50 protein-coding genes and 3 pseudogenes (2 of these 53 cut by a window edge) are annotated in these 57,280 nt (G+C 70.5%); 31 read left to right on the top strand and 22 right to left on the bottom strand.

The window, feature by feature from the left end; translation table 11 throughout:
• Positions 1–2,366, bottom strand: the 5' portion of a protein-coding gene (locus ACIBK0_RS04045) for an SGNH/GDSL hydrolase family protein (RefSeq protein ID WP_399075332.1). It extends 1,639 nt beyond the left edge of the window; the window shows 2,366 of its 4,005 coding nt (coding positions 1–2,366); its start codon is at positions 2,364–2,366; its stop codon lies beyond the left edge, outside the window.
• A 170-nt stretch (positions 2,367–2,536) separates the two neighbouring features.
• Positions 2,537–3,097, bottom strand: coding sequence for a BLIP family protein (locus ACIBK0_RS04040; protein ID WP_399075330.1), 561 nt, complete (start codon positions 3,095–3,097; stop codon positions 2,537–2,539).
• A gap of 272 nt (positions 3,098–3,369) precedes the next feature.
• Between ACIBK0_RS04040 and ACIBK0_RS04035 the strand changes: the two genes are divergently transcribed.
• From ACIBK0_RS04035 to ACIBK0_RS04015, 5 genes are all read left to right on the top strand, one after another.
• Entirely contained in the window at positions 3,370–3,948 is a 579-nt protein-coding gene (locus ACIBK0_RS04035) for a hypothetical protein (protein ID WP_399075328.1), read from the top strand.
• Between the two features lie 82 nt (positions 3,949–4,030).
• Positions 4,031–4,327 carry a hypothetical protein gene (locus ACIBK0_RS04030; protein WP_399075326.1) on the top strand — a complete coding sequence of 99 codons (297 nt, stop codon included), beginning with the start codon at positions 4,031–4,033 and terminating at the stop codon, positions 4,325–4,327.
• Between the two features lie 34 nt (positions 4,328–4,361).
• Positions 4,362–4,802: a DUF3052 domain-containing protein gene (locus ACIBK0_RS04025; protein ID WP_399075324.1), complete on the top strand. Its 441-nt coding sequence runs from the start codon at positions 4,362–4,364 to the stop codon at positions 4,800–4,802.
• Positions 4,803–4,943: 141 nt separating this feature from the next.
• The gene (locus tag ACIBK0_RS04020; RefSeq protein WP_399075322.1) at positions 4,944–5,849 is read left to right on the top strand and encodes a glycosyltransferase family 2 protein; all 906 of its coding nucleotides are present in this window, start codon (positions 4,944–4,946) and stop codon (positions 5,847–5,849) included.
• 301 nt (positions 5,850–6,150) lie between these two features.
• Positions 6,151–10,203 carry a BTAD domain-containing putative transcriptional regulator gene (locus tag ACIBK0_RS04015; protein ID WP_399076037.1) on the top strand — a complete coding sequence of 1,351 codons (4,053 nt, stop codon included), beginning with the start codon at positions 6,151–6,153 and terminating at the stop codon, positions 10,201–10,203.
• A gap of 20 nt (positions 10,204–10,223) precedes the next feature.
• Here ACIBK0_RS04015 and ACIBK0_RS04010 read toward each other — a convergent pair whose 3' ends face one another.
• The 5 genes and pseudogenes from ACIBK0_RS04010 to ACIBK0_RS03990 form a co-directional block, all read right to left on the bottom strand.
• Complete coding sequence (locus ACIBK0_RS04010; protein WP_399075320.1) at positions 10,224–11,915, bottom strand: bifunctional 3'-5' exonuclease/DNA polymerase; 1,692 nt, start codon at positions 11,913–11,915, stop codon at positions 10,224–10,226.
• A 69-nt stretch (positions 11,916–11,984) separates the two neighbouring features.
• Positions 11,985–12,725: a Clp protease N-terminal domain-containing protein gene (locus ACIBK0_RS04005; protein WP_399075318.1), complete on the bottom strand. Its 741-nt coding sequence runs from the start codon at positions 12,723–12,725 to the stop codon at positions 11,985–11,987.
• Between the two features lie 139 nt (positions 12,726–12,864).
• Complete coding sequence (locus ACIBK0_RS04000) at positions 12,865–13,491, bottom strand: LysE family translocator (protein ID WP_399075316.1); 627 nt, start codon at positions 13,489–13,491, stop codon at positions 12,865–12,867.
• Between the two features lie 410 nt (positions 13,492–13,901).
• Positions 13,902–16,052 (bottom strand): FtsX-like permease family protein, encoded by a 2,151-nt coding sequence (locus tag ACIBK0_RS03995; protein WP_399075314.1) that lies wholly within the window; start codon positions 16,050–16,052, stop codon positions 13,902–13,904.
• Positions 16,053–16,240: 188 nt separating this feature from the next.
• Positions 16,241–16,966, bottom strand: a pseudogene (locus ACIBK0_RS03990) (ABC transporter ATP-binding protein); the annotation flags it as partial.
• Between the two features lie 98 nt (positions 16,967–17,064).
• On the opposite strand from ACIBK0_RS03990, the gene ACIBK0_RS03985 reads away from it, so the two are divergent.
• Positions 17,065–18,201, top strand: a complete 1,137-nt coding sequence (locus ACIBK0_RS03985; protein WP_399075312.1) for a DUF2786 domain-containing protein — start codon at positions 17,065–17,067, stop codon at positions 18,199–18,201.
• Here the strand turns inward: ACIBK0_RS03985 and ACIBK0_RS03980 are convergent, their stop codons facing one another.
• Positions 18,202–18,735: a DUF4232 domain-containing protein gene (locus ACIBK0_RS03980; RefSeq protein ID WP_399075310.1), complete on the bottom strand. Its 534-nt coding sequence runs from the start codon at positions 18,733–18,735 to the stop codon at positions 18,202–18,204.
• A 301-nt stretch (positions 18,736–19,036) separates the two neighbouring features.
• Between ACIBK0_RS03980 and rpsN the strand changes: the two are divergent.
• The 6 genes and pseudogenes from rpsN to ACIBK0_RS03950 all read left to right on the top strand — a co-directional run bounded on the left by rpsN (position 19,037) and on the right by ACIBK0_RS03950 (position 21,964).
• A pseudogene (gene rpsN / locus ACIBK0_RS03975) lies at positions 19,037–19,344 on the top strand (30S ribosomal protein S14).
• Between the two features lie 55 nt (positions 19,345–19,399).
• Positions 19,400–19,909 (top strand): hypothetical protein, encoded by a 510-nt coding sequence (locus ACIBK0_RS03970; protein ID WP_399075309.1) that lies wholly within the window; start codon positions 19,400–19,402, stop codon positions 19,907–19,909.
• A 351-nt stretch (positions 19,910–20,260) separates the two neighbouring features.
• Positions 20,261–20,653 carry a VOC family protein gene (locus ACIBK0_RS03965; RefSeq protein WP_399075307.1) on the top strand — a complete coding sequence of 131 codons (393 nt, stop codon included), beginning with the start codon at positions 20,261–20,263 and terminating at the stop codon, positions 20,651–20,653.
• A gap of 7 nt (positions 20,654–20,660) precedes the next feature.
• On the top strand, positions 20,661–21,005 hold the full coding sequence (locus ACIBK0_RS03960; protein ID WP_399075305.1) for an ArsR/SmtB family transcription factor: 345 nt from the start codon (positions 20,661–20,663) through the stop codon (positions 21,003–21,005).
• Entirely contained in the window at positions 21,002–21,475 is a 474-nt protein-coding gene (locus ACIBK0_RS03955; protein ID WP_399075303.1) for an SRPBCC domain-containing protein, read from the top strand. Before ACIBK0_RS03960 ends, ACIBK0_RS03955 begins: the two co-directional genes overlap by 4 nt.
• 204 nt (positions 21,476–21,679) lie before the next feature.
• Entirely contained in the window at positions 21,680–21,964 is a 285-nt protein-coding gene (locus ACIBK0_RS03950) for a DUF397 domain-containing protein (protein WP_373294547.1), read from the top strand.
• Positions 21,965–22,056: 92 nt separating this feature from the next.
• Here ACIBK0_RS03950 and ACIBK0_RS03945 read toward each other — a convergent pair whose 3' ends face one another.
• A complete protein-coding gene (locus tag ACIBK0_RS03945) occupies positions 22,057–22,560 on the bottom strand; it encodes an ATP-binding protein (protein ID WP_399075301.1) in 504 nt (167 codons plus the stop codon).
• Positions 22,561–22,897: 337 nt separating this feature from the next.
• On the opposite strand from ACIBK0_RS03945, the gene ACIBK0_RS03940 reads away from it, so the two are divergent.
• From ACIBK0_RS03940 to ACIBK0_RS03910, 7 genes are all read left to right on the top strand, one after another.
• The gene (locus ACIBK0_RS03940) at positions 22,898–23,722 is read left to right on the top strand and encodes a helix-turn-helix domain-containing protein (RefSeq protein ID WP_399076035.1); all 825 of its coding nucleotides are present in this window, start codon (positions 22,898–22,900) and stop codon (positions 23,720–23,722) included.
• A gap of 124 nt (positions 23,723–23,846) precedes the next feature.
• Complete coding sequence (locus ACIBK0_RS03935) at positions 23,847–25,307, top strand: aldehyde dehydrogenase family protein (protein ID WP_399075299.1); 1,461 nt, start codon at positions 23,847–23,849, stop codon at positions 25,305–25,307.
• Positions 25,308–25,462: 155 nt separating this feature from the next.
• Positions 25,463–26,002: a DinB family protein gene (locus tag ACIBK0_RS03930; RefSeq protein ID WP_399075297.1), complete on the top strand. Its 540-nt coding sequence runs from the start codon at positions 25,463–25,465 to the stop codon at positions 26,000–26,002.
• A gap of 48 nt (positions 26,003–26,050) precedes the next feature.
• Positions 26,051–26,692, top strand: a complete 642-nt coding sequence (locus ACIBK0_RS03925) for a PadR family transcriptional regulator (protein WP_399075295.1) — start codon at positions 26,051–26,053, stop codon at positions 26,690–26,692.
• Between the two features lie 72 nt (positions 26,693–26,764).
• Entirely contained in the window at positions 26,765–27,721 is a 957-nt protein-coding gene (locus ACIBK0_RS03920; protein WP_399075293.1) for an ATP-binding cassette domain-containing protein, read from the top strand.
• Between the two features lie 65 nt (positions 27,722–27,786).
• Positions 27,787–28,515 (top strand): ABC transporter permease, encoded by a 729-nt coding sequence (locus ACIBK0_RS03915; RefSeq protein ID WP_399076033.1) that lies wholly within the window; start codon positions 27,787–27,789, stop codon positions 28,513–28,515.
• Positions 28,516–28,698: 183 nt separating this feature from the next.
• Positions 28,699–29,937 (top strand): winged helix-turn-helix domain-containing protein, encoded by a 1,239-nt coding sequence (locus tag ACIBK0_RS03910; RefSeq protein WP_399075291.1) that lies wholly within the window; start codon positions 28,699–28,701, stop codon positions 29,935–29,937.
• A 22-nt stretch (positions 29,938–29,959) separates the two neighbouring features.
• Here the strand turns inward: ACIBK0_RS03910 and ACIBK0_RS03905 are convergent, their stop codons facing one another.
• Together ACIBK0_RS03905 and ACIBK0_RS03900 are read right to left on the bottom strand one after the other, a co-directional pair.
• The gene (locus tag ACIBK0_RS03905; RefSeq protein WP_399075289.1) at positions 29,960–31,366 is read right to left on the bottom strand and encodes a glutamate decarboxylase; all 1,407 of its coding nucleotides are present in this window, start codon (positions 31,364–31,366) and stop codon (positions 29,960–29,962) included.
• A gap of 16 nt (positions 31,367–31,382) precedes the next feature.
• Entirely contained in the window at positions 31,383–32,669 is a 1,287-nt protein-coding gene (locus ACIBK0_RS03900; protein ID WP_399075287.1) for an ion channel protein, read from the bottom strand.
• 167 nt (positions 32,670–32,836) lie between these two features.
• On the opposite strand from ACIBK0_RS03900, the gene ACIBK0_RS03895 reads away from it, so the two are divergent.
• Entirely contained in the window at positions 32,837–33,604 is a 768-nt protein-coding gene (locus ACIBK0_RS03895; RefSeq protein WP_399075285.1) for a MerR family transcriptional regulator, read from the top strand.
• Between the two features lie 96 nt (positions 33,605–33,700).
• Here ACIBK0_RS03895 and ACIBK0_RS03890 read toward each other — a convergent pair whose 3' ends face one another.
• A complete protein-coding gene (locus ACIBK0_RS03890) occupies positions 33,701–34,066 on the bottom strand; it encodes a YbjQ family protein (RefSeq protein WP_399075283.1) in 366 nt (121 codons plus the stop codon).
• A gap of 141 nt (positions 34,067–34,207) precedes the next feature.
• Here ACIBK0_RS03890 and ACIBK0_RS03885 point away from each other — a divergent pair, with 141 nt between their 5' ends.
• A complete protein-coding gene (locus ACIBK0_RS03885; protein WP_399075281.1) occupies positions 34,208–35,200 on the top strand; it encodes a DedA family protein in 993 nt (330 codons plus the stop codon).
• Between the two features lie 115 nt (positions 35,201–35,315).
• Here ACIBK0_RS03885 and ACIBK0_RS03880 read toward each other — a convergent pair whose 3' ends face one another.
• Both ACIBK0_RS03880 and ACIBK0_RS03875 read right to left on the bottom strand, forming a co-directional pair.
• Complete coding sequence (locus ACIBK0_RS03880) at positions 35,316–36,974, bottom strand: threonine/serine exporter ThrE family protein (protein ID WP_399075279.1); 1,659 nt, start codon at positions 36,972–36,974, stop codon at positions 35,316–35,318.
• Positions 36,975–37,078: 104 nt separating this feature from the next.
• Entirely contained in the window at positions 37,079–37,570 is a 492-nt protein-coding gene (locus ACIBK0_RS03875; protein WP_148012437.1) for an inorganic diphosphatase, read from the bottom strand.
• Between the two features lie 79 nt (positions 37,571–37,649).
• On the opposite strand from ACIBK0_RS03875, the gene dacB reads away from it, so the two are divergent.
• The 6 genes from dacB to folE all read left to right on the top strand — a co-directional run bounded on the left by dacB (position 37,650) and on the right by folE (position 45,522).
• Positions 37,650–39,200 (top strand): D-alanyl-D-alanine carboxypeptidase/D-alanyl-D-alanine-endopeptidase, encoded by a 1,551-nt coding sequence (dacB, locus tag ACIBK0_RS03870; protein WP_399075277.1) that lies wholly within the window; start codon positions 37,650–37,652, stop codon positions 39,198–39,200.
• Positions 39,201–39,427: 227 nt separating this feature from the next.
• A complete protein-coding gene (locus ACIBK0_RS03865; protein ID WP_399075275.1) occupies positions 39,428–40,552 on the top strand; it encodes a zinc-dependent metalloprotease in 1,125 nt (374 codons plus the stop codon).
• A 192-nt stretch (positions 40,553–40,744) separates the two neighbouring features.
• A complete protein-coding gene (gene tilS, locus ACIBK0_RS03860) occupies positions 40,745–41,905 on the top strand; it encodes a tRNA lysidine(34) synthetase TilS (protein ID WP_399075273.1) in 1,161 nt (386 codons plus the stop codon).
• Positions 41,906–41,982: 77 nt separating this feature from the next.
• Entirely contained in the window at positions 41,983–42,543 is a 561-nt protein-coding gene (hpt, locus tag ACIBK0_RS03855; RefSeq protein ID WP_399075271.1) for a hypoxanthine phosphoribosyltransferase, read from the top strand.
• Positions 42,544–42,744: 201 nt separating this feature from the next.
• A complete protein-coding gene (gene ftsH, locus ACIBK0_RS03850; RefSeq protein ID WP_399076031.1) occupies positions 42,745–44,772 on the top strand; it encodes an ATP-dependent zinc metalloprotease FtsH in 2,028 nt (675 codons plus the stop codon).
• Between the two features lie 144 nt (positions 44,773–44,916).
• Positions 44,917–45,522, top strand: coding sequence for a GTP cyclohydrolase I FolE (gene folE / locus ACIBK0_RS03845; RefSeq protein WP_399075269.1), 606 nt, complete (start codon positions 44,917–44,919; stop codon positions 45,520–45,522).
• A 27-nt stretch (positions 45,523–45,549) separates the two neighbouring features.
• Here the strand turns inward: folE and ACIBK0_RS03840 are convergent, their stop codons facing one another.
• From ACIBK0_RS03840 to ACIBK0_RS03815, 6 genes are all read right to left on the bottom strand, one after another.
• Positions 45,550–46,035 (bottom strand): DUF3180 domain-containing protein, encoded by a 486-nt coding sequence (locus ACIBK0_RS03840; RefSeq protein WP_399075267.1) that lies wholly within the window; start codon positions 46,033–46,035, stop codon positions 45,550–45,552.
• A 49-nt stretch (positions 46,036–46,084) separates the two neighbouring features.
• Positions 46,085–46,696, bottom strand: coding sequence for a 2-amino-4-hydroxy-6-hydroxymethyldihydropteridine diphosphokinase (gene folK, locus ACIBK0_RS03835; RefSeq protein WP_399075265.1), 612 nt, complete (start codon positions 46,694–46,696; stop codon positions 46,085–46,087).
• Positions 46,693–47,052 (bottom strand): dihydroneopterin aldolase, encoded by a 360-nt coding sequence (gene folB / locus ACIBK0_RS03830; protein WP_399075263.1) that lies wholly within the window; start codon positions 47,050–47,052, stop codon positions 46,693–46,695. The genes folK and folB overlap by 4 nt, the downstream gene beginning before the upstream one ends.
• Before the next feature lie 248 nt (positions 47,053–47,300).
• Entirely contained in the window at positions 47,301–47,795 is a 495-nt protein-coding gene (locus tag ACIBK0_RS03825) for a nuclear transport factor 2 family protein (protein ID WP_399075261.1), read from the bottom strand.
• Entirely contained in the window at positions 47,792–48,700 is a 909-nt protein-coding gene (gene folP, locus ACIBK0_RS03820; protein WP_399075259.1) for a dihydropteroate synthase, read from the bottom strand. Before folP ends, ACIBK0_RS03825 begins: the two co-directional genes overlap by 4 nt.
• 148 nt (positions 48,701–48,848) lie before the next feature.
• Positions 48,849–50,654, bottom strand: a complete 1,806-nt coding sequence (locus tag ACIBK0_RS03815) for a phosphatidylglycerol lysyltransferase domain-containing protein (protein WP_399075257.1) — start codon at positions 50,652–50,654, stop codon at positions 48,849–48,851.
• A gap of 226 nt (positions 50,655–50,880) precedes the next feature.
• On the opposite strand from ACIBK0_RS03815, the gene ACIBK0_RS03810 reads away from it, so the two are divergent.
• The 3 genes and pseudogenes from ACIBK0_RS03810 to ACIBK0_RS03800 all read left to right on the top strand — a co-directional run bounded on the left by ACIBK0_RS03810 (position 50,881) and on the right by ACIBK0_RS03800 (position 54,194).
• Complete coding sequence (locus ACIBK0_RS03810) at positions 50,881–52,011, top strand: alpha/beta hydrolase (protein WP_399075255.1); 1,131 nt, start codon at positions 50,881–50,883, stop codon at positions 52,009–52,011.
• A pseudogene (locus ACIBK0_RS03805) lies at positions 52,011–52,522 on the top strand (glycine betaine ABC transporter substrate-binding protein); the annotation flags it as partial. The gene ACIBK0_RS03810 and the pseudogene ACIBK0_RS03805, both read left to right, overlap by 1 nt.
• Positions 52,523–52,778: 256 nt before the next feature.
• Positions 52,779–54,194, top strand: a complete 1,416-nt coding sequence (locus ACIBK0_RS03800) for a hypothetical protein (protein ID WP_399075253.1) — start codon at positions 52,779–52,781, stop codon at positions 54,192–54,194.
• Between the two features lie 180 nt (positions 54,195–54,374).
• Here the strand turns inward: ACIBK0_RS03800 and ACIBK0_RS03795 are convergent, their stop codons facing one another.
• Together ACIBK0_RS03795 and ACIBK0_RS03790 are read right to left on the bottom strand one after the other, a co-directional pair.
• Positions 54,375–55,709, bottom strand: a complete 1,335-nt coding sequence (locus ACIBK0_RS03795) for a PH domain-containing protein (protein WP_399075251.1) — start codon at positions 55,707–55,709, stop codon at positions 54,375–54,377.
• A complete protein-coding gene (locus ACIBK0_RS03790) occupies positions 55,706–56,200 on the bottom strand; it encodes a PH domain-containing protein (RefSeq protein WP_399075249.1) in 495 nt (164 codons plus the stop codon). Before ACIBK0_RS03790 ends, ACIBK0_RS03795 begins: the two co-directional genes overlap by 4 nt.
• 31 nt (positions 56,201–56,231) lie before the next feature.
• Between ACIBK0_RS03790 and ACIBK0_RS03785 the strand changes: the two genes are divergently transcribed.
• On the top strand, positions 56,232–57,280 hold the 5' portion of the coding sequence (locus tag ACIBK0_RS03785) for an NADH-quinone oxidoreductase subunit D (RefSeq protein WP_399075247.1). 103 nt of this gene lie beyond the right edge of the window; only the first 1,049 of its 1,152 coding nucleotides appear in the window; its start codon is at positions 56,232–56,234; the stop codon falls past the right edge of the window.

Below are 57,280 nucleotides of genomic sequence, written 5' to 3'. Positions count from 1 at the left end.
TCACCGGGCAGCAGGCAGGGGCCGCCGCCGGTGTCGTTGGTCGCGCCCGTGCTGATCTTCGACGGGTCGCAGTTGTTGCTGCTGTCGCAGAACAGGCCGATCGGAGGCTTGGCCGCCGTGCGGTAGGCGTTGGAGTTCCACCACGCGGCGCGGTAACCGGGCTGGAAGTCACCGGGCTTGAACATCGCCGAGATCGGGCGGGCCGCCCAGCCGATGACCTTCTCCTCGTACGGCCAGTCCTGCGGGTGCGCGGCGTGGCTGTAGTCGTCGGCGCCGGCCGCATCCTCCAGGAACGGCGTACGGTTCTCCTTCCACAGCGGGTTCGCCGGGTTGTTGGTCCAGCCGAGGCCCCACTTGCCGGAGTTGCTGCCCGCGTCCGCCTTCAGGTGGTAGCCCGTGTTGTACGACCACAGGGCGGCGAACCAGTTCTCGATGTACTTCGGGCTGCCGTCGTTGATGACGATCCCGTCGGCCCGGGTCTGGTTCCACTTCTCGACCAGGATGTTCACGCCGGCCGCGATGTTCGCCGCGTAGTCGAGCGCGACGGCCTCCTGCTGCTGCACCGTCTTCGTCGGCTGGCCCTTGCCGGGCAGCCGCATGCCGTCGGTGACCTGGGTGACGCCGTAACCGCAGTCCGACTTGGACCAGTCGATGGCCCACGGGTCGGTCTGCGAGCCGTCGGAGGAGTACTTGACGCCGTAGAAGTTGCCGATCAACGGGTTCGCGGTGACGCCCGGCACGGCGTAGCGGGTCGCCTGCCACATGTTCGACTCCTGCGCGGTGACACCCAACATCACCTGAGCCGGGATGTGCCAGTCGGCGCCGCTGCCGCCGCTGAGCGACTGGAGCGGGAACAGGCTCTGCGGCGCGTACGCGCTCATCCCCGTGTTCTTCCAGTTCGCCCCGCGCGTGGCGCCCTTGTTGAGGGTGCCGACGACCGCCTGGTCCACGGCCCACTCGATCTGCCGCGGAGTCGGCTGGAACGCCTGCTTCTTGGGGTCGTTGCGCGGGACCGAACAGGTGCGGTCGTCGTCGACCGGCGACGCCATCGGGGTGGCCTTGCCGGACTTTGCGGGTGTGCCCAGCACCGGGCTCATCGCGGTCGCGGCGCGCTGGGCGCTCGCGCTGCCGATCCGGTTGCCCGGGGCGGCGTCCAGGACAGTCGTCTTCCCGGTGTCCAGAGCCTTGAGGGTGATCCGCGCGCCGCGCGCCGAGAAGGAGTCCTGCTGCGAGATCCGGGAGTCCTTGCCGTCCGCCCACGCGGTGGTCACCGCGGCGCCGCCACGGCTGGAGACGCGGGCGTCCTTGTCGATGCCGCCCGGGTTGCGGACGACACCCGGCAGCGACCCGTGGGTGCGGGCCTTGCCGGTGACGTACACGGTGCCCGCTGGGGTGCGCGCGAGGTCGAACCCGGTCAGCGAACCCTGCGCGAGCTCGGCGGCCCTCGCCCTGCCGTTCGCCGCCCGCAGCGCCCCCGCGGTGACACGGGAGACGGCGGCCCGGTCGTCGGCCGACGACTTCTTCCTGCCGCCGGGCAGCCGGTCGATGAAGGTGACACCGCCGTCGGCGTCCGGCTGCAGCTGGAACGGTACGGCGTGGGTGCGGGCCACCGTCTTCACCGTCGAGCCGTCGATCCTTACGACCCGGTTGCCCCGTGCGGCGACGATCCCGCCGTTCACCGGGACCGCCGAGGTGACCTGGCCGGCCACCTTCGTCCTGGCGGACTTCCCCGAGGCGGCGGCGACCGTGACCAGCCGGGTCTCGTTGGTCTTGGCGGTGTTCTCGTCGGTGAACTGCGAGAACACGGCGTCGTCACCCGTGCCGCAGCCCGGTGAGAAGTAGCCCAGCGTGGCCTGGAACGGCAGCTTGCGCACGGCTCCGCTGTGCAGGTCGACGATCGCGGTGAAGGCACCGCGGCTCATCAGCTCGGGCTTGTTGGTGAAGGTGCGCGGCGCGTACGCCACGGCGGCGTACCGGCCGGACTTGGTCACACAGGCGTTGCCGATCCAGGTGTCCGTCTCGAACCCCGGCTCGGACAGCGAGGCGGCGGTCTTCCACGCGTAGCCGCTCTTCTCGTCGGCCACCATCACATGGAAACCCGTGCCGTCACCCGACGTCGTGAACGCCCGGTCCGAGGACGACTTGTAGCTCTTGCCGAGCAGTTCGGCGCGCTTCTTCGCGGGAACCGCGCTGGGACGGGTGTCGTCCCGCGACCCCTTGCCCGTCCCGCTCGCGGACTTCGACGTCGGGGACCATCCGTCGGCCGCTCCGGGCGGCACCGCGTCCGCGTGGGCCTGCGTCGTACCGACCCCACTGGCCACCGCTATCGCGACGGCCGTGGCGACCGGGACACGCGCATATCTCACTATGCTGCGTCTCAACTTCCTGTCTCTCTTCCGGGATTCACGCCCAGATCAGGGCGTGCACCGCACCCAGGGACCGGACCGGCGCCAACAGACAGAGCAGGCAAGCCCTCAGGGGGCGGAGATGTGGGGAGCGGGAGATCGCGACGACCTCAACCGCCGGGTGAGCCGGGTCAGTTCAGACTGCTGTTCTTGGACTTGCCGCGCAGGACGTCGTCCGTGAACCAGACGTGGGCCCAGCCGGCGCCCGTCGCCGCCCGGCACTGGAAGTCGATCTCCCAGCCGGCCTTCGAGGGGTACGCGGGATACGACTCGCCCCACACCACGCAGCTGCCTCGGCCGAGGATCCCCATGACCTGGTCCACGGTCATACCGGTGCCGACCTTGTTGTAGTTCGCGAGCGTGAGCTGCGGGTCGGTGGGATTCAGCAGCTTTTCCTGCGACTTGGAGTTCAGCCGGTCGTCGGCGTTGAAGCCGAAGTTCGCGTAAGGGGGGTAGTCGTCGCTGTACGCCCGGCAGTACAGCCCCGTTCCACCGAACTCGTCGGGGTCGCACACGCCCGGGCCGACGATGTCCAGAACCTGCTGGCGGCTCATCCCGAACTGGACCTTCTGGAACATCTCCAGGTTCATCCCCGAACCGGCGCTCGACGGGCCCGCCGTCCCGACGACGGCACCGGCCGCCGCCAGCGCCGTCACCGCCGCGGCCGCGAGGGTCCTTCTCGGCTTGCGCATGGTCGTTGCTCCTCCCCGTAGTCCTCTGCCGCCCCTGTGCTGTCCCTGTGCCACTCCTGCGGGGAGGCGGGAGCAGCGTGGCACCGGGCGCTCTTCTGGCCATCCCCTCCAACTCCCCTATGAACAAGGTGTGTTGGGGCTCTTCGAGAGCTCTTCGCGGCTTCTTGCGGCGCACTTTCCGGGCTCTTCCGGGGCTCTTTCCCGGCTCTTTCCGGCGGAGATGAGTGTGCGTACTCAGGCGCCCCGGCCGACCCCTCTGCCAACCTGGCGTCATGCCTTCTCGCGAGAGCCGTACGAGCCGTACGAGCGCCGGCCGCGCCGTGCTCCTGTCCGCGACCGCCGTGACCGCCGCCGCATGTCTCGCCGCGTGCGGAACTCAGCGGCCGGCCGCGGCACCGGCCGTGGCCCCCACCTCGTCCGCCGGCTCCTCCTCGTCGCCCGCGAGCCCGCACGCGGAGCCGGACAAGGGCGACAGCGCGCCGCACAACGCCGAGAACAACATCGGCCGGCTGCCGGCGGACATGACTCCCGCCGACGAGTCGGCCGCGAAGGAGCAGGCCGAGAAGATCAAGCCCGTACTGGAGAAACTGCGGAAGCAAGGGCGCATCAGCCCCAAGGACGTACGTCCCGCACTCGCCGGCCTCGGCTTCCGAGCCGCGGACCTGCGCGTCCAGGACCCGTGGTCGCGCTGGAACGTGGACCACTCGGAGAAGGTGCCGGGCACCTTCTACGGGATCTGGGTCGGCAAGACCGCCTGCATCTCCGGCGCGGTGAGCGAGGACAGCGTGTGGGTCGAGGTCAACGGCCCCTATCCGGAGACCGCCTGCATCGTGCCGCCGGTCGCCCACTGATTCCTGTCACACATCCCCTCTCCCGCGCGTCAGGGAGATGACGGCGCCGCACCACGTGGCCCGGTGAGAGGGAGATGACGACATGACTGTTCTGATGGTGCGTTCCGCGGTGAAGCCCGAGTTCGTCGGAGAGCTCGAAGCGGCTCTGAAGAAGATGTTCACCGCCATCGACAGCGCCCGGCCCGAGGGCGTGCGCTACACCTCGTACCGCCTTCCCGACGGGGTCACCTATGTCGCGTTGCTGGAGCTCGCGGACGGCATCGAGAATCCGTTGCCGGCGATCGCGGAGTTCCGGGAGTTCCAGGCGGGCCTGAAGGACTGGCTGGCCGGTCCGCCGTCCGCCGAGCGGTTCGAGGTCAGGGGTGCGTACGCGGCCTGACGCATTCCCAGGCGGGCGGTGTCATCCTTCGGACATGGGTGTCTCCGGCGCGGCGAGGGGCGGGTACTCCGGTACACCGCTCGCCAAGAAGATCGGTATCAAGGCAGGGCAGCGGGTGCGGCTGACGCACGGGCCGAAGGGCTGGGACATCCCCGGGCTGCCCGAGGACTGCGCGGTCTCTGTCGGTGGCCCGAAGGGGGCGGACGTCACGGTCGCCTTCTTCCGGGCCCGCGCGGAGCCGGCGGCACAGGCGGCCGGGCTGGTCCAGGACCTGTCCGACGAGGCGATGCTCTGGATCGCCTGGCCCCGGCGCGCGGCGGGCCACGACAGCGACATCACCGAGAACGATCTGCGGGAGATCTTCCTGCCGCTCGGGGTCGTGGATGTGAAGGTGGCGGCGCTGGGCGACGACTGGTCGGGCCTGAAGTTCGTACGGCGCAGGGAGAACCGGCATCCGGGAAACCGACGTACGTGAAATCGGTGTACGGAGAACGGGCGCACTCCAGGGGGAAGCCCCGGACGTACATGTGGACGTACATCGGGGCGTACCCGAGGGGGACTTACGGTGAACGGCTAGCATCGCGGCACAGTTGTCGGCCGGGATGAGGTGGATGTCGTGTCACAGGCGGAGGAGGGGCCGCGGGTTGCCGTTGCCGTGGTGACCATGGGGAACCGGCCGGCCGAGGTCGACGCGCTGCTCACCTCCGTGGCCAAGCAGGATGTCGCGCCCGCACGGATCGTGATCGTGGGCAACGGCGCTCCGCTGCCCGAGTTCGCCGAACGCCTCGGGCTGCCCGGGGAAGTGACCACCATCGAGGTCGAGGAGAACCTCGGGTGCCCCGGCGGGCGCAATGTCGCGCTCCAGCGTCTGAGCGAGCTGGGGGACGTCGACGTCGTCGTGGAACTCGACGACGACGGGCTGCTCGTCGACGGGGACGTCCTGCGGAAGGTACGGGACCTGTACGCCGCCGATCCGCGGCTCGGCATCGTCGGCTTCCGCATCGCCGACGAGAACGGGGAGACACAGCGTCGGCACGTGCCCCGCATCGGGGCCAAGGACCCGATGCGGGGAGGGCCGGTCACCGGCTTCCTCGGAGGCGGCCACGCCCTCTCCCTGCCCATGCTCGCCGAGATCGGCGACTGGCCCGCCGAGTTCTTCTTCGCGCACGAGGAGACCGACCTGGCCTGGCGTGCCATCGACGCCGGGTGGACCGTGCGGTACGAGCCCGAGCTGCTGCTCCAGCACCCGAAGACCTCGCCCGCGCGGCACGCCATCTATTACCGGGTGACCGCCCGCAACAGGGTCTGGCTCACCCGCCGGCGGCTTCCCCTCCCGCTGATCCCCGTGCACCTGGGCATCTGGATCCTGGCCACACTCGTACGGACGCGGTCCGTCGGCGGGCTGAAGGCCTGGTTCGGCGGGTTCGCGGAAGGGCTGCGGGAGTCCGGCGGAGAGCGGCGGCCGATGCGCTGGCGCACGGTGTGGCGGCTCACCCGGCTCGGACGCCCGCCGGTCATCTGACGGCGGTCCGTCTCCCAGGACAGACGGAGGCCCCGGTCGTTCACCTCCGACGACCGGGACCTCTCGCGTCCCCGGATCCGGCCACGGCGGCGACACTCCCCCGAGTTACGCGTAGTACGCGCGCACCGTCGGGACCAGATCCGATGAAGTGATCACATCAGGCCACGCCAACGGATCGCTAACATGAGGCCAACGGTTCGAACGGGAGCCGTGAGTCGGTCGGCGGGAAGTCGCCGGAAGAAGGCGAGAAGTCGCCGTGGCGCGGCCGGAGCGGCCGCGCGGGAAGGCAGTGGGCGGCGTGATGCGGAACGAGCTGCGGTTCGGACTGCTGGGGCCGCCGGTCCTGTACGACGCCGACGGCGAGTTCAGATCGATCGGCGGCGGCAAGATGCGTGCCCTGCTGGCGGCGCTGCTCCTGGAACCGGGCCGGGTCGTCTCGGTCGACGTGCTCAAGGACGCGCTGTGGGGCGGGGCGCCGCCCGCCTCCGCCCACGCCTCGCTGCAGAACCATGTGACGCGGCTGCGGCGCCTCCTCGACGATCACGAGCGGCTGCGCGCGGTTCCCCCGGGATACGTTCTGCGGGTCGGCGAGGGCGAGTTGGACGTCCGTGTCTTCGAACAGCACGCCACCGCTGCCCGTACCGCCCACGCCGAGCGCGCCTGGGAGCGGGCGCTGAGCGAATCCATGTCCGCGCTCGCACTGTGGCGCGGCACCCCGCTGAGCGGCCTGCCGCCCGAGATCGGCGGACACGCCTTCGTCCAGCGTCTGGAGGAGGCCCGCCTGCTGGTCCTGGAGTGGCGCTACGAGGCCGAGCTGCGTCTGAGCGACCTCGCGGAAGCTCAGGCATGCCCCCGCACCGCCCGGCACACGCCCCCACGCTCGAACTCGCCGCGCTCCGCTCGGACGGGGGGACCCTCTTCGCCGGACCGGCCGGAGGCCGAAGGAGTAGTCCCTCCCTCACGTGCTGGGCTCGGCTCGAACGGGGGAGACCTCCGTCGAGGACCCTCGTCCGGCACACCGGACGCACCCACCGAACGACGCGGGAACGTATCCGAGCTTCCAGGAGGCCGCTCGACCCGCACGCCCGACCGACTCGACCGGCTCGCCCCCGAGTTGGCCGCACTCACCGCCGAACACCCCCTCCGCGAGGCCTTCCACCGGCTTCTGATGCTCGTACTGCACCGCACAGGGCGCCAGGCCGAGGCCCTCGCCGTCCACCGTGACCTGCGGACCCGCCTGGTGGAGGAGCTCGGGATCGAGCCCGGCCCGGCGGTGCGTGAGGCGCATCTGGAGATCCTGCGTGAGCGGGACGGCACGGAGAGGGCGGCGGACGTCGCCGACGACGCAGGGCGAGCAGAACGGGAGGCCGCGGCCGTCCCGTCCGATCCCGGCCCGCTGCGGCCCGCCCAACTACCTCCCCCGCCCGCGTACTTCACCGGACGTGACGACCTGCGCCAGAAGCTGCGCCTGGCGCTGGACCCGGAGCGCCGGATCGGCGGACCCGGCGTGGTGGCGGCCGACGGTATGCCGTGTGTCGCCGTGATCAGCGGCATGGCCGGCGTCGGCAAGAGCGCGCTCGCGCTGCACGTGGCACACGGACTGCGGGAACGTTTCCCCGACGGTCAGCTGTACGTCAACCTGCACGGCGCCACCCCCGGCATGACCCCGCTCAGCTCCGGCCAGGCGCTCGCCGCGCTGCTCCGCGACCTCGGCGCCGAACCGCGCCGGATCCCCGAACACCGGGACGCGGCAGCCGCGTTGCTGCGGTCGATACTCGCGCCCACCCGCACCCTGATGGTCCTCGACGACGCCGCGCATGCCGCGCAGGTACGGCCGCTGCTGCCCGCCGGCGCGGGCTGCGCGGTGATCGTGACGAGCCGTTCGCCGCTCACCGCCCTGGACGGCGCGCACCGCTTCCCGCTCGCGCCGCTGTCGGACGAGGACAGCGCGGCGCTGCTCCGCGCGGTCTCCGGCCGCCGCAACGGTCTCGACGGCGGGCACCCCCTCGTCGAACTCACCGGCCGGCTGCCACTCGCGCTCCGCGTCGTCGCGGCCCGCCTCGCTGCGCGCCATGCGCTCACGCCGGACATGCTCGCCGGTCAACTGGCCGCCACGGAAGGGCGGTTGCATCACCTGGAGTACGACGACCTGAGTGTCCGCCGCTCTCTCGCCGTCGCCCACGACGCGTTGCGCGCCTCGGAGCGCGAGGCCGACCGGGACGCGGCGCTCGCCCTGTGCCGCATCGGCGCGCTCGACCTCCCCGCGTACGGGGCGCCCCTCCTCGCCCGCCTCCTGGGCATCGCCGAACGCCGCGCCGAGGCCGCCCTCGACCGCCTCGTCGACGTCGCCCTCCTGGAGGAAACGGCGTACGGCCGCTACGCACCCCACGACCTCGTGCGGGACTTCGCCCGCGAGATCGCGGGGGCTACTTCAGCCCGTCCGGAGTTCGAGGACGAGCGCGGCAGCGCGATACGGGGGACTTGGGGGGCGGAGCTCCCCAGGGACGGGACGGGTAGCGGCGGAGAGGGCGAAAACCCATCTGGCGTGGGCGCCGTGCCTTCACATGCCGCGGACAGCCCCGCTCCCGCGGGCACCGGCACGTCCGCTCCCGTCGGCACGGGCACGTCCGCTCTTGCCGGTACGGGTAGCCCTGCTCCCGGCGGCGCGGGTAGTCCTGCCCCTGGCGGCCCAGACACGTCCGCTCCTGCTGATACGGGTAGCCCCGCTCCCGTCGGTATGGGCACGTCCGCTCCTGCCGGTACGGGTGGTCCCGCCTCCGACGGCGCAGGTAGCTCCGCTCCCGTGGGCACGGGCAGCCGCGCTCCCGTCGATATGGGTACGTCCGCTCCTGCCGGTACGGGCAGCCCTGCCCCTGGTGGCGCAGACACGTCCGCTCTTGCCGGTACGGGTAGTCCCGCACCCGCGGACACGGGTACGTCCGCTCCTGCTGGTACGGGTAGCCCTGCCCCCGGCGGCGCAGGTAGCCCCGCCCCCGTCGGCACGGGCAGCCCCGCCCCCGTCGTTATGGGTACTTCCGCTCCCGTCGGCACGGGCAGCCCCGCCCCCGTCGGCACGGGTACGTCCGCTCCCGCCGGCGCAGGTAGCCCCGCCCCCGTCGGTATGGGCACTTCCGCCCCCGCCGGCACGGGCGCCCCCGCCCCCGCCGTCAGCGGCGCAGTCGACCCCGGCGGCCAGGGCGCGGCGCTCGCCGCCGGCCACGACGCGGCCGTCGCCGAACGCGCTCTGCGCTGGTATGCCGGTGTCGCCGCCCGCTCCCTGGAGGCGATCCTCGAACCCGGGCTGGACCGCGAGGACCGCAGCCGCCCGACCGCCTCGCAGCCGCCCCCGCACACCGCGGACGTCGCGGCCACCCCGCCCTTCCGCTCCGCGAAGGACGCCTTCGCCTGGGGCGATCTGGAGCTGGAGAACCTGGTGGCGCTGGTGGAGCGCCACGCGGAGAGCTCCCCGTACATCCCCGTCCTGGTCCGCCTGCTCAACCCGTACGTCCAACGCAGTGGCCGCGTGGCCGAGCTGGAGATCCTCCAGCGGGCCGCGCTCGGCGCGGCGCGGCGGCTCAGGGACGAGGCCGCCGAGGCGTACGCGCTCGGGGACCTGGCGGGCCTGCACTTCATGACGGGCCGCGCGAGCGACGCCCTGGTGCTCAACGACGAGGCGCTGGCGATCTGGCGCAGGCTCGGCGTCCTGTCCTGGGTGCGGCGGGGCCTGAACAACCGCGGCATGCTCCTCGAAGGACTCGGCCGCTACGCCGAATCCAGCGAGGCACTGCTGCAGAGCTTGGAGTTCTCACGGGAGTTGGGCGACCCGCACATGGAGGCCATCACCTACAGCCACCTCGGCAACCTGTACGAGCACTCGGACCCCCGGGCCGCCATCGACCACCACAAGCGCAGCCTCGCGATCGGCGACACGATCCAGGACGTCATCATCCGCCACTCCGCGCACTGCAACATCGGCTATGCCCATCTCACCCTCGGCGAACCGGCCGCCGCCGTACCGCACTTCGAGGAGAGCCTGCGCATCCTCGGCAGCCACGGTGACTGGCACGGCGAGTCGCAGACCCGGCTCGGACTGGTGCGCGCCCTGCGCGGGGTGGGGCACGGTGAGCGGGCCGCGCGCGAGTGCGATCTGCTCCTGTGCCGCGCCGACCGCCGCGCCGACCGGTACACCGGAGGGCTCGCCCGCCATCAGCGGGGCCTGCTGCTACGGAGCCGGGGGGATGTCGAAGGAGCGTACGAGCAGTGGGAGTCGGCCCTTGAGGCACTGGCGGAGACGGACAGCCCGGTGGTCGGGGAGCTGCGCACACTCCTGGCGGAAAAGCCGGAGCGGGCGTAGCAACCGACCCGGACGTGGCGTCACTTGGCGTCCGCGTAGCACTCCACCACCGCCGTGGTGAACGGAAAGCGGACCGGTGTCTCCCCGAAGGTGAGGCGCCCGGCGAGGTCGGCCGCCTCGCGGATCGCGGTCACCACGGTGTCGGCCTCCTCGGCAGGGCAGTGCACGATCACCTCGTCGTGCTGGAAGAAGACCAGCTCGGCCGAGAGGCCGGCGCAGGTGCGCCGGAGCGCGGCGAGCACCAGCAGGGCCCAGTCGGCGGCGCTGCCCTGGACGACGAAGTTGCGGGCGAACCGGCCGCGGGCACGGGAGTTGGAGGAGGCGTACCCCGGAACCCACCCCTGCTCAAGGCCGCTCTCCACGGGATCGTCCTGTGGGATCCCCGCCTCGTCGCCACTCCCGTCCGACGAGCCCGCCGCCGGGGGAGAGGTCCGCCCCAGCCAGGTCCGCACGAGCCGCCCTTCCTCTCCCGCCCGCGCCGCGTCGTCCACGTACGCCACGGCCCTGGGGAAGCGGCGGCGCAGCAGGGCGAGGTTCTTCAGCCCGTCACCCGACGTCTGCCCGTACACGGCCCCCAGCACAGCGAGCTTGGCCTGCGCCCGGTCACCGGCGAACGCCCGGTCCGAGACAGCCTGATACAAATCGGTCTCCCGCCGCGCGACCTCCATCAGACCGGGGTCGCGCGAGATCGCGGCCAGCACACGCGGCTCCATCTGATCGGCGTCGGCGACGACGAGCCGCCAGCCGGGATCGGCGACGACGGCCCGCCGGATGACCTTGGGGATCTGCAGAGCGCCCCCGCCATTGGTCACCCACCGCCCGGTGACGGTCCCGCCCGGCAGGTACTCGGGCCGGAACCGGCCTTCGCGCACCCAGTCCTGGAGCCAGGACCACCCATGGGCGACCCAGATCCGGTACAGCTTCTTGTACTCGATCAGCGGCTTCACGGCAGGATGGTCGATCGACTCGATCTCCCACCGCCGCGTGGACTTGATCTTGATTCCGGCCTGAGCGAAGGCCTTGACCACGTCGGCGGGCAAATCAGGTCTGACCCGTCTCCCGAAGGCGGTGGACACCTCCTCCGCCAGCTCGGCGAGCCGACGGGGTTCACCCCCTCCCGCGTACCGCTCCCCGAGCAGCTCGTGCAGCACCTCGCGGTGGACGTCCGCGCGCCATGGCAGCCCCGCCTCGTTCATCTCGGCGGCGACCAGCATCCCGGCCGATTCGGCGGCCGTCAGCAGCCGCATCCGCTCCGGATGCGTGGCCGCGTCATGCCGCCGCTGCTGGTCCGCGTACACCTCCAGGAGATCGTCCAACGGCACGTGGACCGGGCGCGGCTCGAAGAGCGAGGACTGTGAACCGGGCTCGGCGGACCGCTGCGGTGGATCGGTCGGTACGGGCCCGCCGCGCAGCCTTGCCAGCGCGGCGGCCGCCGACCGGGGCTCACCGAGCCGTCCCTCGTGCCCGAGCAGCAGTGTCTCGGCGGCCTCCATGTCGTAACACCGCTCGACTCGCACCCCCGCGGCGAGCAGGCGCGGATATACGTCCGCGGTGGACCGCCAGACCCACCGGCCCACTTCCGGTCTCGACCGCACCGCCTCCGCCAGATCCGCCTCCCGGCGGACCGGCCCCGCGGGCAGCCCGTCGGGGCCGAGGACGGCGACCTCCGCGCCACCGTCCTCGGCCGGCGCGAGAGCCCAGCGCTCGGTCATGATTCCGAGTCTCGCAGGGAGGTCTGACAATGGCGCCGCCCCGCGCACGGGCCCCGACTGCCGAATCGCTCAGCCCGCGCTCGTCTCCCCCCGACCGGTCACGACCTCCTCGAGCATGCGCGCGATGTGCCCCTCGGTCGTCGCCTTGTCGACGCCCTCCCCGCTGAGAACGCCCTCGCCGTTCTCGTACTCCAGGAGGGCCAGCAGGATGTGCTCGGTGCCGACGTAGTTGTGGCCGAGGCGCAGGGCCTCGCGGAAGGTGAGTTCGAGAGCCTTCTTGGCGGCGGCCCCGTAGGGGACGAGTTCGGGGACCTCGTCGACGGCCGGCGGGAGCGCCGCCTTCGCCGCCCCGCGCACCGCGTCGAGGGACACGCCCTGGGCCGTGATCGCCTGGGCGCCGAGCCCCTCGGGCTCGGCGAGAAGCCCGAGGACGAGGTGCTCGGGCAGTCCCTCCGCGTTTCCCGCGGCCTTGGCCTCGTTGTGCGCGACCATGACCACCTTCCGGGCACGCGGGGTGTAGCGCCCGAAGCCCTGGTTCGGATCGAGATCCGACTCCGCCTTCGGGACGAAACGCTTCTGGGCGGCCTGCCGGGTGACCCCCATGCTCTTGCCGATGTCCGTCCAGGACGCGCCGGAACGCCGGGCCTGGTCCACGAAGTGCCCGATCAGATGGTCGGCCACGTCACCCAGGTGATCCGCGGCGATCACCGCGTCCTGAAGCTGGTCCAGTGCGTCGGTGTGAACCTTCTTGATGGCCTCGATGAGGTCGTCGAGACGTACGGGTGCAGTGCCGAGAGGTTTCGAAGTCATGTGTCAACCGTAGGTTGACACTCCCGCAGTGTCAACCCGAAGTTGACACCTGGGGCGACCGAAGCGCACCCCTCCGCGGCGACTCACCCCCACCCCTCAGTGACTCACCCCTCCTCGACTCAGCCTTGGGCCGTATCGGCTACTTCGGCGAGGCCGCCAGCCGCACGGCCAACCCCGCGAACACGGTCCCGCTGAAGATGTTGAGCCCCCGCGACACTCGCCGACTGCTCCGCAACAGAGCGGACAGCCGCCCGGAGAGCAGTCCGATCGAGCCGTCGACGGCGAACCCCATGACCACCATGGTGGCCCCCAGGACCATGAACTGCCCGGCCACGTGCCCCAGTTCGGGGTTCACGAACTGCGGCAGGAAGGCGACGTTGAAGAGGATCACCTTCGGGTTGAGCAGATTGGTGACGGCACCCTGCCAGAAGGCCCGCCACCGCCCCGGTCCGACATCCCCACTCGCCTCGACACTCACCGCGCGCTCCCGGAACGCCTTCACCGCTAGGTACAGCAGATAGGCGGCGCCCATCCATCGCAGCACGTGATAGAGCGTCGGCAACGTCGTGAACAGCGCCGAAAGCCCCAGCATCGCGGCCACCGCGTGCACCAGCATCGCGAACGCCACACCGAGCGCGGCCAGTACCCCGGTAGTGGGCCCTCCCCGCCCTCCCATCGCCACGATGAACATCATGTCCGGCCCCGGCGTGACGCAGAGCGCGAGGCCGGCGACAAGAAACGCCGCGTACAGAGATGTGTCGACCATGGCCCCATGCTCGACACCGCCGGTCCGCCGGGGCGACCGAATTTCACGCACTGAGAAGGCCCTGGCGCCGGGGCTGTCGTCGGGGGGAGCGCGAACCCGACGCCGCGAGGGTGCCGCTGTGCCGCCCCAGCGGCACGTTTGCCGTAGCTGAGCCGACACGGCCGGCACTCGCGCACGTACGGAAGGGGCCGTGCCGTGTCGGTACATCAAATGCCCGTATCCGGACGGATCCGGAAGGAACCGCTCCCTGACGCCTCACGGTGGATCCGTCCGGATACGGGCGGATGTACCGACGCGGCCGCGACCACCTGCGAACGGCGGCCCCGACCACCTGCGAACGGTGGGCGAACCCACCCCGCGAACGGCGGGCGAACCCACCCCGCGAACGGCGGGCGAACCACCGGCCGTCGTCACGTCCGCCGCCACGCCCCGGCCACCGCCGCCCCGACCGCCACCACCAGGCACGCCCCCACACACTCCGAGAGCAGCCCCCACGGCACATCCACCCCCACCGGCGCCGAAACCCGTGCCAGCGCCGCCGCAACCCCCGCGAGGTTCACCCCGGCCACCGCGCCTCCGAGCACCGCTCCCACGCAGACCCCCAGCACCGCCTCCCCGGCGACCACCCGCAGCACCTGTCCCCGTGTGGCCCCCGCCATCCGCAGGGACCGCAGCTCCGCCCCCCGAGCGGAGGTCGCCATCAGCAGCGTCGCGGCGAGCGAAATCCCGGCGTAGACAAGGGCGATGCCCAGAACCACGAGAAACCCCAGCCGGGTCTGCGGGCCGGTGCGCGGGTGGGTGGCAGCCAGCCACGCCGACGCGGACCTCACCGTGCCGCCGGTGGAGGCCCGCAGATCCGCCCCGACGGCCGCCGGGTCCGCCCCGCGCCCCACCCGCACATCGAGCCGATCGACCACGGCACCCACCGCGTTCGCGGAGGTCACGTACGCCCCGCTGTCCCCCGTGCCCCGCGCCAACACCGCCACGACCCGCAACCGCGCAGCCCGCCCGTCCCCCAGCCACACCTGCACCCAGGCACCTACCTCATGCCGTTCCCATTCCTCGTTCACGACGATCGACCGGTCGTCGAGATCGCGCACATCGCCCGCGACGACCGGTAGCCGCGCCACCGACGCGAACGCCGCCACGTCGCTCACCGCCCGTGCGTCGGACCGTACGAGCGCGGTTCCCTCCTCCCGTACGAAGACCGCGGTCGAGGCGGTGGCCGAGACCGTGGCCCCAGCAACCCTTACCGCCCGCACGTCGTCCCCGGTGACGACGAATCGGGCACGGGTCTGCTCCCGTGCCTCCGCCGCCTTCGCCCCGGTCACGGTCGCCGCGGTCCCCAGCAGCGAGCCCGCCAGTGCGACGGTCACCAGGACGGGAGCCGCCACGGCGGCCGTACGCCGCACCGCCGCGGCCGCGTTCTCGCGCACCAGCAGCCCGGTCGCGCCGGACGGGCGACCGAGGGGAAGCAGCCGTACGAGGGGACGTACGAGGGGACGTACGAGGGGACGGACGAGCACGGGAGCGAGCGCCGCCACCGCCGTGACCAGGACCATCGGCTGCGTCGCGTACGTCTTCCGCTTCAGCAGCGCGGCCGGATCCGTTCCCAGCATCCAGGCCAGCAGCCCGACTGCGACCGCGAGCAACCCGAAACCGACCACCCGCCGCGACCGAGGCATCACACCCGTGTCCACGGACGCCTCCCGCAGTGCCTCCACGGGCCCGATCCGCCCCGCCCGCCAGGAGGCAGCCCAAGCGCCCGCCAGAGCCACCAACACCCCTGTGCAGAAGGCGACTTGCCAGGGCCAGTCCGCCGACCCCGGCAGCACGGACCACGAAGGCGCCACCCCGCCGTCCACCAGCGCCCGCACGAGCCGGGGCGCACCACGCGCCCCCAATACGCACCCCGAGGCCGACGCCACGAGTCCCACCGCCAGCGCCTCCCCGAGCAACAGCCGCCGCACCTGCCCGGGCGTCGCCCCGGCCATCCGCAGCAGACCCAACTCCCGCCGCCGCAGGGCCACGCCGAACGCGAACGTCGAAGCCGTCACGAAAACGGAGACGAAGGCCGTCACCCCGCCCGCCGTGCCCAGCAGGGAGACCACCCCGATCAGCGCCTCGGCGTCGCGCGCGGCGGAGGGGTCGGACTGATGACGGTCGTCACCGGTGAGCACCCGCGCCCGATCTCCGACGAGCCGCCGCACGGCCACGACGGGCGCGTCCACACCGACCGCGTCCCGAGCCGTGCCATCCGTCCGCACCCGCCCCAATTCGCGAAGCCCACGGATGAGTTCACTGTCCACAGGATGTGGATGCGCCAGCTTCTTCGACACGAGGGCGGTGCCCGGCCCCCGCCGCACCTCCACCGTGAGGGTGTCCCGCCCCATCACCACGACGGGCGAGGAGGCGAACCGCGTCGGCGGCCGCCCCGACGCGTCGAGGCCGGCGGAGAGCGCGAGTCCCATCGCCGTCATCACGGCGACCCCGAGCCCGACGGCGACGAGGGAGCCGAGAAGGGACACCCAGCGCGTACGCAACGACGAAAGACTCAGCACGACGCACGCCTCATCCGTCCCGGTCCTGCTGCCCGTTCCGGTGCCGCTGTCCGTTCCGGTCCTGCCGTCGGTTCCGGTGCTGCCGTCGGTTCCGGTTCCGGTGCCGCTGTCCGTTCCCGTCCTGCTGTCCGTTCCGGTCCTACCGTCCGTTCCCGTCCCGCTGCCCGTTCCAGTACGGCCGTCCGTTCCCTTCCCGCCGTCCGTTCCAGCCCCGCCATCCGTCCCACGACACCCGCCGCGCAAGGCTCCGCCAACTCCCCGTTCACCCGCCCGTCGACGAGGAACACCACCCGGTCCGCGTACGAGGCCGCCACCGGGTCGTGTGTGACCATGACGGTCGTCTGCCCTTCCCGGTCCACCAACTCCCGTAACAGCGACAGCACTTCACGCCCGGACCCGGTGTCGAGCGCACCCGTCGGTTCGTCACCGAAGAGGACGGCGGGGCGGGTGATCAGCGCCCGCGCGAGAGCGACGCGCTGCTGCTGCCCGCCCGACAGCTGCGCCGGCCGGTGCCCGGCGCGGTCGTCGAGTCCCACCCGGGTCAGCGCCTCGCGCACGACCCCGCGTGAGGGCCGCCGCCCGGCCAGCCGCAGCGGCAGGGCGACGTTCTGCGCGGCGGTCAGCGACGGCAGCAGATTGAAGGACTGGAACACGAACCCGATCCGCTCGCGCCTGAGCAGTGTCAGCCGGCGCGAGCTCAGTCCGCCCAGCTCGACCCCGTCGACGGCCACCGTCCCGGAGGTCGGCCGGTCGAGCCCGGCCGCGCACTGCAACAGAGTCGATTTCCCCGACCCGGACGGCCCCATCACGGCGGTGAAGGTCCCGGCGGCGATGTCCAGATCGACCCCGTCCAGGGCGGCGACGGCACCGTAATCACGGCGCAGGGATCGCATACGTACGGCTGTTTCGGTCATGCCTCGAGCCAACCTTCCGGCAGCCGCCCGATCACGACCACCAGGGGGCGTCCTGGGGGTAGGGCCGGCCCTACCCCGACCCGTGACACGATCGAGGAATGAGCAGCAGTAACCCCAGCCCCGGCACGGTCGAGCGCGCCTTCGAGGCCGCCCTCTACGCCGACTCCGACACGGCCCTCGACACGGGCGCCTCGCTGCTCGCCGCCGACCCCGCGTCCGACGCCGAACTGGCGCGGCGCGGCCAGGAGTTCGTCGCCGCGGCCTGGCGGCGCGGCTGGCAGCCCGCCGATGTCGTACGGATCGTCCGCCGTGAGCTGGACGAAATACATGTTCAGCTGGTGTCCGCGCTGATCCTCAGCGAGAACCGCAAGCCGCGGAGCCCGCGCTGGGCCGCACAGCTCGCGGAGCTGGCGTCCGAACCCCGTACCTCCCGCGCCGACCGCTTCTCGTACGCGACCGCCGTACTGGAGCTCTACCGGCTGCTGCTCCGCCTCCCCACGATCGAGCCCCTCGACGCACCGCGACAAGACGCACACCACGCCTCCCACGCCCCCCAGGACACGCGCATGCTCACCCGCATCCGCGCCCTGCTGGCCAAGGCCGAGGCGACCGGGTTCCCGGAGGAGGCCGAGGCACTGAGCGCCAAGGCGCAGGAGCTGATGGCGCGGCACAGCATCGACGAGGCGCTGCTCGCGGCGCGTACGCACGCGAAGGACGCGCCCGGCGCCTGCCGGATCGGCGTCGAGCCGCCGTACGAGACGGCCAAGGCGGTGCTCCTGGACGCCGTGGCCGGGGCGAACCGCTGCCGGGCCGTGTGGAACGAGGCCCTCGCCTTCTCGACCGTCGTCGGCTTCGAGCCCGACCTGGAAGCGGTCGAACTCCTCTACACCTCACTCCTCGTGCAGGCCACGGCGGCGATGACCAAGGCGGAGGCCGCGCAGCGGGCGGGCGGGCGGAAGCGTACGAAGACCTTCCGGCAGTCTTTCCTCGCCGCCTACGCGCACCGGATCGGCGACCGCCTCGCGTCCGCGACCGAAGGGCAGGAAGCGGCCACGGAGGGGGAGCTGCTGCCGGTGCTGGCGGCCCGCGACGTGACGGTCGCGGACCACATGGACCGGATGTTCCCCGAAACGGTGACCACCCGGCTGCGCGGGGTCAGCGACGCGGCCGGGTGGCACGAAGGGGCCGCGGCGGCGGACCGGGCGCAGGTCAAGGGGCGGCCGCCACTGCGGTGATCAGTCGCCGGCGTGCTGGAACGGGCTCACGGAGGCGTTGAGGTCGGCCGCCTCGCTCTTGCCCGCGACGGGTCCGTACGACCACTTGAAGTCCTGCGTGGCGGTGGCACCGGGCAGGCTGATCCTCAGCGTCTGCGCGTCGAAGGTCTTCGCGTCGCCCTTCGTGCCCCGGACGTAGGTGAGGGTGAAGGTCGCGGTGTCGCCCTTCGCCAGGGTCAGCTTCACCGGGTTCGCGGACTTCTCCGGGGCGATGTGCGTGGAATCGTCGCCGGCTTGGACCTCGAGGCCGGGGAAGCCCTTCAGGGTGCACGTGGAGTCGCGGTTGGTGAGGGTGACCGGGACGTTGCCGGTGTCCCCGGCGGCCGGGGCGGCGTTGGCGGGGCCCACCTCGATCCCCACCTTGTCGATCCGGCAGTCGGTGGAGGAGCTCTTGGTGGTCTTGTCGGTCTTGGCGGTGCTGCCGCCGCTGTCGTCGCAGGAGGTCAGGGCGAGGGCGGCCGCGAGGACGGTGACGGCGATGGGCAGGGCGCGCATGGGTTCCCCCGGGGGTGGTGACGGTGTGCATGGATCATCACGCATGTCGATCCCCGGACGTTGCGCGCCCCGGCTCTTCACCTCCGCCGCGCCGCGAATATCTCGAAATCTCCCTTACGCAGATGCCGGCTCCGGGCGCTCAAGGAGACGGCACGCTCGGGACTGACGATCGAGCGGAGACGTTTCGCACCGCTGCCGGAGGCCCGTAACGCGGCGGCCGTCGACACCGCCGCCCCGACGGCGGACGTCTCAGCAGATCCGTGTCCGTGGCGCGGATCCGTGCCCGAGGAGTGGAGGTCTGATGGCGAAGAAGAGCAAGATCGCGAAGAACGAGAAGCGCCGGGAGATCGTCGCGCGGTACGCCGCCCTGCGGGCCGAGCTGAAGGACATCATCCGCCGGCCGTCCTCGACCGACGCCGAACGGGCCGCTGCACGCAGGAGGAATTGCGCAGGCAGCCACCCGACGCCGCCGCCACCCGCGTACGCAACCGGGGCCAGTGTGGACGGCCGCCCACGCGGTCATCTGCGTGCCTTCGGTCTCGCCCGGTGAATCTGCGTGAGCAAGCGCACGCGGGATTCCTCCCGGGCGTTCGCAAGTCCTCCTGGTAGCTTGCTGCGGTCGTTACGGCGACCTCGGCATCCTCACCCACCCTTGGGGGCTTCAGTGACTTCGGCGACCTTCCCGCGCAGGCAGGCGCGTATCGCGGCGGTGACCGCGGGTCTGGCGGCCGCGCTCGTGCTGGCCGGTTGCAGCAGCGACGACGGCGGCTCCGGCGACAAGTCCACCAGCCCGAGCGCGTCCGCCACGGAGACGGCCGGCGCGGACGGCGGCTCGGGCGGCACCTCCGGCACCAAGAGCAAGCTGGAGGGCAGCTGGCTGGCCACCACGGGCGGCAAGGCGGTGGCGCTGATGGTCACCGGCAAGAAGGCGGCGCTCTTCACGACCGGGGGCACCGTGTGCAGCGGTACCGCGGCCGAGGAGTCGGGCATGCAGATGATTCGTCTCAAGTGCACGGACGGCAACACGGACCGCGCGGTCGGCATGGTCGACTCCGTCAGCGGTACGAGCCTGAAGATCACATGGCAGGGCGGGCTCGGCAAGGAGTCGTACGTGAAGAGCGAAGGGGGGCAGCAGTTGCCCACCGGGTTGCCTACGGCGAGCCTGGGTTCCTGATCGCCGGATCACTCACCTGCGGGCCGCGGAATCCTTCTGATTCCGCGGCCCGTCGGCGTGTTTCAAGCGCTTCAGGGGTCTCGCTCCTCTCGCGTCTCCCGCTGGCTTCGCGCGGGTGGACTCGCCGCTCTCCTGCCGGGGCAGGATCCGCGGCCGTCGTGTCATGACCGGCCCGTGCACTCGCGGCGCGCCTGACGGCGCGGCAGCCGCCGATGCCGACCCGCGCGATCCAGAAACGCGCGGGAGATGGCGCTGCTGCCGTACTCGTCGCGGCCGCCCCGACCGGGACTACATAGGTAGGGGATTCCCTACGGTTGACTCGTAGGGAATCCCCTACCTATTCTCCTGTCCATGAACCCCATGGAGCCCACGAACATCACCCACGCCTCCTTCGTCACCCTCCCTGTCGCCGACCAGGACCGCGCCCTGCGCTTCTACACGGACGTGCTCGGCTTCGAGGTCACCGCGGACCGGGACATGCCTCCCGGGCGGTGGCTCCAGGTCGCGCCCAAGGGGGCGCAGACCGTCTTCACGCTCTCGGGTCCGGGCATGGGCGGGTTCACGCCCGGCGAGACCCGGGGGATCATGTTGGTCACGACCGATGTCGACGCCGACTGCGCGCGGCTCGCAGCCGCGGGCGTCGCGGTGGAAGGTCCCGACGACCTCCCCTGGGGCCGCATGGCTTCGTTCCGCGACCCGGACGGCAACGGTCTGATGCTGATCACGGAGAAGGAAGGCTTCTGATCGCGCCATGACGACCATCGGGGCCCATGAGGACCGTCTCTTCGCCGCGCTCGCCAACGTCACCCGCCGAGAGGTGCTGCGGCTGCTGCGCGACGACGGGCCCCAGCCCGTCCAGGCGCTCGCCGACCACTTCGACATGCGCCGCCCGAGCCTGTCGGAACACCTCAAGGTGCTCCGGGATGCCGGGCTGGTGTCGGAGGAGCGCGCGGGACGGCAGCGGATCTACCGCCTGGAGGCCGCGCCGCTCGCCGATGTGCAGGATTGGCTCCACCCGTACGAGCGGTTCTGGCGCGACAGGCTCAAGGGCCTCGGCGATCTTCTGGACCGCATGCCCGACGATGACGAGACATGAGCCCCGTTCCGCAGTCAGAGCCGGCGGACGATCTGACGACCATCCGTCTCGACCAGTTCCTCCCGCACCCGCCCGCCAAGGTCTGGCGCGCCCTCACCGAGCCCGAGCTGCTCGTGCAGTGGCAGATGCAGGGGTCGGAGGACTTCCGACTCGAGGTCGGCCACCAGTACACGCTGACATCGGTCCCGCGCCCCAACTCCAACTTCTCCGGCACCGTTGACGTGCGCGTTCTCGCGTACGAGCCGGAGCGGATGCTGCGCGTCCGGTGGGCGGACCCGGATCCCGCCAATCCCGCGGATTGGACCATTACTTGGACACTGGAACACGAAGGCCGCGGTACGCGTCTGTTCCTAGTACACGAGGGATTCGATCCGGACGATCCCGCACAGATGATGGCGCGGAAGATCATGGACGGGGGATGGAGGTCGCATGTGATGCGAGCTCTGGGGAATGCGCTGGATCGGCTGTAGCTCTTTTGCGAGCGGGTGAGCAGCAGGCCGTAGCGAAGCGAACAACAGCCGGTAGTCAAGTGACGGTAAAAGCTGTAACCGCAGGACCACCCCGCGTGCACGTGCATCTGCCCATGCATCTGCACATGAACAGAGCTATGATCCGGGTCAGTTGACCACTGCATCTATGGCCACTTCAGCCACTGCACGACCGGGGAGCGACCTGTGGACCACGACGTGTACGACGTGGATGACGTGTACGACGGCATGGCTGACGACGTGTACAACGGCATGGCCGCGACCGCGCTGAACGGGGTGGCCTGGCAGAAGAGCCGGCACAGCAACTCGCAGGGATCCTGCGTGGAGTTCGCCCGGCTGCCCGGCGGTGATGTGGCCGTGCGGAATTCGCGGTTCCCCGAGGGGCCCGCACTCGTCTACACGCGTGCCGAGATAGAGGCGATGCTCCTGGGTATCAAGGACGGCGAGTTCGACCACCTGATCGCGGGCTGATGACACCCGCCCGCCGGTGCGACCGAGGGCGATCGTCGCTCAACGCTGTGTAACGCGCGTAGAACCGCGGCGCCAAAAGGCGCCGCGGTTTCCTACTCGGCCGCCACCGCCGGCTGCAGCCGGAACAGCGCCCAGACGACCTTGCCGCTGAGAGTGCCGGCGAGCGGGTGCCAGCCCCAGCTGTCGGCGAACGAATCGACCAGGAAGAGGCCGCGGCCCGACTCCGCCGAGAAGTCGTCCGAGTCGCCCGCGACCGGGCTGTCGTGACTGGGGTCGCGTACCGCGCACACCAGGCGTGAGGTCCACCGCATCAAGTGCAACCGCACGGGCGGGCCTTGGTCGTCCCGGGGTGTGCCCGAGGGCAGTGCGTGCCGCAGCGCGTTGGTGACGAGCTCGGAGACCACCAGACAGACGTCGTCGAAGCGGTCACCGATGTCCCACTGGTCCAGCGTTCTGCGGGTGAACTGCCGAGCCTCGCGCACCGCTTCGTAGCGGGCGGGCAGGGCGCAGGAAGCGGCGTCGGACACGGCCGCGGGATCGAGCGGCGGAAGTCCCTGCCGTAAGGGCTCGAGCATGGTCGATCCATTCGTCCCCATGCGAGGCACTCCCGGGTGTTCGCGGTCGTTGCGATGCAGCGGTGGCGCGGGGACCATGGTTCCGAATGCGTACAGCAGATGCAAGGGCAGATGCACGTGCACGCGCCCGAATTAGACCTTCGTCTACCGGTTCTTGCTCATTTCTTCTGTCACCTTCTTCCCTCTTGTTGCCCCTCTCCTGAACTTTTCCTGTGTGGCTCCTTTGGCTACTTTCCGTTTCCGTAATCGAACGAGTACTGCTTGAAGTGTTTTAGTGGCAGACTTCGGCCCCGGAAGACGGTTGGGGAGGCGGACGAACGTGAGCGCTGGTGAGTCGAGCGGCTCGGTGGTGCGGCGCATGCTGCTGGGGTCACATCTGCGGCGCCTGCGGGAAGCGCGTGGAATCACCCGGGAAGCGGCCGGTTACTCGATCCGTGCCTCCGAATCGAAGATCAGCCGCATGGAGTTGGGACGGGTGAGCTTCAAGACGCGCGACGTCGAGGACCTGCTGACGCTGTACGGCATCACGGACGAGGCGGAGCGGACCTCCCTCGTCTCGCTCGCGAAAGAGGCCAACGTCGCGGGCTGGTGGCACAGTTACTCCGACGTCCTGCCCAGCTGGTTCCCGACCTACGTCGGCCTCGAAGGCGCGGCCCATCTGATCCGGGTCTACGAAGTGCAGTTCGTGCACGGCCTGCTGCAGACCGAGGCGTACGCGCACGCGGTCGTCGCGCGCGGCATGAAGGGCGCGTCCGTCGCCGACATCGACCGCCGCGTGGCCCTGCGCCTGGAGCGCCAGAAGTACCTCGTCTCCGAGAACGCCCCGGAGTTCCACATCGTCCTCGACGAGGCTGCGCTGCGCCGCCCGTACGGCGACCGCGAGGTGATGCGCGGACAGCTCCAGCATCTGATCGAGGTCTCGGAGCGTCCCAACGTACGGCTTCAGGTCATGCCGTTCAGCTTCGGCGGGCACTCCGGCGAGAGCGGCTCCTTCACCATCCTGAGCTTCCCGGAGTCCGACCTGTCGGACGTCGTCTATCTGGAACAGCTCACCAGCGCGCTCTACCTGGACAAGCGTGAGGACGTCACCCAGTACGAGGGCGCGCTGAAGCAATTGCAGCAGGACAGTCCGGGTCCCTCCGAGAGCCGCGACTTGCTGCGGGGGCTGCTCCAGCTGTCCTGAGAGTCTTCACAGAGTCTCCGGACGCATTCTCCAACTCCCTTGAAACACAAGTACGATGACGCGTGATCAGACCGTGATCGGATGTCTGCTTCGGCAGCGCAGGGATTGAGGGATCGAGGAGCACATGTCGTCCTACTTCACCGACCTGGCCCAGCAGTACATCAACGGCGAGTGGCGCCCGGGCACCGGCTCCTGGGACATCATCGACTTCAACCCGTACGACGGCGAGAAGCTGGCATCGATCACCATAGCCACGAGAGACGAGGTCGATCAGGCCTATCGCGCGGCGGAGCGCGCCCAGAAGGAATGGGGCGCGACCAACGCCTACGCCCGTCGCGCGGTCTTCGAGAAGGCCCTGCGGATCATCGAGGAGCGCGAGGCCGAGATCACCGAGGTGATCATCGCCGAACTCGGTGGCACCCGCCTGAAGGCCGGTTTCGAACTGCACCTCGCGAAGGAGTTCCTGCGCGAGTCGATCCACCTGGCGCTGCGCCCCGAGGGCAAGATCCTCCCCTCGCCGGTCGACGGCAAGGAGAACCGCGTCTACAAGGTCCCCGTCGGCGTCGTCGGTGTGATCAGCCCCTTCAACTTCCCCTTCCTGCTGTCGATCAAGTCCGTCGCGCCCGCGCTCGCACTCGGCAACGGCGTGGTCCTCAAGCCGCACCAGAACACCCCGATCGTGGGCGGCTCCCTGGTCGCCAAGGTCTTCGAGGACGCGGGTCTGCCGGGCGGTCTGCTCAACGTCGTCATCACCGACATAGCCGAGATAGGCGACGCCTTCATCGAGCACCCGGTGCCCAAGGTCATCTCCTTCACCGGCTCCGACAAGGTCGGCCGCCACGTCGCCACCGTCTGCGCCTCCCACTTCAAGCGCTCCGTCCTCGAACTGGGCGGCAACAGCGCCCTGGTGGTCCTGGACGACGCGGACATCGACTACGCGGTCGACGCGGCGGTCTTCAGCCGGTACGTCCACCAGGGTCAGGTCTGCATGGCCGCCAACCGTGTCCTCGTGGACCGCTCGATCGAGGCCGAGTTCACCGAGAAGTTCGTCGCCAAGGTCAAGACTTTGAAGGCCGGCGACCCGAGCGACCCGCAGACGGTCATCGGCCCGGTCATCAACTCCTCGCAGGCGGATGCCATCTCGGGCGCCGTCGAGCAGGCGATCGCGGAGGGTGCCACGGCCCTCGTGCACGGCACGACGACCGACAACCTGGTCGAGCCCTCCGTCCTGACCGGCGTCCCCGCCGACTCCTCCCTCCTCCAGCAGGAGATCTTCGGCCCGGTCGTCTTCCTCGTCCCCTTCGACGGCGAGGAGGAGGCGGTCCGCCTCGTCAACGACACCCCGTACGGGTTGAGCGGCGCTGTCCACACCGGTGACATCGAGCGCGGCGTGCAGTTCGCCAAGCAGATCGACACCGGCATGTTCCACGTCAACGACGGCACCGTGCACGACGAACCGCTGGTCCCCTTCGGCGGTGAGAAGCACTCCGGCATCGGCCGTCTGAACGGCGAGACGACCGTCGACGCGTTCACCACGGTGAAGTGGATCTCGGTGCAGCACGGGCGCAGCTTCTTCCCGTTCTAGGGCGCAGCTTCCCGTTCCAAGACGTCTTCGCGGTTGTGGAACGTCTTCGCCCCGCCCGGGCCCTTGCGGACAGAAGCTGACCGCAAGGGTCCGTAGCTTCGTCGGTGTCGGGCAGCAGGTGCCCGGCAAGAGGTCCCGACGAAAGGCGGCCGGTCATGGTGACTCATGTGCGAGCGGAGGCTCAGGGTGACGAGCGCGGGGCGTTGCTCTCCTTCCTGGAGGAACAGCGGGGCGGTATCCGACGGGCACTGCTCGGACTGACCGAGGAGCAGGCGGCTTCGCGCCCCAGCGCGAGCGAGCTGTCCCTGTCCGGGCTGCTCAAGCACGTCGCCGAGACCGAGCAGGGCTGGGTCGCCCGCGCCAGGGGCGAGTCGCCGGCCGTCAGGCGGGACGAGTCGAACTGGCACGAGTGTTTCGTCCTCGTCGAGGGCGAGACCGTCGATGCGCAGCTCGCGTACTGGGAGAAGGTCGCCGCCGAGACGGACGCGTTCCTCCGCTCGGTGCCCAGCCTCGACGACACCTTCGCGCTCCCGAACGACCCTTGGTTCCCGCCGGAAGGGCGGGTCTCGATGCGCTGGCTGGCGCTCCATCTGATCCGCGAGACGGCCCGGCACGCCGGCCACGCCGACATCGTCCGCGAGTCCCTGGACGGCGCGACCGCCTTCGAGCTGGTGGCCCGGGAACAGGCGGTCTGACGGGCCCACCATCGGGCGGGCCGCCCGTGGCGCTCTACTGTGGACCACATGTCAGCGATCCGTCTCCTGGTGCTGGGCGCCGTCCGCCAGCACGGGCGGGCCCACGGCTACCAGGTGCGCAACGACCTGGAGTACTGGGGCGCGCACGAGTGGTCCAACGCCAAGCCCGGCTCGATCTACCACGCGCTCAAGCAGATGGCGAAGCAGGGACTGCTGCACGCCCATGAGATCGCGCCGTCGACGGCCGGCGGTCCGCCGCGCACCGAGTACGAGATCACGGACAAGGGCACCGAGGAGTTCCTGGCCCTCCTGCGCGAGTCCCTGACGTCGTACGACCAGAAGATGGATGTCCGGTCGGCGGCGATCGGCTTCATCGTCGATCTGCCGAGGGGCGAGGCGGTGGCGCTCCTGAAGGAGCGGATCCGCAAGATCGAGGAGTGGCGGGCCGCCGTCACCGAGCACTACGTGCCCGAGGACGGCCCCGAACAGCTCGGCCACATCGGCGAGATCATGAACCTCTGGGTGCACACCGCCGACGCCGACGCCGAGTGGACGCGCGGCCTGATCGCGCGGATCGAGGGCGGGGCCTACACCTTCGCCGGTGAGGGTGAGCCGTTCGTCGGCGTCCTGGCCGAAGGCGAGGAGAATCCGTTCGCGACGGGGGCGCCGCACCCGGGGGACCACGACTAATCAAGTTTGACGAATGAGACCTACGGCGTTACTTTCGAGGAGTAGTCAAGTTTGATTAGTGAGGGAGAAGTAGTGGCGGACGCGGCGATCACCGTCGAAGGGGCACGCAAGAAGTACGGCGGCAAACAGGCACTGGACGGGCTCGACCTGCTGGTCGGACGCGGCACGGTGCACGGAGTGCTCGGTCCCAACGGTGCGGGCAAGACCACCCTGGTCCGGATCCTGTCCACCCTGCTGCGGCCCGACGAGGGCCGGGTCGAGGTCGCGGGGTACGACGTGGTGCGCGAGGCGGGCCGGGTACGGCTGCGCATCGGCCTGCTCGGTCAGCACGCCGCGCTCGACGAGGAGCTCGGCGGACGCCAGAACCTGGAGATGTTCGGGCGCCTGCACCACCTGGGCGCCCGGCACGCGCGCGTGCGGGCCGACGAGCTCCTGGAGCGCTTCGGGCTCGCGGACACCGGCCGCAAGGCGGTCAACCGCTACAGCGGCGGCATGCGGCGCCGCCTGGACCTCGCCGCCTCCCTCGTCACCGACCCGGACGTGCTCTTCCTGGACGAACCGACGACCGGGCTCGACCCACGCGGCCGGGCCGAGGTGTGGGCCTCCGTGCGTTCGCTGGTCGGCGGCGGCACCACGGTCCTGCTGACCACGCAGTACCTGGAGGAGGCCGACCAGCTCGCCGACCGCATCTGTGTCGTCGACCACGGGCGCGTCATCGCCGACGGCACGGCGGACGAGCTGAAGGCCCGCACGGGCGGCGACCGCATCGACGTGGTGCTGCGCGACGCCAGCCAACTGGGCGCCGCCGTGGCCCTGTTGCCGTTTCCCGCCGAGGGCGTCTCGGTGGACACCGACCGCCGGCTCCTCAGTGCCCCGGTCACCGATCGCATGACGGCGCTCGCCGGAGCCGTACGCGCCCTGGAGGAAGCGGGCATCGAGGCCGAGGACATCGCGCTGCGGCGGCCGACGCTGGACGAGGTGTTCCTGCACCTGACAGGGGACGACCACCGAGTGAAGGAGGTCGCGTGAGCACGACGTACGAGACGAGCCGTCCGGGTACGTACAGGTCCTACGTGCTCGCCGACTGCTGGACCATGACCCGCCGCGAACTCGCCCACTGGGCAAGGCAACCGGTCCAGGTGGTCGTCTCTCTGGCCTTCCCCGTGATGCTGCTGCTGATGTTCGGCTATCTGATCGGCGGCGGCCGGGGCGTCGAGGGCGCCTACGTCGACTTCCTGGTGCCCGGCATGCTCGCGCTGACCATGGCCTTCGGCCTGGAGGGCACGATGCTGGCCGTCACCCAGGACCTCAACAAGGGCGTGATCGACCGCTTCAGGTCGATGCCCATGGCCAACGGCGCGGTCCTGGTGGGCCGTTCCGCCGCCGACATGCTTCAGTCGGGGCTCGGGCTCGCGGTCCTGATCGGCGTCGGGTACGCGATCGGCTGGCGTCCCCACGGCGGCCCGGGCGCCTTCCTGGGGGCCGTCGGCCTTCTCCTGCTCTTCCGTTTCGCCATGCTGTGGATCGGCATCCACCTCGCGATGGTGGCGGGCAAACCGGAGATGGTGCAGGCCGTCCAGATCCTGGTCTGGCCGGTCGGCTTCCTGTCCAACGCCTTCGCGACCCCGGACTCCATGCCCGGCTGGCTGGGCACGGCGGTCGAGTGGAACCCGATGTCCCGGACGGCGACGGCGGTACGCGACCTGTTCGGCGGCCCGGGCGGGGAGCCGGGCCACCTATGGGCGGCCGCGATCTGGCCGCTGGGTCTGCTGGCGGTGTTCTTTCCGCTGGCGGTACGGCGGTTCGCGCGGCTCAGTCGCTAGTGCCCCGGCAGGCAACGTTCGCCCCGTCGCGACGCCCGGCACGCCCTCTCGCCGCACCGGCCGAAAGGGCACCGGACGTCGCTCCTTGACGGGCAAACGTTGCCTGCTGGGGCACTAGGGTGTTCGGGCGTATCGGCCGCCCGCGTACCCACAGGTCCGGGTCTCGGAGTGAGGAGCAGCGCAGTGCCCGCACCCCAGCAGTATCTGACGATCAGCCGGGCGGACGCCCGTCGCCTGGCCCTGACCCGGCAGCATCTGTCCGCCGCCCGTCCGCCGGCGGACGCGGTCGGCCTGCGCACGGTCCTGCGGTCGCTGCGCTATCTCCAACTGGACCCCGTCGGCGTCGTGGCCCCCAGCCATGAACTCGTCCTGTGGAGTCGCCTCGGCCCCCGGGCGGGGGCCCATCTCCCCACCCTGTGGTGGCAGGAGCGGTGGCTGTTCGAGTACTGGGCCCACGCCGCGGCGGTCGTCCTCACCGAGGACTACCCGATCCACCGGGTGTCGATGGACGGCTATCCCCCGAAGAACCTCTCGCTCACCAAAACCTGGATGGACGCCAACGACCAGCTGTGCACACACATACTCCACCGGCTCAGCGAAGGCGCCCCGCTGCCCACCGACGCCTTCGAGGACCGCGCGGTGATGGACTGGCCCTCCACCGGCTGGACCGCGGGCCGCAACGTCGAGCGGATGCTGACCTTCCTCTGGCTGCAGGGCAGGATCATGGTGGCGGGCCGTGCGGCGGGACAGCGGCTCTGGGGGCTCCCGGACGCCTGTCTCCCGGCCGAGGCCGACCGGGCGGCCCTGGCGCCCCGGGAGATGGTCACCGCGGCCACGGAGCACACGCTGCGCGCCCTGGGCGCAGCCCGCCCCCTGGACATCAGGCAGTACTTCCTGCGCGGCAAGTACGACGGCCTGCCCGAGGTGCTGCGCAGCCTCACCCAGGAGGGCCGCGCCGTCGCCGTGAAAGTCGAGGACACGCCCTCCGCAGCCGAGACCTGGTACGTGCACACCGACGCGCTCGCCGACCTGGAGGCGATCCGGGCCGGCGACTGGCAGGGCCGCACCGCGCTGCTGTCGCCCTTCGACAACCTCATCAACGACCGGCGCCTCACCGAACGTCTGTGGGGCTTCGCCTTCCGCAACGAGATGTACGTTCCGAAGGCCAAACGCGAGTACGGCTACTACCTGCTCCCGATCCTGCACGGCGACCGCCTCGTCGGCCGGACCTCACCCCGTTTCGACCGCAGCCGGGGAGTCCTGGTGATCGAGGGCCTCTACCTGGAGGCCGACATCAAGCCGACGGCGGAACTGTGCCGGGCGGTCGTCGCTCAACTCGCCGACCTGGCGACCCTCGTCGGCGCGCGCGGCATCGAGTACGGCGACAGGGTGCCCGACCGCTGGCGTCCACTGCTCGGCTAGGGCCTGATCCGAAGGACAGGCCCTAGTGGTGGAAGCTGGTCGCCCTGTCCTTGTCGCGGGTCAACGGGTGTTGCTGTCGGCGCAGTTCGGGAAGGAGGCGGCTCAAGTCCTCCATGAAGAGGTCGGAGAGGTCGGTCGTGAAGCCGTTGCGGCACACCACGCGCAGGACGGCCAGGTCCTCGCGGTTCGCCGGGAACGTGTACGCGGGCAGCAGCCAGCCGTGCTCGCGCATCCGCCGGGACACGTCGAACACGTCGTACGAGGTCACCTCGGGCGCCGTCGTGAAGGCGAAGACCGGCAGCTGGTCGCCCCGGGTGAGCAGCGTGAAGTCACCCAGCGCCGCGACGCGCTCGGCGAGCCCGCGGGCCACGTTGCGGGTCGTCTCCTGCACCGCCCGATAGCCCTCGCGGCCCAGGCGCAGGAAGGTGTAGTACTGCGCCACCACCTGCGCGCCCGGCCGGGAGAAGTTGAGCGCGAAGGTCGGCATGTCGCCGCCCAAGTAGTTGACCCGGAAGACGAGTTCCTCCGGCAGCTCGGCCGACGAGCGCCACAGCGCCCAGCCGACACCCGGGTAGACCAGGCCGTACTTGTGCCCCGAGGTATTGATCGACGACACCCTCGGCAACCGGAAGTCCCAGACCAGGTCCTCGTCGAGGAAGGGGGCGATCATGGCTCCGGAGGCGCCGTCGACATGGACGGGGATGTCCAGGCCGGTGCGCTCCTGGAGTTCGTCGAGGGCCGCGCACAGTTCGGCGATCGGCTCGTACGACCCGTCGAAGGTCGACCCGAGGATGCCGACGACCCCGATGGTGTTCTCGTCGCACAGCTCGGCCGCCGCGCGGGGATCGAGGTGGAACCGGTCGCCCTCCATCGGGACCAGGCGCGGCTCGACCTCCCAGAAGTTGCAGAACTTGTCCCAGCAGACCTGGACGTTGATGCCCATGACGAGATTGGGGCGCGCCCCCGGGTAGCGATCCGCGTTCCGCTTCGCCCACCGTCGCTTCAGCGCCATCCCGGCCAGCATGCACGCCTCGCTCGACCCGGTGGTCGAACAGCCCACGGCGGCCGCCGGATCCGGCGCGTTCCACAGATCGGCGAGCATCGCCACGCAGCGCCGCTCCAGCTCGGCCGTGCGCGGGTACTCGTCCTTGTCGATCATGTTCTTGTCCCGGCACTCCGCCATCAGGACACCGGCCTGCTGTTCCATCCAGGTGGTGACGAAGGTGGCGAGGTTCAGCCGCGAGTTCCCGTCCAGCATGAGCTCGTCGTGGACCAGCTGGTACGCGATCGTGGGCGGCAGCGGGCCATCGGGGAGCCGGTGCTTGGGCGGGGCCTCGACCATGTCGCTGATCGGATTCGTCTCCCCGAAGAACGGGTTGACGGACCTCGGGTGTTCGTCGGGCTTCTCGGGGCCTCGGTGAAGGGGCATGGTGTCTCCTCGTCTCTCAGCGGACCGGACTTCCGTCGTCATGGAGTTGCATCTGCGGTCTGCCGGTCACCAGCAGCCAGGCCGGCAGGGACGCGATGCACAGCAGGGTGATGATCGAGGGGGTGGCCACCAGGACGGCGGCCGTGAACAGGCTCACCCAGCCCTGTCGGGTGATGGCAAGCAGCATGCCCAGCACGCCCGCGGCGACACCGATGGCCGGGTGGACGGCGGGCACGAGCGCGTGGGCGCACAGGCCGAAGGCGGAGCCGATGAAGACCGACGGGAAGATCCGGCCGCCGCGGAACCCGCAGGATGCCGCGACGAGCAGCGCCGTCAGCTTCACCACCGCCATCGTGGCGAACTGTCCGGCCGACCAGCCATCGGGGTTGTGCGCAAGCGTCGCGACCTCGTCGAGCCCCTTGAAGAGCGTCAGGTATCCGCCGAGGGCGCCCAGCAGGCCGAGCACGAGTCCGCCGACCGGGAGCGCCACCATCGGGTGCCCGAGGCGCGAGAAGGCGCCGTGGACGTAGGGGAAGGCGTAGACCGCGATCATGCCGAGTACCGCGGCGGCGGAGGCGACCACGAGCGCGGACAGCACATCGCGCCAGTGGGGGCCCTCGAAGGCGGGCAGGCCCAGGTCGAAGGTCGGATGGGCCACCAGGGTGGTCGTGATGGCGCCCGCGGCGGCGGCCGTCAGCGGCCCGAAGAGGTTGTCCCACAGCTGACCCTTCAGCTGCCGCCCGGCGAGCGCTTCGGAGATGAGCAGCGCGGCCGCGACCGGCGTCCCGAACAGCGCGCCGATCGTCGCCGCCTCGGCCAGCGCCGGCCACAGGCCGCCCGGCATCCGTGGCGCGAACCTGCGTCCCAGCCAGAAGGCGAGCGCGACGTTGGTGGCGATGATCGGGTTCTCCGGGCCCAGACTCGGACCGCCGGCCAGCATCAGCGCGGTCGCCACCAGCAGGCCCGGCAGGACGACGGGCGGCATCGGCGCGGCCGCCAGACCGAGGGTCGCCGGGTCGGGGCCCGCATGTCCCGGCGCCTTCCAGACGACCAGCCCGACCAGTACGCCCGTCGCGGTGAGGACGACGAGCATCCAGAACACGGAGTACCGGCCGATGCCCAGCGCGTCGGGCAGGTTCCCCCACAGGACGCCCTGCAGCTTCTCGGCGAGGTCGCTCACCCCGATGTACAGCAGGCTGGCCCCGACGCCGATGACGAGCGCCGGGAGGATCAGCGGCAGCAGCGACCGCGCGGGGGTCGCCGGGGCGGGGGCCGGTGCCCGCCGTGCCGCGTCGTGGGTCACGCGGTCACCCTAAGCGGGCAAACGGGACATTACATCCCGAGATCTGCGGGGGATTCGCTCCCAGGGCTTCCGAAGGATTCCCCTTCGCAGGGCTCCGGAGAATTTCAGCTTGCACCTCACGTCGCGTGAGGATCCATCGTGAAGTGCGTACCGAGAAGGGAGCGGAAGTGAGCTACTCAGTGGGCCAGGTCGCCGGTTTCGCCGGGGTCACGGTGCGCACACTGCACCACTACGACGAGATCGGCCTGCTCACGCCCGGCGAGCGCAGCAACGCGGGCCACCGGCGTTACGGCGAAGCCGACCTCGACCGGCTGCAGCAGATCCTGTTCTACCGAGAACTCGGCTTCCCGCTCGACGAGGTCGCCGCCCTGCTCGACGACCCGGACGCGGACCCGCGGGCGCATCTGCGCCGCCAGCACGAGTTGCTGACCGCCCGGATCGAGAAGCTGCAGAAGATGGCCGCGGCCGTGGAGCACGCCATGGAGGCACGCAAGATGGGCATCAATCTCACGCCCGAGGAGAGGTTCGAGGTCTTCGGCGACAAGGACCCCGAGCAGTACGCCGAGGAGGCGGAGCAGCGCTGGGGCGGCACCGAGGAGTACGCCGAATCGCAGCGCCGGGCCGCCCGTTACACCAAGGACGACTGGAAACGCGTACAGGCCGAGGTGGACGCCTGGAGTGAGCGCTACCAGTCCCTGATGGCCGCCGGTGAGCCACCGACCGGCGAGGCGGCCATGGACCTGGCCGAGGAACACCGCCGGCACATCGGCAAGTGGTTCTACGAGTGCTCGTACGAGCTCCACCAGTGCCTCGGCGGCATGTACGTCTCGGACGAGCGGTTCAAGGCGTTCTACGACGCCATGCGGCCGGGCCTCGCCGAGCACCTGAGGGACGCGATCACGGCGAACGCGGCGCGGCACGCGCGGGGTGCCTGACGGCGGCACGCGCGGGAAGCGCCGCAGGTAAGGGGCGTCCGCCAGGGCGGACGCCCCTTACCTGCGTGCGTGCGCTGCTCCTCGCACCCGCGTGCGCTACGCCTTGACCAGGACCACCGCCGTCCCGTACGCGCACACCTCCGTCCCCACGTCCGCCGCCTCCGTCACGTCGAAGCGGAACATCAGCACGCCGTTGCCGCCCCGCGCGCGTGCCTGCTCGACGAGCCGCTCCATGGCCTGGTTGCGGGTCTGCACGAGCGTCTTGGTGAGCCCCTTGAGCTCACCGCCGATCATCGACTTCAGACCCGCGCCGATCTGGCTGCCCAGGTGCCGGGAGCGCACGGTGAGGCCGAAGACCTCACCGATGACCTGCTGGACGCGGTAACCGGGTACGTCGTTCGTCGTCACGACCAGGACGTCCGACTGGGGTCCCTGGCCGCCGCCGTATTCATCGATGCCCATGGCTCACAGCTTTGTCCCAGTCGCCCCACAGTGCATCCTGGAGTCACCGGTGGAACCTGGGGTCGACACATTGCGTTGGTAGCTTTGTGCGGCCGTACCAGGACGCCGCCTCTTCCTCCACCCCTTCAGGAGCCCGGAACCGTGACGACGCTTGCCCTTGGTCCAAGCTGGCTGGATCCGAACACGCTTCTGGACAACTTCGGCATCTGGGGCCTGCTGCTCATCGTCTTCGCCGAGTCGGGCCTGCTCATCGGCTTCTTCCTGCCGGGCGACTCGCTGCTGTTCACCTGCGGCCTGCTGATCACCGCGGGCACGATGGACTTCCCCCTGTGGGCGGCCATCGTGCTGATCTGCCTCGCCGCGATCCTCGGCGACCAGGCGGGCTACCTCTTCGGCAAGAAGGTCGGCCCCTCGCTCTTCACCCGCCCGAACTCCCGCCTGTTCAAGCAGGAGAACGTGGTCAAGGCCCACGAGTTCTTCGAGAAGTACGGGCCCAAGTCCCTGGTCCTGGCCCGCTTCGTGCCCATCGTGCGGACGTTCACGCCGATCATCGCCGGCGTCAGCGGCATGAAGTACCGCTCGTTCATCACCTTCAACATCATCGGTGGCGTCCTGTGGGGCGCGGGCGTCACGCTGCTCGGCTCCTGGCTCGGCAACATCGACTTCGTCCACAAGAACATCGAGGCGATCCTGATCCTGATCGTCCTCGTCTCGGTGGTCCCGATCATCATCGAGTTCCTGCGGGCCCGCTCCAAGGCCAGGAAGAACCCGCCGCAGGAGCCTGCCCAGCCCCGGACCCCGGCCCGGACGCAGGCCGCGCCGCCGGTCATGGACGACGCGACGAGGCCGCTGCGGCTGCAGAACCCCCCGTACGACAACCAGCCCCACCAGGACCAGGGTTACCCGCACCAGCAGCAGTACCAGGAGCCCTACCCGCACCAGTACCAGGAGCCGTACCCGCAGCAGTACCAGGAGCCGCAACAGCAGCCGTACGGCTACGACCAGGGCTATGACCAGAGCTACGACCAGGGCCAGGCCTACCCGCCTCAGCAGTACCCCCAGGGCCACCAGCAGCAGCCGTACGCCTCGGACCAGGGCTACTACGGCGAGGGGTACCCGCAGAACCGGGGCTGAGCCGTCAGGGGAGCGGGGCTGAGCACTGTGCGGCCCCGTCGCGTGGCGCGAGGAGCCACGGACGACCGGCAGTCGCCGCCGGACGGAAAGCACGGGGCTGTCGGGCGCCCGGCCCTCAGAAGCCCCGTGTCCGCTTCGCGGCCCGGCGGCCGGCGGCGGATCCTCCAGGAACCCGCAGGAACAGCCGAGAGATCTCCGACCCCAGATTCACCCCGATGGCGATGGCCATGGCGAGGGCAGCGGCCTTGCTGAGAGACACCAGCCCCTTGTCCACCTCGCTCTGCGCGATCGACAACAGCCCGAAGTAGGTGGCCGACCCTGGCAACAGGGGCCCGATCGCCGCGGTGGTGTACGGCAGCGCCGACGCGAACCGATACCGCGACAGCAGCTGCCCGAACAGCCCGACCAGCCCCGCCGCGACGGCCGTCGAGGCGACCGGCGAGATGCCGCCCGCGTAGTGCATCGCCCCGTACACCGACCAGGCCACGCCCCCGTTGAGGGTCACCGCAAGGACGGTGGACCGTTCCTGCTGGAGCAGGATCGCGAAGGTGAGCGACAGCAGCATGGACGCCGCGATCTGCAGAACGGGCCGCTCGGAGATGCTCAGGGCCTGGTCCGGATTGAGCTCGGCGCTCAGCTTCACGCCGAAATAGAGCACCACCAGGACGCCGACGACGATGCCCACGAAGAAATACATGACTTCGAGCAGACGTGCGGCCGCCGTGATGTAGAAGCCGGTCAGCCCGTCCTGCACGCCCGCGACGAGCGCCCGCCCGGGCAGTAGCGCGAACAGCCCACCGGTGATCACGGCGGACGCCTTCACATCGACGTTCGCGAGCTGGAGCGCGACGCCGATCGCGGCCGCGGGCATCGCGGCCACCGTGAACTGGTAGAACTCCGGCAGCCCGCGCCCCGCGCACAGCCACGCCAGCCGGTCTCCCAGCATCGCGCCGAGCGCCGCGGCGACGAACACGAGCGCGTCACCGCCGACCAGCACGGAGGCCGCGCCCGCCAGCAGCCCCCCGGACGCGGTCAGCACCCAGCCGGGATACGGGTGCCGGTTGCGGCGGATCTCGGCGAGCCGCCGGTAGGCGTCCTCCAGGGAGATCGAGGTCTCGGGATCGCTGAGGTCGTCGACGAGCCGGTACACGGCCGCCAGCCGCGTGTAGTCGGTGCCCCGGCGGCGTACGGTCCGCGAGGCCGTCACCGGGTCGTCCACCAGGGACGGCTGGTACGAGATGGACAGCAGGGTGAAGGTGACGCCCGGCTCGCAGCGGTCCAGGCCGTACGAGCGGCAGACCGCGAACATCGCCGCCTCCACGTCCTCGGCGCCCTCACCGCCCGCGAGAAGCAACTCGCCGATACGCAGGGTCAGGTCGAGCACGCGCGGGACGGCCGGCCCCGCCTCGTCCTCCTTGTGCACCGGTTCGGGCGCGGGCCGCTCGGCCACCGGCATACGCAGCATGGTGCGCATGCGGTCCTGCCAGGGCACGTCCTTGGCCAGGCTGACCACGGGGATGCCGGTCGCCGGGGTGAAGGCGGGCGGCGCCTGCTTGGCGCTGTAGGTGCGCGGAGTGCTGAACGCCGAACCCTCCGCCTCGGCGCCGGGCGGCTGCGGCACGTCGAGCCCCTTGGGGAGCGCGAACTCGGACGTCGTCGACGACTCGTCGTCCACCGCCGGGGGCTGCGGCGGCGCCACACCGGCCGGCGGGGTGAAAGCACTCCTCGCCTCGTCCGACTGCGGCTTGCGGTCTTCCGCCTCCGGGTCCGACACCACCACTCCCGACTAGGACCTTCCGTACGCCCCAGTATGCGTACGGATACACGAACGGGCCGCGCGGCCCCGTCAGGGTCACGCGGCCCGCAGGTCACAAGGGGTCAGTGACCGCCCTGCTCCTTGAAGCGCTTGTAGGAACGCTCGATCTCGGCCTCGGCCTCCGTGCGGCCCACCCAGTTGGCGCCCTCGACGGACTTGCCGGGCTCCAGGTCCTTGTAGACCTCGAAGAAGTGCTGGATCTCCAGGCGGTCGAACTCCGACACGTGGTGGATGTCGCGCAGATGCTCCACACGCGGGTCGTGCGCCGGGACACACAGCAGCTTGTCGTCGCCGCCGGCCTCGTCGGTCATGCGGAACATGCCGATCGTGCGGCACTGGATGAGGCAGCCCGGGAAGGTCGGCTCGTCCAGAATGACCAGGGCGTCCAGCGGGTCGCCGTCCTCGCCGAGGGTGTTCTCGACGAAGCCGTAGTCGGCCGGGTAGCTGGTCGAGGTGAAGAGTCGACGGTCCAGGCGGATCCGACCGGTCTCGTGGTCCACCTCGTACTTGTTCCGTGAACCCTTCGGAATCTCGATCGTGACGTCGAACTCCACCGGTGGCTCCTCCATGATCAACACATAGTTCTGGTGGTTAAGTGTCCCTCACGCAGGTGTGTGATCGCGAAAGGGGCTGGTGGTCGTGCCAGAGCTGAGGGCTTGGCGGGCCGCGAGACCGCATGTGGTGCGGGTCGCGCGGACGGTGAAACCGCATGTGGCGCGGGTCACTCAAGCCGTGCGGCCGCGTCCCGTGCAGTTCACGACCTTGCAGCTCACGGCCGTCGCCGCCACCGTGGGCCTGGCGCTCGCGGCCGGGGCGGTGGCCGCGGCCGGTCCCTGGGACTCCTCCGGTCAGCGTACGGCGGAGCGCGACTGGGCCGCATCGCGGGAGGGCGAGGGTGGCACAGATCACGGCCATACGTCCGCTACGTCCCAGAACGCGCCCCGGCCCGCACCCAGCGCCGTCTCCGTCCTGGCCGGACTCGGCGGCTCCACCGGCACCGCGCCCGCCGAGCAGGCCCTCGCGGACGTCCTGAACCCGCTCCTGGACAACGCCGCTCTGGGCGCGCAGCGCACCGCCGTCGTCGTCGACGTGGCGACGGGCAAGCGGCTGTACAGCAAGGGCGCGGACGAGGTCCAGATCCCGGCCTCCACCACGAAGATCGCCACGGCTGTCGCCGCGCTCACGGCGCCGGGCCCCGACCACCGCATCGAGACACGTACGGTCCTGGAGCCGGGCACCAAGGAGGTCGTACTCGTCGGCGGCGGCGACCCGACGCTGACGGCGCGCAAGGAGGCCGACGGCTGGGCCGGCCTGCGCACCCTCGCCGACGACACGGCCACCGCCCTGAAGGCCCGTCACATGGACCAGGTGACGCTCTCGTACGACACCTCGCTGTACGCCGGCCCCGCGATGCACCCCATCGGCATCAACGAGAACATCGCGCAAGTCACCGCGCTGATGGTCGACGAGGCTCGCCTCAATGACTCGACCAGCGGACCGGCCGGGCGAGCCCTGGACCCGGCGGCGGACGCGGCCCGGAAGTTCGCGGACCTCCTCCACGACAGGGGCATCAAGACGACCTCGCCCGGTGTCTCGAAGGCGACGAGTCGCTCGCAGGCCCTGGCCTCGGTCTCCTCGCCGCCCGTGTCCGACCTGGTCGAGCGGATGCTGACCAACAGCGACAACGACATCGCTGAGGCCCTGGCCCGCCAGGTCGCTCTCGCCTCGGACGAGCAGCCCAGCTTCGAGGGCGACGCCAAGGCGATCCACACACAGCTGGACAAGCTCGGACTCCCGCTGTCCGGCGCGGACTTCGCGGACGGCAGCGGCCTCAACCGCGCCGACCGGCTCTCCGCAGACCTGCTCACCGGGCTGCTGGCCAAGGCCGGGGACCCGGCCCACCCCGAACTCCGTACGGTTCTCACCGGCCTGCCCATCGCGGGCTTCACCGGCACCCTCAGCACCCGCTACACCGACGCCCCCACCGCCACCGGCGTCGTCCGCGCCAAGACCGGCACCCTGACCGGCGTGAACACCCTCGCCGGCACGGTCGTAGACGCCGACGGCCGCCTCCTGGCCTTCGCCTTCCTCACGTCCGACGAGGCACACCCCCCGAACGCGCTGGAGGCCAGAGCGGCCCTGGACCACACGGCAACGGCGTTGGCAGCCTGCGGCTGCCGGTAGTTGCCGCCTCGCGACCGCCCTGCCCGCCCGACTGCCGCCGTCACCGCTGTGGGCAATCGTCCCGCAGGGCGGGACGGGTGGGCACAGCCGACAGCGTCGGGCACCGACGAAACGAGCCGGCCCCCGCCGACCCAGGGGGCACCAAAAGCCCCGCCGGTCCCGCATCGGGGGCCACCGGCGGAACGTACCCCTAACCGCAGCCGGACGTGCTCACGTACGGTTGACGCATGACGAGCATCGGTGGTGCCGAGATGGTCGACTGGAATCTCGCGGTCGCGACCGCGACCCGGCTCGTGCGGCCGGGCCCCGAGGTGAGCCGCGACGAGGCCAGGTCCGTCGTCGCGGAACTGCGCCGGCACGCGAAGGCCTCGGAGGAGCACGTCCGGGGCTTTACTCGTATGGGCGAGGACATCGTGCACGACACCCCCGTGCTTGTCGTCGACCGCCCCGGCTGGGTGCGGGCGAACGTCGCGGGGTTCCGGGAGATCCTCAAGCCACTCCTGGACAAGATGCAGGAGCGGCGCGGGGGCACCCCGGGCGGAGCCGTCCTCGGCGCCGTCGGCGGCAAGGTCACCGGCGTCGAGCTGGGCATGCTGCTGTCGTTCCTGTCCTCGAGGGTCCTCGGGCAGTACGAGACCTTCGCCCCGGCCACCCGCGAACTGCCCGCCGGTGAGAACGGCGGCGGCAGGCTCCTGCTGGTCGCGCCGAACATCGTGCACGTGGAGCGCGAACTCGACGTGGAGCCCCACGACTTCCGCCTCTGGGTCTGCCTGCACGAAGAGACCCACCGCACCCAGTTCACGGCCGTGCCCTGGCTGCGCGACCACCTGGAGGGCGAAATCCAGTCGTTCTTGGCGGAGACCGACGTCGACCCCATGACCGTCCTGGAGCGCATCAGGGAGGCCGCCCAGTCGCTCGCGGGCTCGCGCCCCGACACCGAGGAGGACGACGGCGGCCGCTCCCTGGTGGAAATCGTGCAGACGCCCGCCCAGCGGGAGATCCTCGGCCGGCTCACCGCCGTGATGTCCCTCCTGGAGGGTCACGCGGACTTCGTCATGGACGGAGTGGGCCCGGCGGTGGTCCCCTCCGTGGGCGAGATCCGCGAGAAATTCCAGCAGCGCCGCGCCAAGGGGGCCTCCCGCCTCGACCTGGCCCTGCGCAAGCTCCTCGGTCTGGACGCCAAACTGAGGCAGTACAGGGACGGCGAACGGTTCGTCAGGGCGGTCGTCGACCAGGTCGGCATGGACGGGTTCAACCGCGTGTGGACCTCCCCGAACACCCTCCCCACCAAGACGGAGATCGCCAAACCGGCGGACTGGGTCGCACGGGTGCACCGCAAGGCAGAGTCGTGAACCCTGCGGGAAGGTCGTGAAACGAATCCGGCCGACGGCAGGCGAACGCCCCTCCAATCACCCGTCCGAGGGACCGTGGGGCATGGGTAGGCGTGCAATGCTCGGGGAACGGCCCGGTTCTGTCACCATCTACACACTCTGAGTGACCGAACTCGGGCTCACCCCCCGAAAACTTCATGAAGGGAACCGGACATGGGTCCCCATCCTGCGGTCGCGGCGATACGCCTGGCGGTTCGCCGCGTACTCCACGACATCCTCACCGAGCACCCGCCCGCCCCCGACACCCGGCGCACGCCCGTTTCCGGTGCCGCGCGCCCGTCCGCCCCCGAGGCGGAGCGCGTGCCCGCCCCCGGTACGCGGCGCACCATCAGCCCTGCGCAGCCCCCGCGAGAGCAGCCCCCCGCAAGCTCCCGGCTGCGTCCGAGCAGGGAGGCGCCCCCTGCGCCCCTCGTGCTCGTCGCGTGCTCCGGCGGCGCCGACTCCATGGCGCTCGCTTCCGCCCTCGCCTTCGAAGCCCCCAAACTCGGCATCCGCGCCGGTGGCATCACCGTCGACCACGGTCTGCAGTCCGGCTCCGACCTGCGCGCCGACGAAGTCGTGCTGCGCCTCACCGAACTGGGGCTGACCCCCGCCGAGTCCATCGCCGTCACCGTCGGCCGCGACGGCGGGCCCGAGGCCGCCGCACGCGACGCCCGGTACGCCGCCCTGGACGCCGCCGCCGAGCGCCACGGCGCCACGGCGATCCTGCTCGGCCACACCCGCGACGACCAAGCCGAAACCGTCCTGCTCGGCCTCGCCCGCGGCTCCGGCATCCGCTCCCTGTCCGGAATGGCCGCGGTCTCGGGGGCCGACGGCCGTTACCGCCGCCCGTTCCTGCACCTGGACCGGCAGACCGCCCGCAAGGCCTGCATGGCCCAGTCGCTGCCCGTCTGGGACGACCCCCACAACGCCGATCCGGCCTACACCCGCTCCCGGCTGCGCCACGAGGGCCTGCCCGCCCTGGAGAAGGCGCTCGGCAAGGGCGTCGTCGAGGCGCTCGCCCGTACGGCCCAGCTCTCCCGCGACGACGCCGACGCCCTGGACGCCTGGGCCAGCCAGGCCGAGGCCTCCGTACGCGACGCGGCGGGCCTCCTGGAGTGCGCCAAGCTCTACGCCCTGCCCCCCGCCGTACGCCGCCGCATCCTGCGCCGTGCCGCCATCGAGGCGGGTGCCCCGGCCGGTTCGCTGTTCGCCCGCCACATCGAAGAAGTCGACCGGCTGATCACCGGCTGGCGCGGCCAGGGAGCCATCAATCTCCCGGGCAAAGTCGTCGCTCAGCGACAGGGTGGCAGACTGGTGATTCGGCAAGGCTGAAACCGGACCCTCCACCAGGACCGCTCACGCGGCGCGTGGGTGGTCCGAGCGGCCGGTGGGACGGACGACCGAAAGTGATGCGGGTGGACGCGAAAGACATGGGCACCGACCTCAAGTCGGTGCTCATCACCAAGGAAGAGATCGACGCCAAGCTGGCTGAGCTGGCATCGAAGATCGACGCGGAGTACGCGGGCAAGGACCTGCTGATCGTCGGTGTCCTCAAGGGCGCCGTGATGGTCATGGCGGACCTGGCGCGTGCGCTGTCCACCCCCGTCACCATGGACTGGATGGCCGTGTCCTCGTACGGCGCGGGCACCCAGTCCTCCGGTGTGGTGCGGATCCTCAAGGATCTCGACACCGACATCAAGGGCAAGCACGTGCTCATCGTCGAGGACATCATCGACTCCGGGCTGACCCTGTCCTGGCTGATCTCCAACCTCGGCTCCCGCGAGCCCGCCTCCCTCAAGGTGTGCACGCTGCTGCGCAAGCCGGAGGCGGCCAAGGTCGCGATCGACGTGGAGTGGGTCGGCTTCGACATCCCGAACGAGTTCGTCATCGGCTACGGCCTCGACTACGCGGAGAAGTACCGCAACCTTCCGTTCGTCGGTACGCTCGCGCCTCACGTCTACGGCGGCTGAGCACCCGCCCTTTCCGAGGGCGGCTCAGTCCCTGTAAGACGATCGGGAACCCCAGCGGGTTTCGCGCCGTTGGAGCATGCGTAGGCGGGAATGCCAGCAGTCCCCTGCGGCTTCGGGTGACAATGCTGGGGTACCGTCCGAAGAACAGTCTTTATCAAACTCACTATGGCAGGAGGGACGGGGCGGCACCGCTCCGTATGGATGGACGTGAAGCGATACTTCCGTGGGCCGGTCATGTGGATCGTGCTGGCCGTCCTTGCCGTGGTCGTGTTGATGCAGGTCGTCGGTTCGTCCGGCGGCTACAAGACGGTGGACACCGGCCAGGTCGTCCAGGCGATCAATGACAACAAGGTCGAGTCGGCCAAGATCACCACCGGCGACGAGCAGATCATCAAGGTCTCGCTCAAGGACGGCGTAAAGGTCGAAGGCAGCTCGAAGATCCAGTCGAGCTACATCGGCGACCAGGGCGTGGCCCTGGCCAACACACTGCAGGACAAGTACCAGAACAAGCAGATTCCGGACGGCTACACGGTCTCGCCGTCCAAGCAGAACCCGTTCGTGGGCATCCTGCTGTCTCTGCTTCCCTTCGTCCTCATCGTCGTCGTGTTCCTGTTCCTGATGAACCAGATGCAGGGCGGCGGCTCCCGAGTCATGAACTTCGGGAAGTCCAAGGCGAAGCTCATCACCAAGGACACCCCGAAGACGACGTTCGCGGACGTCGCGGGTTCGGACGAGGCGGTCGAGGAGCTCCAGGAGATCAAGGAGTTCCTCCAGGAGCCGGCGAAGTTCCAGGCCGTCGGGGCGAAGATCCCCAAGGGCGTGCTCCTGTACGGGCCTCCTGGTACCGGTAAGACGCTGCTCGCGCGCGCTGTCGCGGGCGAGGCCGGCGTTCCCTTCTACTCGATCTCCGGTTCCGACTTCGTCGAGATGTTCGTCGGTGTCGGTGCCTCCCGAGTCCGCGATCTGTTCGAGCAGGCCAAGGCGAATGCTCCGGCGATCGTCTTCGTCGACGAGATCGACGCGGTCGGCCGTCACCGCGGCGCCGGCCTCGGCGGCGGTCACGACGAGCGCGAGCAGACGCTGAACCAGCTGCTCGTCGAGATGGACGGCTTCGACGTGAAGGGCGGCGTCATCCTGATCGCCGCCACCAACCGGCCCGACATCCTCGACCCGGCCCTCCTGCGCCCCGGCCGCTTCGACCGCCAGATCGCGGTCGACCGCCCGGACATGCAGGGCCGTCTGGAGATCCTCAAGGTTCACCAGAAGGGCAAGCCGGTCGCTCCGGACGTCGACCTGTCGGCGGTCGCGCGGCGTACGCCGGGCTTCACGGGCGCGGACCTGTCGAACGTGCTGAACGAAGCGGCGCTGCTCACCGCGCGTGGCAACGGCAAGCTGATCGACAACAACATGCTCGACGAGGCGATCGACCGTGTGGTCGCGGGCCCGCAGAAGCGGACCCGGATCATGTCGGACAAGGAGAAGAAGATCACCGCGTACCACGAGGGCGGTCACGCCCTGGTCGCGGCGGCGTCTCCGAACTCCGACCCGGTCCACAAGATCACGATCCTGTCGCGTGGCCGTGCCCTCGGCTACACGATGGTCCTGCCGGACGAGGACAAGTACTCCACGACCCGCAACGAGATGCTCGATCAGCTGGCATACATGCTGGGCGGGCGCGCGGCAGAGGAGCTCGTCTTCCACGACCCGACCACCGGCGCTGCGAACGACATCGAGAAGGCCACCGCAACGGCCCGCGCGATGGTCACGCAGTACGGCATGACCGAGCGTCTCGGCGCGATCAAGTTCGGCGGCGACAACACCGAGCCCTTCCTGGGCCGGGAGATGTCGCACCCGCGTGACTACTCGGAAGAGGTCGCCGCGCTCGTCGACGAAGAGGTCAAGAAGCTCATCGAGAACGCGCACAACGAGGCCTGGGAGATCCTGGTCGAGAACCGCGACGTCCTCGACCAGCTGGTGCTCCAGCTGCTGGAGAAGGAGACGCTGAACAAGGAGCAGATCGCCGAGGTCTTCGCTCCCATCGTCAAGCGCCCGGCCCGCCCCGCGTGGACCGGCTCCTCCCGCCGCACCCCGTCCACCCGCCCGCCGGTGCTCTCCCCCAAGGAGCTGTCACTGACGAACGGGGCGAACGGCTCGTCGCCGGCCATCGCCAACGCGACGGAATCGGTCCCGGCCGCCGAGGCGGCTCCGGAGGACCGCACCGAGAGCTGATTCCCGGCTCCCGGTGGCCTCACCAGGCCCGGAATTAATGCCGCACCCCCCAGGTTTTAGCCTGGGGGGTGCGGCATTTTGGTGTGCCCGCATGCTTGGGACGCGTCGACCGGCACGCGCAAGATCCACAGGAACGAGGACCAGATGACCGACCCCGTGACGCTGGACGGCGAGGGCACGATCGGCGAATTCGACGAGAAGCGAGCCGAGAACGCCGTACGAGAGTTGCTGATCGCGGTCGGCGAGGACCCGGACCGCGAGGGCCTCAGGGAGACGCCGGGGCGGGTGGCTCGTGCGTACAAGGAGATATTCGCGGGGTTGTGGCAGAAGCCCGAGGACGTGCTCACGACGACGTTCGACCTGGGCCACGACGAGATGGTCTTGGTGAAGGACATCGAGGTCCTGAGCTCCTGCGAGCATCACCTTGTGCCGTTCGTCGGAGTTGCCCACGTCGGGTACATCCCGTCCATCGAAGGCAAGATCACCGGTCTGTCGAAGCTGGCTCGGCTCGTGGACGTCTATGCCAGACGGCCTCAGGTGCAGGAACGGCTCACCACGCAGATCGCCGACTCCCTGATGGAGATCCTGGAGCCGCGTGGCGTGATCGTCGTCGTCGAGTGCGAGCACATGTGCATGTCGATGCGGGGCGTACGCAAGCCCGGCGCGAAGACCATCACCTCGGCGGTGCGCGGTCAGCTGCGGGACCCCGCCACCCGCAATGAGGCGATGAGCCTCATCATGGCGCGCTGACTGGTGCGACTGGGACGGCTCCGGTGGTTACGCCACCGGAGCCGTCCCGCCGTTGTTCTCGTCGTCCTCGGGGAGCTTGCAGACGCGTTCCAGGAAGAAGCCGGCCGCTATGACGCCGATGCCGGCGACGACGGAGAGGCCGGCGTAGATGGCCTGGTCGCGGCGGGCGGGGATGTCCAGGGATTCCAGCAGGAACACGCCCGTGCCGCCGTACATCCCGGCGACCAGGGCGGCGACCAGGGCGCTCGCCTGCCCGAAGACGACCGCGCGGGCCGCCATCAGCGGGTCGACGCCCTTGGCACCGGGGCGGCGCTCGCGCTGGGCCTTGAGCCGGGCGCGCAGCGAGAGCGCCGTCGCCAGCAGGACGACCGCGATCAGGGCCAGGACGATGGGGGCGGCGAGGGGGACCCGGGGGAGCGTGCCCACCGCGTTCCACAGGCGGGCGCCCGCCCAGGACAGGACACCGGCCACGACGAATACGGCCACCAGCGTCCTGATGCGCAGCTGTTTCACTTTGCCCCTTCGGTCATCCGCGGCCTGACGGTCGTCTTGACCTTAACGACTACTCGGGCAGCCGGAGTTCCAGGTCGGCGCGGGGTGCGACGCCGTCCCGGGTGATCGTCGCGAGGAGCTGGGCGACGGGGCCGCGGCCCGGCAGTTGGGCCTCGGGCTCCACGTCGTGCCAGGGGGCGAGGACGAAGGCCCTCTCGTGGGCGCGCGGGTGAGGGAGGGTCAGAACCGGGTCGTCGGAGACGACATCGGCATACGCCACGATGTCGACGTCGATCGTGCGCGGGCCCCACCGCTCGTCCCGTACACGGTGGAAGGCTTCCTCGACCGCGTGCGCCCGCTCCAGGAGCGAGGACGGGGGGAGGGTGGTCTTGAGGACCACCACCGCGTTGAAGTACGTCGGCTGGCTGCCCGGTTCGACGCCCCAGGGCTCGGTCTCGTAGACGGGGGAGACCGCTTTGACGCGGACGCCGGGAGTGTCCTCCAGCGCGTCGATGGCGCCCTGGAGGGTCTCCAGACGGTTGCCCAGGTTCGCGCCGAGGGAGATCACCGCGCGTTTGGGGTTCTGCAGGGTCGTGTCGGCGGCGTCCACCTGCTTCACCACGGAGGCGGGTACCGGCTGTACGGTCGGGTCGCTCTGACCCTCGGTGTAGAAGGCGGTCATACTCGGCTCCGGGTGATCGTGACGGTCACGTCGTCGAAGGGGACCGTGATCGGCGCGTCCGGTTTGTGGACGCAGACCTCGACCTCCTGAACTCCGTCGTGTTTGAGACATGCCTGGGCGATGCGCTCGGCGAGCGTCTCGATGAGGTCGACGGGCTCGCCCTGGACGACGGCGACGACCTCCTCTGCCACGATGCCGTAGTGCACGGTCTTCGCCAGGTCGTCGTCGGCCGCGGCCGGCCGGGTGTCCAGGCCCAGCGTCAGGTCCACGATGAAGGTCTGGCCCTCCTCGCGTTCCTTCTGGAAGACACCGTGGTGCCCGCGGGCCTTGAGGCCGCGCAGCGCGACACGATCCACGCGAATCACTCCTGCAATCGTCGGTAGCGGCCATCGTGAACCGAGTGCGGTCGGCACACCAGCCTCAAACGAATCTACCTGCGGGCACTGACAACGTTCGCCCACGGGCGCGCGCACCCCGGCGAAGGTCATCAGGCTTCACCGGGCGTTTCCCCTGGGGAACACGGCTGCTCACGGGTTGGTAGCCGCCCCTACCCCGAGGTTCGTGATTCCAACCACTTCTTGGTTCCTGTGAGTCGCCTACCCACTCAACCGGAGGTGTCGTCGTCCTCTTCCTCACCGGACTCGGCGAGGACGGGGGAGGCGTGGTGCGACCAGAGCTTCCAGCCGTCGGCTGTGCGGCGGAACACATTCGTGGCGACGACCAGCTGGCCCACGAGCGGGCCGAGCTCGTCGCTGTCGTCGGGGGTGGGACCGCCGCTGAGGATGTTCTCCGTGCAGGTCACCAGCGCCATGTCGCCGGTGACGGAGACGTGCACGTCGGTGAGGAAGAACTGGATGTAGTCGGTGTTCGCCATGATCAGCGCGTACGAGCGCAGCACCTCGCCGCGACCGTTGAGGACGGGCCAGCCGGGGTGGACGCAGGAGATCACCGCGCCCTCGCCCTCGACGTCGTCCTCGGACGTGTCCAGCGGGGCCAGCCACAGCGAGGACAGCAGTTCGAAGTCGCCCCGCTCCATCGCCTCGTAGAACGCCGTGTTGGCGAGTTCGACCTGTTCGACGTCGGTGCGGGGGGTGCTCACCGGGCTCCCTCTGCGGCCTGGGCCTCCGTGTCCGGTGCTCCCGCTGCGCGGGCGCCCTCGACGGCCCGGGCGACGCGGACGGCATCGGCGGTGGCCCGTACCTCGTGGACGCGGACGGCCCACGCGCCCTGCTGGGCGGCGAGCGCGGAGACGGCGGCGGTCGCGGCGTCCCGTTCGCGCGCGGGCGGCGGGGCGCCCTCGGGGCCGGCCAGTACGCGGCCCAGGAACCGCTTGCGGGACGCGGCGACGAGCAGCGGGTGACCGAGTTCACTCAGCCGGTCGAGGTGGGCCAGGAGCGCCAGGTCGTGCTCGGGGTCCTTGGAGAAGCCGAGACCCGGGTCGACGACGATGCGGTCGGGGGCGATGCCGCCTGCCAGAACGGCCTCCACGCGTGCGTGCAGTTCGTCGATCACTTCGCAGACGACGTTCTCGTACGTCCCCTTCACGTTGCCGCCCTGCAGGAAGCCGCGCCAGTGCATGACCACGAAGGGGGCGCCGGCCGCCGCGACCGCGGGGATCATCGCAGGGTCGGCGAGGCCGCCGCTGACGTCGTTGACCAGGGCGGCGCCCGCGGCGAGCGACTGCTCGGCGACGCTTGCGCGCATGGTGTCGACGGAGACGGTGACGCCCTCGGAGGCGAGGCCGCGGACCACCGGGATGACGCGCTTGAGTTCCTCCGCCTCATCGACGCGGGTGGCGCCGGGGCGGGTGGACTCGCCGCCGACGTCCACGAGGTCGGCGCCCTCGCTGACCAGGCCGAGGCCGTGCTTGACGGCGGCTGTCGTGTCGAACCAGCGTCCGCCGTCGGAGAAGGAATCGGGGGTTACGTTGACGACGCCCATGACCGCGCAGCGGTCCCATGCCGGCAGTCCCGCGACTCGGCCGCGCCCGCGCTCATTGCTCATACGTCCAGCCTAGGCCTCCGGCGGGGGGCCCAATCGCCCCCGGGAGGCTCACTCGGTTCGACCGACCGCCCGGTATTTCGGCGGGCGGCCTGAGCGAGGGCCCAGGGCTGGGCGGTTCGGGCCCTCGCTCAGGCCTGTTCCTGGGTGCCTACGCCGCCCTGATCCCGTGCTCCGCCACCGCGTGCGCGCACGGGCGCGGCGCCGGCGTCCGGCGGCGCAGCAGGCGCGGCAGCGCCAGGTTCACGAAGCCCTCGGCCTGCATGGCGGCGAAGCCGATGCGCGGGAGGTCGCGGGAGGAGCCGTAGACGACGAAGCGGGGCTCCCAGCGCGGGCGGAACTTGGCGTTGAACTTGTACAGGGACTCGATCTGGAACCAGCGCGAGAGGAAGACCAGCAGGCCCCGCCAGGCGCGCAGTACGGGTCCCGCGCCGATCTTCTCGCCGCGGGCGAGGGCCGAGCGGAACATCGCGAAGTTGAGTGAGATTCGCTCGATGCCGAGGCGGGGAGCCGCCTGGAGCGCCGCCACGATGAGGAGTTCGTTCATACCGGGGTCGGCCGAGCGGTCCCGGCGCATGAGGTCGAGCGAGACGCCGTCCGTGCCCCAGGGGACGAAGTGCAGGACGGCCTTCAGGTCGCCGTACGGGCCGGGTTCGGCGTCGGCCTTGTGGGCGGTGGCGATCAGACAGTCCCCGTCGGCCGGGTCGCCGATGCGGCCGAGCGCCATGGAGAAGCCGCGCTCGGTGTCCGTGCCGCGCCAGCCCTCCGCCGCGCGACGTATGCGGTCCAGTTCTCCCTCGCCGAGGTCACGGATGCGCCGTACCCGCGTCTCGTAACCAGCCCTCTCGATGCGTTTCACCATCTGGCGCACATTTCGCATCGCGCGCCCGGCCAGGGAGAAATCCGCGACATCCACCACCGCCTCGTCACCCAGTTCGAGGGCGTCCAGACCGGTCTCGCGGGTCCACACCTCGCCGCCCGTCTCGGAGCAGCCCATGACCGCGGGCGTCCAGGAGTGCGCCCTGGCCTCGTCCATGAAGCGCTCGATCGCGCCGGGCCAGGCCTCCACATCGCCGATCGGGTCGCCGCTGGCCAGCATCACGCCCGACACGACCCGGTACGTCACCGCCGCCTTGCCACTGGGCGAGAAGACGACGGCCTTGTCGCGGCGGAGCGCGAAGTGGCCCAGCGAATCGCGGCCGCCGTGCTTCTCCAGGAGGGCCCGCAGCCGGCTCTCGTCGTCCTCCGTGAGGCGTGCGGCGGGGTGTTCGGGTCGGAAGGCCAGGTAGATGGTCGTGACGGCGGTCAGCCAGCCGAGCGCGCCGAGCGAGAAGGCGACCGTCCAGGATGTGGGGTCGGTGTAGTCGACGGGTCCTTCGAAGCCGACCAGGCCGTACAGGACGTGGGTGATGCGGTCGGCCAGACTCGGATCGCCGATCATGTGGTTCTGGTGGACGCTGACGATGACGAGCCCGAGGACCAGGGAACCGGCGCCCATGAGCACGAAGTTGGCGAGCGCGCGCCAGCGGCTCCGCGGATCGGGCAGGGCCGCGAATTCGCCTCGGTGGCGCAGCAGCGGTGCGAGCAGCGCCAGGGAGATGACGGCGCCGATGAGGGAGTGGCGGTACGCGAACTGCGCGACGGCACCGGCCGGCAGCAGTACGACGGCGGCCCGCCACGCCCGGCGCTTGCGTCGCCGCAGCCCGTGAGCCAGCAGCAGCAGAAGCACGCCGGCACTGAGCGACAGCGCGGCGGCGAACGGGCCGAACGAGCCGGGCAGTACCTCGGCCAGGGCGTGCATACGGCTGCGCCGGAAGCGCGGAAAGACGCCGGCGGCGATGTCCAGGAGACCGACGAGCGTGCAGGCCCTGGCGACCAGGGCGGGGACGGCCTCCGGGCGCGGACCGCGGACTATGCGCCGCGACCGGCCAGTTCGGCTCGGAACCTCGCCCGACATTTCCCCATCTATCCTGACAGACATCGCATCCCGTAGTTCTGCGAGAGACCTTGAATCCGGTGCCAATTCCGGCATCCGGCGACATTGCGCCCTCTAGGACGGTGTCTTGGGGAGACAGGTTCACTCCCTTCCGGAAAGCCGGTTCAAAAGGCAAGGAAAGTCCGGGGCAAGCGCACGCGAAGGAGCTGCGCAGGCCGGGGACGGAAAGCGCAGGCAGGAACAGCTCATGGGTCTCACGAGCAACAAGGTGCTGGTACTGGCGGTCCTGCTCGCCGTGCTGCTGTTCGTCGGCACGGTGTGGTGGTGGCCACGGCTGGCACGGCGCAACTGGCGGGCCGTCAGCGGACGGGTCGGCCTGTTGCTGGCCACCCAGGTGGCGATCTTCGCCTCGATCGGCCTCTTCGCCAACCAGGCGTTCGGCTTCTACGCCAGCTGGGCGGACCTCTTCGGGCAGGAGAGCGGCGAGGGGGTGGTCATCGACCACAACGGCTCGGACGGCTCGGGCGGCGGCCCCCTCCAAGTGGTCGACACCCAGCAGGTGAATGTGTCGGGCGGTTCCCGGCCGCAGATCGGCGGCCAGATCCAGAAGGTCGACATCGTCGGCCGTACGACGCACATCGCCACTCCGGCGTACGTCTATCTGCCCCCGGAGTACTTCCAGCCGCAGTACCGCACCCGCACCTTCCCCGCCGCCACCGTCCTGACCGGCTACCCCGGCACCGCCGAGGCGCTCATCAAGGGGCTGCACTACCCGCAGACGGCCCACGAGATGGCCAAGAACGGCAAGATGCAGCCGATGATCCTCGTCATGCTGCGGCCGACCGTCGCGCCCCCGAGGGACACCGAGTGTGTCGACATCCCTGGCGGCCCGCAGGCCGAGTCGTTCTTCGCCAAGGACCTCCCCGACGCCGTGTCGGCCCACTACAGGGTGGGCAGGAAACCCGGCAGCTGGGGCATCATCGGCGACTCCACGGGCGGCTACTGCGCGCTGAAGCTCGCCATCCACCACCCCGAGGTGTACGCCGCCGGCGCGGGCCTTTCGCCGTACTACAAGGCACCGATCGACCCCACGACGGGCAACCTCTTCCAGGGGAACAAGGCACTGCAGAACAGCGCCGACCTGCGGTGGTACCTGAAGAACAAGCCCGCGCCCGACACCTCACTGCTCGTCAGCAGCAGCAAGCTGGGCGAGGCCAACTACAAGGCCACGCTCGGCTTCATAGACCTCGTGAAGTCCAAGCGGCTCACCCGGATCTCGTCGATCATCCTCGACAGCGGCGGCCACAACTTCAACACGTGGCGGCGGGAGATCCCGGCGACGCTGCAGTGGATCAGCGGGAGGCTGAGCGACCGCTGATCCATGAACCCCGGCTGGAGAAGGAGGCCATGCACGGCGTCCCCGAATACGCGGCGACGCTCGCGGAATTCCTCAACCTGAAGGGAGAACGGACGAAACACGAAGGCGGTCGCCTCCAGTGATGCCGACGCCACGGTCGCCGCGCCGAAGAAGCCGGCCGGGCGGAAGGGCCTGAAGGTGCTGCCCGCCGATGGCGCGGTCGACCAGAACGCGTTCGCGGTGAGCTCCGAATTCGCGAAGAAGCGCGCAGCCTCAAGGCCCTTTCGGATCTCGGGAAGTCGGGTCTCGAGGCCGAGATCGCGGCCGACGGCGAATGCGAGACGCGGCCCCTGTGCGCGCAGGGTCCGAAGAAGACGTAGGAATCGATATCTCCGGAATCGACCCCAAGGGTGTCGGTACGGCGCAGCCCAGCAGGCGGTCAAGAACGGCACGAACCACGAATGATCTTGTGGAACTCGACCGGAACGTCGACGCCGAGCGCCAGAAGGAGGCGGATGTCGCCAAGGAGTAAAGGAGTATCCGCAGTCGAAGAAGTATCCGCAGTCGAGGGGTTTGATCAAGAAGTAGCCGCACGCCGAAGGAAGTGGCCGCGCGTCGGGGAGAAGGGGTCGCCCTGCGGGAAGTGGTGGCGGATGAGGGAAGGAGCGACCCTTCTGGGACGTGCGGCGGGCCTTGTGGACGGCTGAGGCGGTGTGAAGGCTGCGGGATGGCTGTGTTTTTACCGCGCGGGACACCAAGATTCGCCTACGCGCGGTAAGTTTCTGGCCATGCCACGTGGACGTCACCGCCATTCCCCGCCTTTGCACAGGCTGCTGCCTCCTTCGGCGATCGCAGGCGTCTCGCTCGTCTGCGCCGTGGGGCCCTGGCTGTTCACGGAGCCGCTGGTGCTCCGTGGGCTGGCCGCGGGTGCCGCGGTGACGGCGGTCGTCGGCGCGATCGTCATGCGCCGCTGGGACACCGCGGCGGGCAAGCGCGTCGCGGACCTCACGCGCGCGCGGGCGAGTGACGAGTGGCGTCACGAGGAGCGCGTCGCCGAGCTGGAGACCGACCTCGACGAGTCGCGCGAGCTGCGCACCAAGCTGGAGCAGAAACTGCGTGCGAAGCGCACGGAGTTGGCGGGCCTGCGCAACGAACACGCGGCACTGCTGCGGCGGTACGCCACGGCGGAGACGGAGCGGGCGAGCGCCCTGGAGGGGCGCCGACAGCTCGCTATAGAGGCGTCGACTCCGGCCCGTGCGCTGCCCGCCGCGCGGACGGCGTCGGCGGAGCCGGAGACACTGCAAGCGTCGGCCTCTGCGGAGGCGGTGGCTTCTTCGGAGGCGGCCGAGGTGGCGCATGGGTCCGAGGGCACGGGCGCCACGAGCGCGTCGACGGCCACCGAAGCGGAGGCTGCCGCCTCCGAGGACTCGGAAGCCTCCGAGTCCTCCGTGGCGACGGACGATCCGGCGTCTGCCGAGGTCTTCTCCCCGGCCGGGTCGTCGCTCTTCCTGCGGGCCAACGCGGCGTTGAACCGGATCGTGAGCGGCCCTGCGGAGGAGGAGGCCGCGGAGGCCTCGTCACCGACCTCGGCGCCGGCCGAGTCGGTCGAGGCCGACCCGGCGAAGTCCTACTCTGCGCAGTCCCCCTCGGCGATGGGCGAGCCCGTGAGTGGTGAGTCCGCGGAGGCCGAGCCCCCGAAGGGCGGCTCCGCCGAGGCGGGCCCCTCCACGGACGCCGCCGTGGAGGAGGGCGAGGCGCAGGGGAAGCCCGAGGCGGTCGGCGGGCATCAGCGCGCGGCCGCCGAGGCGAAGCCCTCCCAGCCCGCCCTGCCGTCGCAGGCGTCCGCGTCCTCCAAGTCGCCGCGGGGTTCGAAGCCCGCGACGCCGTCCGGGCACTTCACGGTGCCGACAGCGGTGGCCGTCGTACCGGCCGCGCCCGTGCGGCGGCCGTCGGTCGAGGGCGGGTTCGACTTCTTCGGTACGCAGAAGGGGTCGTCCGCGGCAGCGCTGGAGGCCGTGCAGAACGAGGACCTGGCGGACGTGGTCGGCCAGGAGGCGCTCGCCCTGCACAAGGCCGAGGCCGAGGCCGGGTTCAAGCGTGCGGACGAGGGCTCCCGCAGCGTGGGCCACCAGGTCATCGACCTGACCGCCCACGACGAGACGGAACAGATCGACGTGGCGGGTTTGCGGAGCGCGGCTTCCTGACCAGGGCGCCGTCCTGACCTTGGTCATACCTGCGACAAGAGACGGCAGCCCACCCTCGACGGTCGTACCTGCGGGCAAGGGTGCCGCTGCGGCGGCACCCTGCAAGAGCCGGTGACCACCCCCCTGACGCCGACCGCCACGCGGGGCACCCACGAACCAGGCGTCATGGGGTGGCAGGCGTCACGCCATCCACCGATCGGGCCGAGCCTCCCGCCGCCCCGTGCGGGACCGGTCGGCCTGGGCCCGAAGAAGCTCCGCCGCCTCGGAGGCGTCCCGCAGCCGCGCCGTCACCGTCTTGTCGGCCCCCGTGTCGACGTGCACGTCGGCGACCCCCTTGAGCCGTTCCCACGGCCCCTGCGTCAGCCGCACGCTCTGCACCTTCGCGTGCGGCACGAGCGAGAGGCTGCGGCGCAGCAACCCGTGCCGCGCCGCGAAGACGGTGTCGGTGACGGCGAGCCCGTATCCCCGCCACCAGAACGGCACACACCAGCCGGCCCGCCGCGGCGGCCGGGACAAGGACGTCGGCACCGTCACCCCCGGCAGCACCCGCGCTATCACCGACCCGGCGGCCTCGCGCGGAGCGACGGGCACGAGCACGGAGTTCGACGACCCGGCCACGTCCAGCTCGACGCGCACCCACCCGCGCCGCCGCCACAGCAGCGGCTCCACGATCCGTACGGTCTGTACGCGTCCCGGCGGCACCGTCTCGTGCGTACGGTCGAGGAGCCCGTGGTCGATGCGGAGCCCGTCCGGCGATTCGCCCACCGTCCAGTCGTACTCGCCGACGAACCGCCCCACACTGCTCGCGCCCGCCGCGCCGAGCAGCGGCACCCCGGTCGCGAGGACCGTCCACACGCTGTGGGTGGCGAGCCACAGCACGGGGGGTACGACGAGCGCGGCGGCCAGTGAGCCCCAGGTGGCACCGGTGAGCACCAGGGAAACGGCCAGCACGCGCGCGGGGACGTGCAGCAGCTGCCGTACCGGCGCCTCGCCGACCTCGTGCGCGGTCTCCGGCGCGAAACCGGCCGCGCGGGCAAGGAGTTCGGCGCGCAGCTTGCGAGCCTCGCCCTCACCCAAGTACGCCAGTTCGTCCTTCTTGTCCGTTCCGATGACGTCGAGTTTGAGCTTGGCGACGCCCGCGACACGGGCCAGCAGCGGCTGGGTGACGTCGACGGCCTGGAGCCGGTCGAGCCGGATGTGCGCGGTGCGGCGGAACAACAGGCCGGTGCGTATGCGCAGTTCGGTGTCGGTGACCGCGAAGTGCGTGAACCACCAGCTCAGGAAGCCGTAGAGGGCGGCACCGGGGACGAACACGGCGAGCCCGACGAGCAGCGCGGTGGTCGTGAGCCTGGTGAGCTGCTCCTGCGCCTGGTTGGGGTCGTGGACCGCCCAGCCGGCGATCACGGCGACGGGCGCCCAGGCCCGCCGGAACGGCGTCACCGGGTGCAGTCGCCGCTCGACCAGCGGCTTCTCCTCCTGTACGGCGTCCTCCGTGCTCGGCGTCGGCGTCGTCACAGCCCCGCCGATCGTGCCTCGCCCAGCTCGGTCAGCCGGTCCCGCAGCCGCTCGGCCTCGGACGGGTCGAGACCCGGAATGCACGCGTCGGTCGCCGCGGCCGCCGTGTGCAGCTGCACGCTCGCGAGTCCGAAGTGCCGCTCGACGGGCCCGGAGGTCACCTCGACCAGTTGCATCCGCCCGTACGGCACCACGGTCTCCTCGCGCCACAGCACACCCCGGCTGATCAGCAGGTCGTCCGCGCGCTCGGTGTACCGCCAGGAGCGCCAGTTGCGCCCGAGCATGCGCCAGCCCCCGGCCATCAGGACGAGCGGCAGCAGGGCGAAGGCCGCCCAGACCGGTCCGGCGAGCAGCCCGAACAGCAGCCCCACGGCGATCGTCAGCAGCCCCAGCCACACCACCAGCAGCAGCCGTCGCATCCGCAGCAGCCCCGGGGGCAGTCCGGTCCAGACCGGGCCCGCATCGGCGTTTTCCATGGTCCCCGTCTCCATGTGGCAAGCGTACGTACGAGAGACTGTTCCCATGACTCCTACGACGGAGACCACGGTCGGTATCGGCGGCGCCGCGGAGAGCACCGACATGGTGCTCAACATCGGCCCCCAGCACCCGTCCACGCACGGCGTGCTGCGACTGCGGCTCGTGCTCGACGGCGAGCGGATCCAGCACGCGGAGCCGGTCATCGGCTATATGCACCGCGGCGCGGAAAAGCTCTTCGAAGCGCGCGACTACCGCCAGATCATCATGCTCGCCAACCGCCACGACTGGCTGTCCGCCTTCTCGAACGAGCTGGGTGTGGTCCTCGCCGTCGAGCGGATGCTCGGCATGGAGGTCCCCGAACGCGCGGTGTGGATGCGCACGCTGCTCGCGGAGCTCAACCGGGTCCTGAACCACCTGATGTTCCTGGGTTCGTACCCCCTGGAGCTGGGTGGGATCACCCCGATCTTCTACGCCTTCACGGAGCGCGAGGAGCTCCAGCACGTCATGGAGGAGATCTCCGGCGGGCGCATGCACTACATGTTCAACCGGGTCGGCGGCCTCAAGGAGGACCTTCCGGCCGGATGGACTTCACGCGCGCGTGCCTCCGTCGCGGCGCTGCGCTCGCGGTTGGACGTCTACGACGACCTGGTGCTCGGCAACGAGATCTTCCGGGGGCGTACGCGGGGGGTGGGCGCCCTCGCGCCGGAGACCGTTCACGCGTACGGGGTGAGCGGGCCCATCGCGCGCGCCTCCGGCGTGGACTTCGACCTGCGCCGCGACGAGCCGTACCTCGCGTACGGGGAGCTCCAGGACACCCTGAAGGTGGTCACCCGCCAGGAGGGCGACTGCCTGGCCCGCTTCGAGTGCCTTCTGGAGCAGACGCACAACTCGCTCGCCCTTGCCGACGCCTGTCTCGACCGGCTCGCCGAGCTGCCGCCCGGGCCGATCAACCAGCGTCTCCCCAAGGTCCTCAAGGCACCCGAGGGCCACACGTACGCGTGGACCGAGAATCCCCTCGGCATCAACGGCTACTACCTGGTCAGCAAGGGCGAGAAGACCCCGTACCGCCTGAAGCTGCGCTCGGCCTCGTACAA

The organism is Streptomyces sp. NPDC050564, from assembly GCF_044457265.1.
GTDB lineage: Bacteria > Actinomycetota > Actinomycetes > Streptomycetales > Streptomycetaceae > Streptomyces.
This window is presented reverse-complemented; position numbering and strand designations above follow the sequence as displayed.

Bases quoted from the DNA above. Each gene is read 5' to 3' on its own strand.
- ACIBK0_RS03940 (WP_399076035.1), top strand. From the start codon at position 22,898: ATGCTGCTGGGGTCACATCTGCGGCGCCTGCGGGAAGCGCGTGGAATC.
- ftsH (WP_399076031.1), top strand. From the start codon at position 42,745: ATGGACGTGAAGCGATACTTCCGTGGGCCGGTCATGTGGATCGTGCTG.
- ACIBK0_RS03890 (WP_399075283.1), bottom strand. From the start codon at position 34,066: ATGGGCATCGATGAATACGGCGGCGGCCAGGGACCCCAGTCGGACGTC.
- ACIBK0_RS03925 (WP_399075295.1), top strand. From the start codon at position 26,051: ATGTCAGCGATCCGTCTCCTGGTGCTGGGCGCCGTCCGCCAGCACGGG.
- folK (WP_399075265.1), bottom strand. From the start codon at position 46,696: ATGACCGCCTTCTACACCGAGGGTCAGAGCGACCCGACCGTACAGCCG.
- ACIBK0_RS03985 (WP_399075312.1), top strand. From the start codon at position 17,065: ATGAGCAGCAGTAACCCCAGCCCCGGCACGGTCGAGCGCGCCTTCGAG.
- ACIBK0_RS03955 (WP_399075303.1), top strand. From the start codon at position 21,002: ATGAGCCCCGTTCCGCAGTCAGAGCCGGCGGACGATCTGACGACCATC.
- ACIBK0_RS03865 (WP_399075275.1), top strand. From the start codon at position 39,428: ATGACGAGCATCGGTGGTGCCGAGATGGTCGACTGGAATCTCGCGGTC.
- ACIBK0_RS04005 (WP_399075318.1), bottom strand. From the start codon at position 12,725: ATGACTTCGAAACCTCTCGGCACTGCACCCGTACGTCTCGACGACCTC.
- tilS (WP_399075273.1), top strand. From the start codon at position 40,745: ATGGGTCCCCATCCTGCGGTCGCGGCGATACGCCTGGCGGTTCGCCGC.
- folP (WP_399075259.1), bottom strand. From the start codon at position 48,700: ATGAGCAATGAGCGCGGGCGCGGCCGAGTCGCGGGACTGCCGGCATGG.
- ACIBK0_RS04010 (WP_399075320.1), bottom strand. From the start codon at position 11,915: ATGACCGAGCGCTGGGCTCTCGCGCCGGCCGAGGACGGTGGCGCGGAG.
- hpt (WP_399075271.1), top strand. From the start codon at position 41,983: ATGCGGGTGGACGCGAAAGACATGGGCACCGACCTCAAGTCGGTGCTC.
- ACIBK0_RS04000 (WP_399075316.1), bottom strand. From the start codon at position 13,491: ATGGTCGACACATCTCTGTACGCGGCGTTTCTTGTCGCCGGCCTCGCG.
- ACIBK0_RS04015 (WP_399076037.1), top strand. From the start codon at position 6,151: ATGCGGAACGAGCTGCGGTTCGGACTGCTGGGGCCGCCGGTCCTGTAC.
- ACIBK0_RS03965 (WP_399075307.1), top strand. From the start codon at position 20,261: ATGAACCCCATGGAGCCCACGAACATCACCCACGCCTCCTTCGTCACC.
- ACIBK0_RS03915 (WP_399076033.1), top strand. From the start codon at position 27,787: ATGACCCGCCGCGAACTCGCCCACTGGGCAAGGCAACCGGTCCAGGTG.
- ACIBK0_RS03935 (WP_399075299.1), top strand. From the start codon at position 23,847: ATGTCGTCCTACTTCACCGACCTGGCCCAGCAGTACATCAACGGCGAG.
- ACIBK0_RS03930 (WP_399075297.1), top strand. From the start codon at position 25,463: ATGGTGACTCATGTGCGAGCGGAGGCTCAGGGTGACGAGCGCGGGGCG.
- ACIBK0_RS03905 (WP_399075289.1), bottom strand. From the start codon at position 31,366: ATGCCCCTTCACCGAGGCCCCGAGAAGCCCGACGAACACCCGAGGTCC.
- ACIBK0_RS04030 (WP_399075326.1), top strand. From the start codon at position 4,031: ATGACTGTTCTGATGGTGCGTTCCGCGGTGAAGCCCGAGTTCGTCGGA.
- ACIBK0_RS03810 (WP_399075255.1), top strand. From the start codon at position 50,881: ATGGGTCTCACGAGCAACAAGGTGCTGGTACTGGCGGTCCTGCTCGCC.
- ACIBK0_RS03980 (WP_399075310.1), bottom strand. From the start codon at position 18,735: ATGCGCGCCCTGCCCATCGCCGTCACCGTCCTCGCGGCCGCCCTCGCC.
- ACIBK0_RS03815 (WP_399075257.1), bottom strand. From the start codon at position 50,654: ATGTCGGGCGAGGTTCCGAGCCGAACTGGCCGGTCGCGGCGCATAGTC.
- ACIBK0_RS03945 (WP_399075301.1), bottom strand. From the start codon at position 22,560: ATGGGGACGAATGGATCGACCATGCTCGAGCCCTTACGGCAGGGACTT.
- ACIBK0_RS03790 (WP_399075249.1), bottom strand. From the start codon at position 56,200: ATGGAGACGGGGACCATGGAAAACGCCGATGCGGGCCCGGTCTGGACC.
- ACIBK0_RS04035 (WP_399075328.1), top strand. From the start codon at position 3,370: ATGCCTTCTCGCGAGAGCCGTACGAGCCGTACGAGCGCCGGCCGCGCC.
- folE (WP_399075269.1), top strand. From the start codon at position 44,917: ATGACCGACCCCGTGACGCTGGACGGCGAGGGCACGATCGGCGAATTC.
- ACIBK0_RS03960 (WP_399075305.1), top strand. From the start codon at position 20,661: ATGACGACCATCGGGGCCCATGAGGACCGTCTCTTCGCCGCGCTCGCC.
- ACIBK0_RS04025 (WP_399075324.1), top strand. From the start codon at position 4,362: ATGGGTGTCTCCGGCGCGGCGAGGGGCGGGTACTCCGGTACACCGCTC.
- ACIBK0_RS03800 (WP_399075253.1), top strand. From the start codon at position 52,779: ATGCCACGTGGACGTCACCGCCATTCCCCGCCTTTGCACAGGCTGCTG.
- ACIBK0_RS04040 (WP_399075330.1), bottom strand. From the start codon at position 3,097: ATGCGCAAGCCGAGAAGGACCCTCGCGGCCGCGGCGGTGACGGCGCTG.